52 protein-coding genes, 3 rRNA genes and 1 other RNA gene (2 of these 56 cut by a window edge) are annotated in these 57,671 nt (G+C 47.9%); 20 read left to right on the top strand and 36 right to left on the bottom strand.

The window, feature by feature from the left end:
* Both FJD32_RS01595 and FJD32_RS01590 read right to left on the bottom strand, forming a co-directional pair.
* A protein-coding gene (locus tag FJD32_RS01595; protein ID WP_140907479.1) for a cation diffusion facilitator family transporter crosses the window boundary here: on the bottom strand, positions 1-513 show its 5' portion. Its footprint begins 378 nt before the window's first position; 513 of the gene's 891 nt are visible here — the first part of the coding sequence; its start codon is at positions 511-513; its stop codon lies beyond the left edge, outside the window.
* Between the two features lie 50 nt (positions 514-563).
* Positions 564-956: a Spy/CpxP family protein refolding chaperone gene (locus FJD32_RS01590; RefSeq protein WP_176370344.1), complete on the bottom strand. Its 393-nt coding sequence runs from the start codon at positions 954-956 to the stop codon at positions 564-566.
* A gap of 305 nt (positions 957-1,261) precedes the next feature.
* Between FJD32_RS01590 and FJD32_RS01585 the strand changes: the two genes are divergently transcribed.
* Together FJD32_RS01585 and FJD32_RS01580 are read left to right on the top strand one after the other, a co-directional pair.
* Complete coding sequence (locus tag FJD32_RS01585) at positions 1,262-1,948, top strand: response regulator (RefSeq protein WP_086903926.1); 687 nt, start codon at positions 1,262-1,264, stop codon at positions 1,946-1,948.
* 14 nt (positions 1,949-1,962) lie between these two features.
* On the top strand, positions 1,963-3,312 hold the full coding sequence (locus tag FJD32_RS01580; RefSeq protein ID WP_140907478.1) for an ATP-binding protein: 1,350 nt from the start codon (positions 1,963-1,965) through the stop codon (positions 3,310-3,312).
* A 58-nt stretch (positions 3,313-3,370) separates the two neighbouring features.
* Here the strand turns inward: FJD32_RS01580 and FJD32_RS01575 are convergent, their stop codons facing one another.
* Positions 3,371-5,230 (bottom strand): sigma-54-dependent Fis family transcriptional regulator, encoded by a 1,860-nt coding sequence (locus FJD32_RS01575; RefSeq protein ID WP_099458485.1) that lies wholly within the window; start codon positions 5,228-5,230, stop codon positions 3,371-3,373.
* A gap of 367 nt (positions 5,231-5,597) precedes the next feature.
* Here FJD32_RS01575 and FJD32_RS01570 point away from each other — a divergent pair, with 367 nt between their 5' ends.
* The gene (locus tag FJD32_RS01570) at positions 5,598-7,118 is read left to right on the top strand and encodes an aldehyde dehydrogenase family protein (RefSeq protein ID WP_140907477.1); all 1,521 of its coding nucleotides are present in this window, start codon (positions 5,598-5,600) and stop codon (positions 7,116-7,118) included.
* A gap of 69 nt (positions 7,119-7,187) precedes the next feature.
* Here FJD32_RS01570 and FJD32_RS01565 read toward each other — a convergent pair whose 3' ends face one another.
* Positions 7,188-7,949 carry an SDR family oxidoreductase gene (locus FJD32_RS01565; protein WP_099457291.1) on the bottom strand — a complete coding sequence of 254 codons (762 nt, stop codon included), beginning with the start codon at positions 7,947-7,949 and terminating at the stop codon, positions 7,188-7,190.
* Between the two features lie 116 nt (positions 7,950-8,065).
* Between FJD32_RS01565 and FJD32_RS01560 the strand changes: the two genes are divergently transcribed.
* Positions 8,066-8,983, top strand: a complete 918-nt coding sequence (locus FJD32_RS01560; RefSeq protein ID WP_099457290.1) for a LysR family transcriptional regulator — start codon at positions 8,066-8,068, stop codon at positions 8,981-8,983.
* Here the strand turns inward: FJD32_RS01560 and FJD32_RS01555 are convergent.
* Complete coding sequence (locus tag FJD32_RS01555; protein ID WP_099457289.1) at positions 8,980-9,468, bottom strand: hypothetical protein; 489 nt, start codon at positions 9,466-9,468, stop codon at positions 8,980-8,982. The two genes, FJD32_RS01560 and FJD32_RS01555, sit on opposite strands and share 4 nt — an antisense overlap.
* 28 nt (positions 9,469-9,496) lie before the next feature.
* On the bottom strand, positions 9,497-9,919 hold the full coding sequence (locus tag FJD32_RS01550) for a DUF2809 domain-containing protein (RefSeq protein ID WP_140907476.1): 423 nt from the start codon (positions 9,917-9,919) through the stop codon (positions 9,497-9,499).
* A 207-nt stretch (positions 9,920-10,126) separates the two neighbouring features.
* Between FJD32_RS01550 and FJD32_RS01545 the strand changes: the two genes are divergently transcribed.
* Genes FJD32_RS01545 through FJD32_RS01520 form a run of 6 tightly spaced genes read left to right on the top strand, consistent with a single transcriptional unit; the run spans position 10,127 to position 14,042 of the window.
* Entirely contained in the window at positions 10,127-10,723 is a 597-nt protein-coding gene (locus FJD32_RS01545; RefSeq protein WP_109287077.1) for a cytochrome b/b6 domain-containing protein, read from the top strand.
* Positions 10,724-10,756: 33 nt separating this feature from the next.
* Positions 10,757-11,191 (top strand): DUF1924 domain-containing protein, encoded by a 435-nt coding sequence (locus FJD32_RS01540; RefSeq protein WP_140907475.1) that lies wholly within the window; start codon positions 10,757-10,759, stop codon positions 11,189-11,191.
* 47 nt (positions 11,192-11,238) lie between these two features.
* A complete protein-coding gene (locus tag FJD32_RS01535) occupies positions 11,239-11,802 on the top strand; it encodes a diacylglycerol kinase (protein ID WP_140907474.1) in 564 nt (187 codons plus the stop codon).
* Entirely contained in the window at positions 11,795-12,061 is a 267-nt protein-coding gene (locus FJD32_RS01530; RefSeq protein WP_011621049.1) for a PepSY domain-containing protein, read from the top strand. Before FJD32_RS01535 ends, FJD32_RS01530 begins: the two co-directional genes overlap by 8 nt.
* On the top strand, positions 12,061-12,723 hold the full coding sequence (locus tag FJD32_RS01525; protein ID WP_140907473.1) for a response regulator transcription factor: 663 nt from the start codon (positions 12,061-12,063) through the stop codon (positions 12,721-12,723). Before FJD32_RS01530 ends, FJD32_RS01525 begins: the two co-directional genes overlap by 1 nt.
* A gap of 2 nt (positions 12,724-12,725) precedes the next feature.
* Positions 12,726-14,042, top strand: a complete 1,317-nt coding sequence (locus tag FJD32_RS01520) for a sensor histidine kinase (protein WP_140907472.1) — start codon at positions 12,726-12,728, stop codon at positions 14,040-14,042.
* A gap of 37 nt (positions 14,043-14,079) precedes the next feature.
* Here FJD32_RS01520 and FJD32_RS01515 read toward each other — a convergent pair whose 3' ends face one another.
* From FJD32_RS01515 to rsmI, 3 genes are all read right to left on the bottom strand, one after another.
* Complete coding sequence (locus FJD32_RS01515) at positions 14,080-14,592, bottom strand: DUF1993 domain-containing protein (protein WP_037423051.1); 513 nt, start codon at positions 14,590-14,592, stop codon at positions 14,080-14,082.
* 339 nt (positions 14,593-14,931) lie between these two features.
* An RNA gene (rnpB, locus tag FJD32_RS01510) (RNase P RNA component class A) lies at positions 14,932-15,285 on the bottom strand.
* 75 nt (positions 15,286-15,360) lie between these two features.
* Positions 15,361-16,206, bottom strand: a complete 846-nt coding sequence (gene rsmI / locus FJD32_RS01505; protein WP_011070673.1) for a 16S rRNA (cytidine(1402)-2'-O)-methyltransferase — start codon at positions 16,204-16,206, stop codon at positions 15,361-15,363.
* Between the two features lie 88 nt (positions 16,207-16,294).
* On the opposite strand from rsmI, the gene FJD32_RS01500 reads away from it, so the two are divergent.
* The 4 genes from FJD32_RS01500 to dolP all read left to right on the top strand — a co-directional run bounded on the left by FJD32_RS01500 (position 16,295) and on the right by dolP (position 19,767).
* Positions 16,295-18,181, top strand: coding sequence for a penicillin-binding protein activator (locus FJD32_RS01500; protein WP_140907471.1), 1,887 nt, complete (start codon positions 16,295-16,297; stop codon positions 18,179-18,181).
* Positions 18,178-18,504 carry a YraN family protein gene (locus FJD32_RS01495; protein WP_140907470.1) on the top strand — a complete coding sequence of 109 codons (327 nt, stop codon included), beginning with the start codon at positions 18,178-18,180 and terminating at the stop codon, positions 18,502-18,504. The genes FJD32_RS01500 and FJD32_RS01495 overlap by 4 nt, the downstream gene beginning before the upstream one ends.
* Before the next feature lie 106 nt (positions 18,505-18,610).
* Positions 18,611-19,204: a phosphoheptose isomerase gene (locus FJD32_RS01490; protein WP_011070670.1), complete on the top strand. Its 594-nt coding sequence runs from the start codon at positions 18,611-18,613 to the stop codon at positions 19,202-19,204.
* The gene (dolP, locus tag FJD32_RS01485; RefSeq protein WP_037424203.1) at positions 19,201-19,767 is read left to right on the top strand and encodes a division/outer membrane stress-associated lipid-binding lipoprotein; all 567 of its coding nucleotides are present in this window, start codon (positions 19,201-19,203) and stop codon (positions 19,765-19,767) included. Before FJD32_RS01490 ends, dolP begins: the two co-directional genes overlap by 4 nt.
* An 18-nt stretch (positions 19,768-19,785) precedes the next feature.
* On the opposite strand, the gene FJD32_RS01480 is transcribed toward dolP, so the two are convergent.
* Positions 19,786-20,709, bottom strand: coding sequence for a DMT family transporter (locus FJD32_RS01480; RefSeq protein WP_099457285.1), 924 nt, complete (start codon positions 20,707-20,709; stop codon positions 19,786-19,788).
* A gap of 119 nt (positions 20,710-20,828) precedes the next feature.
* Here FJD32_RS01480 and FJD32_RS01475 point away from each other — a divergent pair, with 119 nt between their 5' ends.
* Positions 20,829-21,701: a LysR substrate-binding domain-containing protein gene (locus tag FJD32_RS01475; RefSeq protein ID WP_037424198.1), complete on the top strand. Its 873-nt coding sequence runs from the start codon at positions 20,829-20,831 to the stop codon at positions 21,699-21,701.
* Positions 21,702-21,799: 98 nt separating this feature from the next.
* Here the strand turns inward: FJD32_RS01475 and trpS are convergent, their stop codons facing one another.
* From trpS to rpe, 3 genes are read right to left on the bottom strand one after another with little or no spacing between them, the layout of a single operon-like run.
* A complete protein-coding gene (trpS, locus tag FJD32_RS01470; protein ID WP_069454027.1) occupies positions 21,800-22,798 on the bottom strand; it encodes a tryptophan--tRNA ligase in 999 nt (332 codons plus the stop codon).
* 36 nt (positions 22,799-22,834) lie between these two features.
* Positions 22,835-23,518: a phosphoglycolate phosphatase gene (locus FJD32_RS01465; RefSeq protein WP_099458484.1), complete on the bottom strand. Its 684-nt coding sequence runs from the start codon at positions 23,516-23,518 to the stop codon at positions 22,835-22,837.
* Complete coding sequence (gene rpe, locus FJD32_RS01460; RefSeq protein WP_037424193.1) at positions 23,518-24,195, bottom strand: ribulose-phosphate 3-epimerase; 678 nt, start codon at positions 24,193-24,195, stop codon at positions 23,518-23,520. Before rpe ends, FJD32_RS01465 begins: the two co-directional genes overlap by 1 nt.
* 262 nt (positions 24,196-24,457) lie before the next feature.
* Here rpe and FJD32_RS01455 point away from each other — a divergent pair, with 262 nt between their 5' ends.
* Both FJD32_RS01455 and FJD32_RS01450 read left to right on the top strand, forming a co-directional pair.
* Complete coding sequence (locus FJD32_RS01455; protein ID WP_055647091.1) at positions 24,458-24,823, top strand: hypothetical protein; 366 nt, start codon at positions 24,458-24,460, stop codon at positions 24,821-24,823.
* Positions 24,823-25,008 carry a DUF2970 domain-containing protein gene (locus tag FJD32_RS01450; protein ID WP_140907469.1) on the top strand — a complete coding sequence of 62 codons (186 nt, stop codon included), beginning with the start codon at positions 24,823-24,825 and terminating at the stop codon, positions 25,006-25,008. Before FJD32_RS01455 ends, FJD32_RS01450 begins: the two co-directional genes overlap by 1 nt.
* Positions 25,009-25,043: 35 nt before the next feature.
* On the opposite strand, the gene FJD32_RS01445 is transcribed toward FJD32_RS01450, so the two are convergent.
* From FJD32_RS01445 to FJD32_RS01400, 10 genes are all read right to left on the bottom strand, one after another.
* Positions 25,044-25,883 carry a Dam family site-specific DNA-(adenine-N6)-methyltransferase gene (locus tag FJD32_RS01445; RefSeq protein ID WP_037424184.1) on the bottom strand — a complete coding sequence of 280 codons (840 nt, stop codon included), beginning with the start codon at positions 25,881-25,883 and terminating at the stop codon, positions 25,044-25,046.
* Between the two features lie 48 nt (positions 25,884-25,931).
* Complete coding sequence (locus tag FJD32_RS01440) at positions 25,932-27,335, bottom strand: AAA family ATPase (RefSeq protein WP_099457284.1); 1,404 nt, start codon at positions 27,333-27,335, stop codon at positions 25,932-25,934.
* An 18-nt stretch (positions 27,336-27,353) separates the two neighbouring features.
* Entirely contained in the window at positions 27,354-28,433 is a 1,080-nt protein-coding gene (gene aroB / locus FJD32_RS01435; RefSeq protein WP_099457283.1) for a 3-dehydroquinate synthase, read from the bottom strand.
* Between the two features lie 5 nt (positions 28,434-28,438).
* Complete coding sequence (aroK, locus tag FJD32_RS01430; protein ID WP_037424170.1) at positions 28,439-28,954, bottom strand: shikimate kinase AroK; 516 nt, start codon at positions 28,952-28,954, stop codon at positions 28,439-28,441.
* A gap of 219 nt (positions 28,955-29,173) precedes the next feature.
* Positions 29,174-31,231 carry a type IV pilus secretin PilQ family protein gene (locus FJD32_RS01425; RefSeq protein WP_037425158.1) on the bottom strand — a complete coding sequence of 686 codons (2,058 nt, stop codon included), beginning with the start codon at positions 31,229-31,231 and terminating at the stop codon, positions 29,174-29,176.
* A 21-nt stretch (positions 31,232-31,252) separates the two neighbouring features.
* A complete protein-coding gene (locus FJD32_RS01420) occupies positions 31,253-31,768 on the bottom strand; it encodes a pilus assembly protein PilP (protein ID WP_037424163.1) in 516 nt (171 codons plus the stop codon).
* Positions 31,768-32,391, bottom strand: a complete 624-nt coding sequence (locus FJD32_RS01415) for a type 4a pilus biogenesis protein PilO (protein WP_037424160.1) — start codon at positions 32,389-32,391, stop codon at positions 31,768-31,770. Before FJD32_RS01415 ends, FJD32_RS01420 begins: the two co-directional genes overlap by 1 nt.
* 70 nt (positions 32,392-32,461) lie before the next feature.
* Positions 32,462-33,562: an ISAs1 family transposase gene (locus FJD32_RS01410; protein WP_172590376.1), complete on the bottom strand. Its 1,101-nt coding sequence runs from the start codon at positions 33,560-33,562 to the stop codon at positions 32,462-32,464.
* A 48-nt stretch (positions 33,563-33,610) separates the two neighbouring features.
* On the bottom strand, positions 33,611-34,201 hold the full coding sequence (locus FJD32_RS01405) for a PilN domain-containing protein (RefSeq protein WP_140906848.1): 591 nt from the start codon (positions 34,199-34,201) through the stop codon (positions 33,611-33,613).
* A complete protein-coding gene (locus FJD32_RS01400; RefSeq protein WP_037424154.1) occupies positions 34,189-35,268 on the bottom strand; it encodes a pilus assembly protein PilM in 1,080 nt (359 codons plus the stop codon). The genes FJD32_RS01405 and FJD32_RS01400 overlap by 13 nt, the downstream gene beginning before the upstream one ends.
* A gap of 189 nt (positions 35,269-35,457) precedes the next feature.
* Here FJD32_RS01400 and FJD32_RS01395 point away from each other — a divergent pair, with 189 nt between their 5' ends.
* Positions 35,458-37,977, top strand: a complete 2,520-nt coding sequence (locus tag FJD32_RS01395) for a PBP1A family penicillin-binding protein (protein WP_037424150.1) — start codon at positions 35,458-35,460, stop codon at positions 37,975-37,977.
* Positions 37,978-38,051: 74 nt separating this feature from the next.
* On the opposite strand, the gene argH is transcribed toward FJD32_RS01395, so the two are convergent.
* From argH to argC, 5 genes are all read right to left on the bottom strand, one after another.
* Positions 38,052-39,419, bottom strand: coding sequence for an argininosuccinate lyase (gene argH / locus FJD32_RS01390; protein WP_069454021.1), 1,368 nt, complete (start codon positions 39,417-39,419; stop codon positions 38,052-38,054).
* A gap of 92 nt (positions 39,420-39,511) precedes the next feature.
* On the bottom strand, positions 39,512-40,735 hold the full coding sequence (locus tag FJD32_RS01385; RefSeq protein ID WP_088586511.1) for an argininosuccinate synthase: 1,224 nt from the start codon (positions 40,733-40,735) through the stop codon (positions 39,512-39,514).
* A 60-nt stretch (positions 40,736-40,795) separates the two neighbouring features.
* On the bottom strand, positions 40,796-41,701 hold the full coding sequence (locus FJD32_RS01380; RefSeq protein WP_140906847.1) for an ornithine carbamoyltransferase: 906 nt from the start codon (positions 41,699-41,701) through the stop codon (positions 40,796-40,798).
* Between the two features lie 12 nt (positions 41,702-41,713).
* On the bottom strand, positions 41,714-42,496 hold the full coding sequence (gene argB / locus FJD32_RS01375) for an acetylglutamate kinase (protein ID WP_037424139.1): 783 nt from the start codon (positions 42,494-42,496) through the stop codon (positions 41,714-41,716).
* A gap of 31 nt (positions 42,497-42,527) precedes the next feature.
* Positions 42,528-43,508: an N-acetyl-gamma-glutamyl-phosphate reductase gene (gene argC / locus FJD32_RS01370; protein ID WP_099457280.1), complete on the bottom strand. Its 981-nt coding sequence runs from the start codon at positions 43,506-43,508 to the stop codon at positions 42,528-42,530.
* Positions 43,509-44,126: 618 nt separating this feature from the next.
* On the opposite strand from argC, the gene ppc reads away from it, so the two are divergent.
* Entirely contained in the window at positions 44,127-46,796 is a 2,670-nt protein-coding gene (gene ppc, locus FJD32_RS01365; protein WP_140906846.1) for a phosphoenolpyruvate carboxylase, read from the top strand.
* Complete coding sequence (locus FJD32_RS01360; RefSeq protein ID WP_037424130.1) at positions 46,796-47,341, top strand: DUF1439 domain-containing protein; 546 nt, start codon at positions 46,796-46,798, stop codon at positions 47,339-47,341. The genes ppc and FJD32_RS01360 overlap by 1 nt, the downstream gene beginning before the upstream one ends.
* Positions 47,342-47,440: 99 nt before the next feature.
* Here the strand turns inward: FJD32_RS01360 and FJD32_RS01355 are convergent, their stop codons facing one another.
* The 8 genes from FJD32_RS01355 to FJD32_RS01320 form a co-directional block, all read right to left on the bottom strand.
* On the bottom strand, positions 47,441-48,715 hold the full coding sequence (locus FJD32_RS01355) for a CinA family nicotinamide mononucleotide deamidase-related protein (RefSeq protein WP_047536205.1): 1,275 nt from the start codon (positions 48,713-48,715) through the stop codon (positions 47,441-47,443).
* Positions 48,716-48,976: 261 nt separating this feature from the next.
* Positions 48,977-49,092: ribosomal RNA gene (gene rrf / locus FJD32_RS01350) — 5S ribosomal RNA — on the bottom strand.
* A gap of 124 nt (positions 49,093-49,216) precedes the next feature.
* Positions 49,217-52,109 (bottom strand): 23S ribosomal RNA (locus FJD32_RS01345).
* 319 nt (positions 52,110-52,428) lie between these two features.
* Positions 52,429-53,971: ribosomal RNA gene (locus FJD32_RS01340) — 16S ribosomal RNA — on the bottom strand.
* Together the 16S, 23S and 5S rRNA genes form the textbook arrangement of a ribosomal RNA operon.
* A 516-nt stretch (positions 53,972-54,487) precedes the next feature.
* Positions 54,488-55,069, bottom strand: a complete 582-nt coding sequence (locus FJD32_RS01335) for a TlpA disulfide reductase family protein (RefSeq protein ID WP_037429821.1) — start codon at positions 55,067-55,069, stop codon at positions 54,488-54,490.
* Complete coding sequence (gene nrfF / locus FJD32_RS01330; RefSeq protein WP_037422794.1) at positions 55,066-55,545, bottom strand: heme lyase NrfEFG subunit NrfF; 480 nt, start codon at positions 55,543-55,545, stop codon at positions 55,066-55,068. Before nrfF ends, FJD32_RS01335 begins: the two co-directional genes overlap by 4 nt.
* Entirely contained in the window at positions 55,542-56,096 is a 555-nt protein-coding gene (locus tag FJD32_RS01325; protein ID WP_037422791.1) for a DsbE family thiol:disulfide interchange protein, read from the bottom strand. Before FJD32_RS01325 ends, nrfF begins: the two co-directional genes overlap by 4 nt.
* 11 nt (positions 56,097-56,107) lie before the next feature.
* Positions 56,108-57,671, bottom strand: the 3' portion of a protein-coding gene (locus tag FJD32_RS01320) for a heme lyase CcmF/NrfE family subunit (protein WP_037429822.1). The gene runs 416 nt beyond the window's last position; the window shows 1,564 of its 1,980 coding nt (coding positions 417-1,980); the start codon falls outside the window, past its right edge; its stop codon occupies positions 56,108-56,110.

Below are 57,671 nucleotides of genomic sequence, written 5' to 3'. Positions count from 1 at the left end.
AACGAGTGCGAGCAATACTGCGCCATTGAGGAATAAATCCGACTTATAGTGCAACGAATCGGCTTCGACTACCGTACTATTGGTCGCCGCCAGCGCCCGCTTTTGCAACATCACTAATGCTAATGTCAACACAATCGCGACAACTGAGACCACCACACCTAAAGTTGCGTGCTCAACCGGGGCGGGATTCAGTAACCGCTCTCCACCATAAAACAGCAGCAGGAATGCCGAGCCCATAATAAAGGCCGATTGCGCCAACGACGCTAATGGCTCCGCTTTACCGTGGCCGTATCTGTGGTCATGGTCGGCGGGGACGATGGCATAACGAATGGCGATAAAGTTGATGATTGAGGCGAGTGCGTCGGCGAAGGAGTCCGTTAAGGATGCCAGCATACTGGCCGAGCCAGAATATAACCAAGCTAACAGCTTGATAAGAATAAGGGTCAAAGCGGTAGCCACGGAAGCGCGACTAGCCAGTTTGACCCAAAAATCGTATTGGGAAGTCTGAGTCATAAGGGTCTATATCGGGAAGCTATGACCCTATTGTATATCAGCTTACAAGCTTAACCGCGAGGTTCTTTACCAGCTTGTGCTTCAAATCGCGCTTTAAACTTAGCTTGCTGTTCAGGTGTCAGCAGATTGTAGATTTGATTCTGCATCGCCTGCATTTCAGCACGATGCGCTGAACGCTCCTCCTTGCACGGCTTGTCGTCGCTACGTGCGGCGCGTTGCTCAGCAAACAGCTTTTTAATGTCTGCTTTTTGTGCATCAGTTAAGTCTAATCCTTCGAACATTCTATGCATGCCATCATGCTCCATGCGATCGCCACGTTTATGAAACTCGCCACGAGGATGGTCACAACCTTGGCCTGGCTCGGCATTAACTGTCGTCGCGAATACCGCGGAGCTTGCTAGGATGGCAAATAGGCCTGCTTTAAAAGGAGATAATGTTTTCATCATGTTAACCTCAATAGTTCAACGTTATGTTGTAAAGACAAGATACAGTGACGACCCTTTTAAAAGCCGAATCACTTTCGACGATTACAGTCTAAAGCGTCATATGTAAGTGAGGGCGTGACCTGAGTAAATCAGTGTAAAGTTGCGACAAGAACTAACAAATTCCCTATTCTTTACTTTGGCTTACATTGCTACACAGCAATTGACATCAAAAGAGGTATACTCAGGCAAAATACTCAAGCCGTCTGTGGTTTAGCACATCGCTTTGAGTCTTTCACACCAGTTCACCCAGATTAAGGAACACTATGAGTCGGATATTATTAATCGATGATGATCTTGGTTTATCAGAACTCCTCGGACAATTACTCGAGCTCGAAGGGTTTAAACTCACGCTGGCCTATGATGGCAAGCAAGGCCTAGAACTGGCCCTAGCGGGGGATTACGATCTGATCTTACTCGATGTGATGTTACCTAAATTAAACGGTTTTGAAGTGCTACGCGCCCTTCGCCAACACAAGCAAACACCGGTGCTGATGCTCACCGCCAGAGGTGATGAAATTGACCGTGTGGTAGGGCTTGAAATCGGTGCCGATGACTATTTACCTAAACCCTTTAATGACAGGGAGCTTATCGCTCGGATTCGCGCCATCATTCGCCGCTCACACTTAACCGCCCAAGAGATCCACGCCACCCCAGCGCAGGAATTTGGCGATTTGCGCTTAGATCCCTCACGCCAAGAAGCCTACTGCAATGAGCAACTGATTATCCTCACGGGAACCGAGTTTACCCTGCTACACACCTTAGCGCTCCATGCTGGCGAGTTGATGAATAAAGAAGAGCTTAACGAGATGGTGCTCGGCAAAAAACTCATGCCCTTCGACCGCAGCCTAGATATGCACCTCTCGAATCTACGCAAAAAACTCCCCGAGCGTAGCGATGGCAGACCTAGGGTGAAAACTATCCGTGGCAAAGGCTATATCTGGCTACCATAACGACGGGAACAACTGTGCCTAATCGCTTATTTATCAAGTTACTGCTCGGATTTTGGCTCTGTAGTTCGTTGATTATTGCCTTAGTCGGGCTGTTGCCTTTGTTGCAACAAAATCACGACCGCGCCCCAATTCCGCCGCATCTGCAAAAAGTGCTGGCAAGCATAGCGCAGCGTATTCAAGACAATCCCGAGCTAGTCACATCTGATTTTCTGCGCCGCTGGGAAAGACGTGGTGATATGGAGGGCAAACCCCCTAGGCTCTATCTGGCCAACAGCCAAGGCCAAGTGATTAACACCAATAGAATCAGCCGTGGCGTACGCAGTTTTATGCTAATGACCGACGAGGAAAAACAGCCGATTAGTCATCAGTTTAAAGATGAATTGGTCTTCGGCCCACACCAATTTACCCTTCAGGGTGAAACCTACTATCTCTATGGTCGCTTGCCGGATATTCACCCTCGTCCCTGGTTCTTCTTCTTTATTGAAAACAAGCTACTCACCCTAAGCCTAGCCATAGTGCTCTCGGGATTACTGTGCGCCATACTCGCTTGGCATTTAGGTAAACCATTAAACTCGCTCAAGAAAAGTGCCGATGCCCTCGCCGAAGGTGATCTCAGCAATCGCGTCGATAAGGCGACCACTCAACGTAACGATGAAATCGGCCAGCTCGCCACCGCCTTTAATAGCATGGCGGATTCGATCGAAGCCATGGTGAAGAATCAGCAACGTTTGATGGGGGATATTTCCCACGAACTGCGCACCCCACTGACCCGCCTACAATTATCACTGGCATTGGCCCGCAAGAAAGGCCAACAGACTACGGAAACCGACCGTATCGCCTACGAGGCCGAGCAACTAGAGAAATTGATCGCAGAGCTCTTGGAGTTGTCGCGGGTCAAACTCAGCACCAATGAGACCAAGGTGCGCCTTGGCTTAGCCGAGTCCCTCAGTCAAGTGTTGGATGACGCCGAGTTTGAAGCCGATCAACAGGGTAAGAAGATCACTATCGATATCGATGAAGCCATCGAACTCAGCCATTATCCGAAATCCCTGTCTCGCGCGATAGAAAACCTGCTGCGCAACGCGATTCGTTATGCCCAGAGCGATATCCACCTGCGCGCGAGCCAAGCCAGCGGCCAAGTACAGATCACCATTAAAGACGATGGCCCGGGGATAGATCCTGCTGAACTTGAAGCGATTTTTAAACCCTTCTATCGCCCCGATTCGGCAAGGCAGCGGGAAAGCGGTGGTTGGGGCCTAGGACTCGCCATTACCGAAGCAGCCATTAGCGCCCATAAAGGCAAAATCAGAGCCGAGAATCGTCAGCCCCACGGCCTTGAAGTCAATATCAGTTTACCGACCTAAAAACATAAGCCCCGCTAACACTGTTAGCGGGGCTTATATTATCAACAACCAACTGCCGTTAATTCTTAATCCCTAGCTGTTTTAATTTGCGATACAAGGCATTACGGCTAATCCCCAAACGCTTAGCACATTGGCTCACATTACCCTCGCAGGCGCGGTAAGCCTGCAACACGTTCAGATTTATGGTTCCATGGAGCGAGTCGATGGTGGCGGAGCTAGACTCGGCCAGTTCGTACGGATGCGCCGTGGTTTCCGCGTCGACAACCTCAGTTAAGGTGTGCGGCTCAAACGCCAGATCCATTAGCTTTTGAGCAAGGTAATCGGGGAGATGATTTATCTCGAGTACGGCCTCACCTTCGGCCATCAAACACGCCACCTGCATTAGGTTATCCAGCTCCCTTAGGTTGCCGGGCCAATCGTAACGCATTAGCTGCGCCAACAACTCAGTACACAAGGTTTGCGCGCTACTGCGGTGACGGCGGTGCAATTTATGGATAATGCGCTCAATATCCTGCCGCTCACGTAGCGCAGGCAGCCGCACCTGCAATCCATTTAGGCGATAAAACAAATCCTGACGGAACAGCCCCTGCGCCACCAGCGACTCTAAATCCATATGGGTCGCGGCGATGATCTGAATATCGACCTTAACACTTTGATTACTGCCGACAGGAACGACCTCACGCTCCTGCAGCACCCGGAGTAACCGGCTCTGCGCCGCCAGTGGCATCTCGCCAATTTCATCGAGGAACAAAAAACCACCGTGGGCTTGGCGGATCTTACCGATAAAACCAGTTCGATTAGCGCCAGTAAAAGCCCCTGCCTGATAGCCAAATAACTCAGACTCAACTAACTCAGCGGGCAAGGCGGCGCAATTCACCGCCACTAACGGCTGCGCGCGGCGGGCACTCTGGGCGTGGAGCTTTTTCACAAATTGCTCCTTGCCGACACCCGTTTCGCCAAGCACCAGCAAAGGGATTTGTTTAGTGATGACCTTATTCGCTTGCTGCCAAGCCCGCTCAAGCAAGGGATCGCGAAACCTTACCCCCAATTGACTCTGCGGCTTATCTTGAATCGTCTTCGCACTTTTGGTCTGCGTAACACCCAACGCCTGAGTCTGTAAGTGCAGGGCCAAATCCCGATTAAAGCCCCCCGTACGCGTCCAGCTATCCCCAAAATGCAGCTCGAGGCTATCGCCCAGCTTGGCTTGACTCAGCAATTGTTTTGCCATGGGATTACAACCCACAATTCGCCCATCACTGTCAGCGATCACTATGCCTTGCCAGCCAGAACTTAATAAACTCGGTTCAGCGGCTAAATCAATCCGATAGTGACTATCGGGCAGATGGCACAACAACGCAGTCTCAACCTGCTGCGCCAGACTCGACACTAACATTAAGGTCTGCTGTGAATGCCGCTGTTGCTCACTGGTGATATCGAGCACTCCGAGCATCTCGCCTTGGGGTGAAAAAATAGGGCAAGCAGTGCAACTCATAAAACGATTTTGGCGGATAAAATGCTGCTCACCGACCACTGACACCGCCTGTTTGGCCATGAGCGCCGTACCTATGGCATTGGTGCCTTTATACTGTTCAAGCCAGTTAACCCCAATATCAAGCGCTACATCCGCTAACTTACTGGAATAACGACTCACGCCCCAATGTTTCAGCACATAACCGTCAGCATCGGAGAGCAATAATCGACTATTAGAGTGCGCCATTAGTTGATTAAATAGCGGCAAGGCATGGGATTGTACTAATTCGATGAGTTGCTGATATTGTTCATGTTTGTGTTTGAGTTCAGCGCGCGTGAGCCTGAGATCCTCACCAGCACGAAACTCTGACAAGCCAGCACCTAAGCTGCGCTGCCATGAATCGGTTAACCATGCCTGTGTGGTTGGAAAATGCGGTTTTACTGTCATAGCCAAGCTCCCCGAGCGCTGTTCCATTTTGGCACACCCATGGTGTGTCGTTGGATGACAAAATGACCACAGGGCACCTTTCCTTCCGTGAGTGCCCCCATTGTTTGGGATCTGCAAAATTAGCTTTTCATCATACTGTTAGCTCAACAAGTGTACAACTCCTGCCAGTTTGGCACTGTCCTTGCGATGTCTGTTTGTACGCAGTACTCGAGTGTTGCGTAAGAGAACAATAACTTAATCAATAGCTTTGTCAGTTAACTCTTGGCAAAGGATAAAAATAACAACAGTGCTCAAACCCATTTCAACAAGACCCATGCTGAGACGCTACACATTTAGCGTTTTCGGCAGCCACAGAAGGAATAACACTATGATTTATGCTCAACCCGGAACTCCTGGTGCCATCGTTAACTTTAAAGAAAAATACGCCAACTTTATCGGTGGCAAATGGGTCGCCCCAGTTAACGGCGAATACTTCGATAATCGCTCCCCCGTCAATGGTCAAAACTTCTGTAAAATTCCCCGCTCCGACTATCGCGATATCGAACTGGCGCTCGATGCGGCCCATGCCGCTAAGGATGCATGGGGAAAAACCTCGGTCACCGAGCGTGCGAATTTACTGCTGCGTATCGCCGATCGCGTTGAGCAAAATCTCGAATACTTAGCCGTTGCCGAAACCTGGGAAAACGGCAAAGCGGTGCGTGAAACTCTCAACGCCGACTTGCCTCTGTTTGTAGACCATTTCCGTTACTTCGCTGGCTGCATTCGAGCACAGGAAGGCAGTGCTGCTGATATTGATGGCAACACCGTCAGCTATCACTTCCCTGAACCTTTAGGTGTCGTCGGGCAAATCATTCCGTGGAACTTCCCGCTGTTGATGGCGGCATGGAAAATCGCCCCTGCGCTCGCCGCAGGTAACTGTGTGGTGCTCAAACCCGCCGAGCAAACACCCGTCTCTATCCTTGTGCTACTCGAACTGATTGAAGATCTGCTGCCGCCCGGCATCCTCAACGTCGTCAACGGATTTGGCGCCGAAGCGGGCCAAGCCCTCGCCACCAGCAAACGCATCGCTAAACTGGCCTTTACTGGTTCCACCGAAGTCGGTTACCACATCTTAAAATGTGCAGCCGAATCACTGATCCCATCGACCGTAGAACTCGGCGGTAAATCGCCTAACCTCTATTTCGCCGATGTGATGGACCACGAAGACGAGTATTTAGATAAAGCCGTCGAAGGTATGTTGCTGGCCTTCTTCAACCAAGGTGAAGTCTGTACTTGCCCATCAAGAGTGTTAATCCAAGAGTCGATTTACGATCGCTTTATCGAAAAAGTGCTCGCCCGTGCGCAAACCATCAAGCAGGGCAACCCGCTGGATACCGCCACCCAAGTGGGCGCACAGGCCTCCCAAGAACAGTTCGATAAGATCTTAAGCTATCTCGCGATCGGTAAAGATGAAGGCGCGCAGGTGCTCTTAGGCGGCTCGCTCTGCCAACTCGAAGGCGAGCAAAGCAAAGGCTATTACATCAGCCCAACGATCATGAAAGGCCATAATAAGATGCGGATTTTCCAAGAGGAAATCTTCGGTCCGGTTATTTCGGTCACCACCTTTAAGGATGAAGCCGAAGCCTTGGCAATTGCCAACGATACCGAATACGGCCTTGGTGCGGGTGTATGGACGCGGGACATGAACCGCGCCCAGCGTCTAGGTCGAGGCATTCAGGCTGGCCGCGTATGGATTAACTGCTACCACGCCTATCCTGCCCACGCGGCCTTTGGCGGTTATAAGAAGTCAGGCATCGGCCGTGAAACCCACAAGATGATGCTCAATCACTATCAAAACACCAAAAACCTCTTGGTGAGTTACGATATCAATCCGCTCGGGTTCTTCTAACCGAGCAGAAACCTTGCCTTGATAACAAGAAAGGGCCATTGGCCCTTTCTTTATTTTTATCGGGTAGAACTATAAAAACATACCACCCGATGCCTCGATACGTTGTGCGTTTATCCACGCCGCGGCGGGTGACAACAAGACACTGATTGCACCGCCAATATCCTCGGGTAATCCCACACGCCCCAACGCCGTTTGCTGCGCTAAAAACTCATTCATCTGAGGGTTATCCCGCACCGCACCACCGCCAAAGTCCGTTTCGATTGCACCGGGAGCCAGCACATTAACGCGAATGCCCCGTGGACCAAGCTCCTTCGCCCAGTATTTGGTCATGGTTTCGACCGCGCCTTTCATGGTGGCGTAGGCGCCAAACCCTGGGATAGCAAAGCGCGTTAACCCTGTAGAGACATTGATAATACTGCCGTTATCAGCAAGCAGAGGCAGCAGTGCCTGAGTTAAAAAGAAAGGCCCTTTGACATGAATATTCATCAAAGTATCGAACTGCTCCACACTGGTTTCAGCCATGGGCACATGGATACCAATCCCAGCATTATTAACTAGATAGTTAAAACTATCCCGCTGCCAAGTCTGTTCGAGTGCGGTTTTAACGCGTTGAGAAAAATCACTAAAGGACTGGCTATTACCCACATCTAACGGTAACGCGACAGCCTTGCGTCCGTGCCATTCAATTTCCGCTACCACCTCGGCGGCCGCAGCGGCATTACTTTGGTAAGTTAGAATAATATCAACACCTTGTGCGGCTATGGTCAGGGCCGCATTTTTACCTAAGCCACGGCTTGCACCAGTGATCAGCGCGATGGGAGTTGTGTTCATTGTGTATCCTCTTCATTCATCTATGTTAATGCCGCCGCACACAGCTTATTACTTGCACAAAGAGGGATAAACACACTATAAATGGCAAGACTGTTAGCTATTAGAGAACAATTGCGATGCAAGATAGACTGCAAGCCATGCAAATTTTTATGCGGGTGGCTGAATTAGAGAGTTTTACTCAAGCCAGTATCAGCCTAGGTCTGTCGAAAACCCATGTGTCGAATGTGGTAGCTCAGTTCGAAACCGCGTTAGGTGCACGTTTACTACAACGTACCACTCGTACTGTGCGCCTCACTCAAGATGGCATAAGTTGTTATGAGCGCTGTAAAAACTTGCTCACCGACTATCAAGAACTAGAAAGCCTTTTCCAGTTGCAGGCGACGCAAGTTTCGGGTCGCTTAAGAGTCGATATGTCCACGGGGATTGCACGTAACTTAGTGCTTCCTCATCTTCCTGACTTTATTGAGCAATATCCCCAAATTGAGTTGGAGCTAAGCAGTACCGACCGCAAGGTCGATATCGTCGCCGAAGGTTTTGACTGCGTGATCCGCGTAGGCAGCGTGCAGCAAGAAGGTGTTATCGCTAAAAAGATTGGCCACTTTAAGATGTTGAACTGCGCAAGCCCAAGCTATATCGCAAAATACGGCAAACCATCGAATATAGAAGAGCTTAGCCAAGGGCATAAGCTCATCCATTACGTTGGCCAGTTAGGCGGTAGCGATTCAGGATTTGAGTATCTAAGCCCAGATAATCACGAACTATGCGCCCTAGCCTTACCCAAGCTAATCACAGTCAATAATGCCGATGCCTACAGCGCGGCCTGTCTGGCGGGTTTAGGGATTATTCAAGCGCCGAATATTGGGGTGGCAAAATATCTCCAAACTGGCGAACTGATAGAGATCTTGCCAGATTACCCTGCACCCTCAATGCCAGTGAGCTTGCTCTATCCCCATAGACGCCATCTTTCTAAACGCCTTCAGGTATTTATGGCTTGGTTAACCGAGTTGCTGACGCCTTTTTTAGTATCGCGTTAACGGTCAGTCTCGATATTCGCTAACCGCTGCGACAGTTCTGCCATCGAGCTTGCGGTGCGAGGATCGCACTCCGGGGTGGCTACTGGATTAAATTCGAGACGCGGACCGCCGAACCGACCTAAACTGCTCGGCAGAATATGCAAATCCCAAACTAACTGATCGTAGTAATGCAGCCGCAGGCCATTATCGGCAACTGGCCAATGGGCATAGAGTAAAAACGAATGATAGCTCTGCGAGAGGGAGCGACTCGCCACTAATTTAAAGGAAGCATTGAGCAGGCTGCACTCAGTCGATTCTTCAAAGGGGCAATCGTAGGAGGTCAGCAGTAGATAGCCTTGGGTGCCATTGGGTAAAGTGCAGCGGTACTGGGCCTCAAGCTGCCTTCCCGCAATATTGACCCCAGTAGCTTGCTGATTGAAATACAAAGGCTGAGTGAGCGCCTCGGTATCAGATGCTCGCAGTGTGAAGGCTGTTATCGGCTGCATGCTGTATCCTTTCTGTGCCTTGAAATAGCTAATTTCGCTTCCAATACAAGCCTATCAATATCAGGTATCCCACAAAATACGCCAGCAAATCAAGTGGATCGAAATGGCTACCAATCACAATTCGCGCTAAACGATTTCCGCCCAACCCCAGCTTGTCCACTAAGCCCCAATACTGACCAAATTCGATACCGAAGGCAAACAGCAGCACAGCCAGCGCCAACCATGGCGTGTGCCAAAACCGATTGATTGACTCCCCTTTTGCATTCACCACGGGCACTAGCGTGCGCGCCATGCAAAACAACAGGATAACCACTAACACGTCACCGACAAAACCGCGAATAAACCCCGAAGGCACAAAACGCGCGATCAACACTTCAATGATAAACAGCAGCACCGCATAAATTAAAAAAGATTTTCGATCGGGCTGACGGCTAAAAAGATGGACTGGCATAAACAGGTTGCTCCCTTACCTCTCGAAGATGAAGCGGCAAAATCTATCTTAAAACCAATACCTTAACAAGCTTAGTTCGATGGATTTATCTCTTATTTACCCATTTCGCTCACCAGAACAGCGGGCAAGTTCACTCCGCAAAATTTAAGCGCCGTTTAAGTTTGGCTTTAGTAGCCTGCAAGCACACCACCTTAGGAGCAACAGATCATGTCCTCAAATATGCAGCAAAACATCAAAGTCTGGGATCCCTTGATCCGTATCTTTCACTGGTCATTGGTGGGCTTTTTTACCTTAGCCTACCTCACCGAAGGTGAAGACGAATGGATGAACATCCACAGTTACGCTGGCTACAGCATCTTAACCCTGCTGGTATTTCGCCTGTTATGGGGCGTGATTGGCACTCACCATGCGCGTTTTATCAACTTTGTTACCCGTCCGAGCATAGCATGGACTTACCTGAAAGAACTCTTCACGGGCAAGGCTAAGGATTACATCGGCCACAATCCCGCAGGCGCGCTGATGATAGTCGCCCTGATCCTCAGCATAGGATTCACAGGCTTCTCCGGCATGGCGCTTTATGCCACCGATGGCCAAGGTCCACTGGCCACAAGCTTTTTCGCCACTTGGCCAGAGGGCGCACTGAAAGAAGTGCATGAGTTTTTCGCCAACTTCAGCCTGTTTCTTATCGTCACCCATGTCGGTGGCGTGATCGTCAGCAGCCTGCTGCATAAGGAAAACCTCGTCAAAGCCATGCTGACAGGTAAAAAGCAGCGCCCGCTGATCCAACAAGATGAACATCAATAACCGTCACAATCCGACCGTTCAAAGGAGTTAAAGATGAACAACAACCTGAATAAAAGCCTGATTGGACTGACGCTCACTGTGGTACTGCTCAGCAGTGTTAATGCCAATGCCGCCAATTCCAAGGTCGCCAGCTTGCCACTCAGCGCCGAGCGAATTGGCTTACAACTACAACAATATCAGGCACAAGGTGCAGGCCCCTTTAGCGCCGCCGCTGGACAAGCACTGTGGCTACAGCAGAGTGAAGATCGCAGCTGTGCCAGCTGCCACACCGCCAAAGTGACAGACCCAGGTATGCATCAAAACACCCGAAAGCCCATCGAGGCCATGGCGCCATCGCTCACCAGTCACCGTTTAACCGATGCGGCCAAGATTGAGAAATGGTTTACCCGCAACTGTAACTGGACCTTTAAACGCGAGTGCACGCCTCAAGAAAAAGGTGACGTACTGCTGTGGCTGAGTTTGCAATAACGGCGTTATTCACATCGATTTTAATCAGTAAAACTTAAGGAAATACCATGACTAAACAAGCCCATCCCCTAAGCTGGATTGCCGGAACCACACTCACCGTCCTCGCCCTTGCGATAGGCGCCGTAGGCCTCAGCTTAACCTTTACTGGCACAGGTTATGCCCACGATGGCTTCGAACATAATCAAGCCATCCCACAAAATGCAGAATATTCAGCAGAATGCGGTAGCTGCCATATGGCGTATCCCGCAAATCTACTGCCCGCCGAAAAGTGGCAGGCAATTACCAGCAACCTAAGCAACCACTTTGGTGATGATGCCAGTCTGTCGCCTGAAGCAACGGCTAGAATTGAGCAATATCTCGTTCAACATGCTGCGCAAAATGGTAAGGTGATGAAAAATAGCAAACCTTTGATTGACGGCATGGGGCCGCAGAAAATTACCGAGCAGGCATTTTTTATCCGTAAGCACGATGAGCTCCCAAGACGCATGGTGCAAGATAACCCCAAAGTCGGCTCATTCAGCCAATGCAGCAATTGCCATAACCTCGCAGAGAAGGGCATATTCGATGAAGATACCGTTAATATTCCTGGCTTTGGCCGCTGGGATGATTAACAGCCCAAGCTGTCTAGCCCATGATGAAGACCTCTCCAACAAAGTGGTCGAATGGGTGAAGGAGGGTAAAGTATTACCCTTCGACACCATCATGCAACGCTATGAGTCGCGCCTTAAGGGGCGCTTGCTCGACCTCGAGGTCGAGCAAAAACACGGGCGCATCATCTATGAACTCGAAATCCTGCGCGACGATGGCGTGGTCTATGAGATAAAGATCGATGCCAAAACGGGTGAATGGCTTAAGGAAAAGGTCGACTAATGCGCTTACTCTTGATTGAAGATGATGCCGACTTAGTAGCTCGGCTCATTCCCGCCCTTAACAAGGCCGGCTACACAGTTGAACATGCCAATAACGGCATCGATGGCGCTTTTCTTGGTGAGGAAGAAACCTTCGAAGCGGTGATCCTCGATTTAGGCTTGCCCGGAAAGCCGGGCTTAAGCGTACTGAGCCAATGGCGCCAAAAGGGTCTGTTGATGCCAGTGTTAATTCTTACGGCTCGCGATGCTTGGCACGAACGCGTCGATGGCCTAAAGGCCGGCGCCGATGATTATCTCGGTAAACCTTTCCATGTTGAGGAGCTGCTCGCCAGATTAGAAGCGCTGATCCGCCGCCACTTTGGCCGCGCCGATAATCTGCTGCAACATGCGGGCGTCTCCCTCGATGTGGATAAACAAGCGGTGACCAATGCCGAAGGAGAAGTAATCGAGCTGACTAAGATTGAGTATCGCCTGCTGCATTATTTAATGGCCAACCCGACTAAGATTGTCTCCAAATCTGAGTTGAGTGAGCGTATTTACGAAGAGGAACAAATCAAAGACAGCAATGTGATTGAAGTGTACGTCAACCGACTCCGCCAACGCCTAGGTAAAGACTATATCGAGACGCGGCGCGGCCAAGGTTATCGACTCAAGGATGCATAAGCGTGTATTCACTCAAAGCCTATCTCACTAGAAACCTGCTTATCACCCTCACCTGCGCCATGGTGCTATTGCTGTATTTGCTATTTCAAGGCATTCAAATCTTAACCCAAGACTTTGTTGCCTCGCGTCTGCAACACGATGCAGATAGCCTGATCTCCGCCCTCGAACCGCAAGCCGATGGCACTTGGTCGCTGAGTACAGACAGGCTCCCCAATGTGTATCACAGGGTCAATTCGGGCCACTACTTTGCGATTAACATCGGTGAACAGCTATTACGCTCGCGCTCGCTGTTTGACCATATAGTTTCACTCCCCAATCTTAACGTTGGGGAACAACAACAGGCCACTCAATACGTTGGCCAAGAACACTGGCTGATGTTCAGTCAGACAATCGTCAAAAATGGGCAAACCATTACCCTCTGGGTGACCGAAGACATCAGCTCACTCGAGCAAACTCAATTACGCTTTTTAGGCTTTGCCACGGTTGTGGTGCTGCTGACCATTATGATCCTGCTATTTGCCCAACATCTGTTGCTCAAACGGGGCTTTAAACCGCTAGAGCAAATGCCAGATGCCATCAGGCAACTGCGGCTCCAGGGACAAGAAATCGATACCCAGCACACACCAACAGAAATTAGCCCTTTGATTGAGGAAATCGAACGCCTCATGAATCAACTGGGGCAAAGGGTACAACGCTCACGCAATGCCTTGGGTAATCTTGCCCACGAAATGAAACGTCCTCTGCAAGGGCTACAATCCTACCTCGATAGCCTAGCGCCAGAGCAAAGACGCGAAGGCAGCAAGGTGCTCGCGGATCTGCACCATATTATTGAGCGAGAGCTTAAGCGCACTAAAATCGTCGGGCTCTCCACTCCGGGGCGTTTCACCGTGCTCAATGACGATCTGCCGCCACTCATCCAAGTGATGCAGCGCATTTATCCAGAGCGCAAAATTGATTATCGGTTTGATAAAGCACTGGTGATTCCCTTTGACCGGGACGACTTGCTCGAACTGCTAGGCAATCTGCTCGATAACGCCTGCAAGCATGCGCGTCGACAGATACAGCTTTGTATTGAACAGACAAATACCAGCAATCGAGCGTATCTGATTGAGGTCAGCGACGATGGCGAAGGTGTATCGGATAGCGATTTAACGGTGATTACTGAGCGAGGGATTCGGCTCGATGAGAGCGTTCAAGGCCACGGTTTAGGCCTGTCGATTTGCAAAGATATTGTCGAGAGTTATCAGGGAGAACTTAGCTTTACGCATTCAACACTTGGCGGGTTAAAAGTTAGCGTGATATTACCTCAGCCGCATTAAACGCACAGCAAAGCAAATGCTCGCTGTGCGATGGGAATTACGACTTATAAGGCATAGGGCCGAGATAATCTTTCTTACCTACATCCACACCGTTATGGCGCAGAATCGCATAGGCCGTCGTCACATGGAAATATAAGTTTGGGATAGCATGTTCAATCGCAAACTCATATCCTGTTAAATACTTACCTTCCCAACGCGGTTGAGAAACGTGAATTGTCGCCGCATCGGCAAAATCTGCCTCGGTAAATTGAGCTAAGTACTCGATAACAGAAGCAATACGCGCTTGCAACTCTGGCAGAGTCGTTTCAGTATCATCATGCTTAGGTACGGTATCTAAATTCCCCGTTAGACGCGCGACCCCAATCTTGGCGGTATCACAGGCAATCTGGATCTGACGGATCAGATTAAATTGATCGGGTGCTAAGCGGGAATTCAATAATACCGCCATATCCACCTTCTTCAAGTTGGCAAAAATCTCACCCTTTTCCAGAATAAGACTCAAGTTTTTCAGCATCTTGCTAAATTGAACAGCCGTTAAATCATAAAGCATGACATAAACTCCTGTGATAAACGCCACCAGATTGCAGCACTAGAGACTATATTGGGGCAAAAAGGATGATTTCAACAGAGTTAAAATTTCCGCCTTGCTAGGGCGTGTTGACGTTTCGAGACTAAATTTTGTTCGTTCTGGCAAGCTCGTGCTCGCGAAACGAGGAATGATGTGTAGTTTACTCAAATGACGAGCGGCTCTTATGACAGAAAGTAACATAAAAACAATTTCTTAGCATTTATCCAGAAGCTTAACTATCAATCTTCTTTATGCATCAATTAATCGTATTGCCTGAAAAATAAAAGGCCTCGCATCGCTGCGAGGCCTTTTATTATAAAGAGGTTGAGTTGGCCGATAAGCCGGGTCCTGTCGTGGACAGTCATTCATCTAGGCCTGCAATCGCTCACAGGCTCAAGCGACCTACCCGGTTCCAACGCGAGCCACGCCATACGGAACCCTATTTGGTCTTGCTTCGGGTGGAGTTTACCTTGCTACGGACTATTGCTAGCCGCACGGTGCGCTCTTACCGCACCCTTTCACCCTTACCACCTTAGCCGAGGCTATGATGGCGGTCTCCTCTCTGTTGCACTTGTCGTCGGTTCACACCGCCCAGGCGTTACCTGGCACCCCGCTCTTTGAAGCCCGGACTTTCCTCCCCGTTCTTGCGAACGCGGCGACTGTCTGGCCAACTCGGCGCGGATTATAGCCTAAGCCTTCTACCTGCACCACTGTTAATCCTACCAGTGTGTGTCTATCTGTTAGATCTGCTTATAAATCAGACTCTAAACCGAATTTATACAGGGCATTCTTTTTAAGACCGTGAATTTGCGCGGCAATGGCGGCGGCCTTTTTAAGCGGCAATTCTTCACAGAGTAATTTAAGTGTGTTGATAGCAACGGTTGGAATGGCTTCATCATCCTCGGCCGCGCGGTGACCGTGCACCATCAGCACAATCTCACCTTTTTGCTGGTTAAGATCGCTACTCACAGTGGCTAACACCTCGGCTACGGGGCCACTGAGGAAGGTCTCGAAGGTTTTAGTCACTTCACGCGCCATCACCACTTGGCGATCGTCCCCTAGCACTTGAGCCATAGTCGTTAGGCTATGTTCGATACGGTGGGGAGATTCATAAAAAATCAGCGTGCGCGGATCTTCTTTTAGTTCTAACAACTTGTCGGCGCGAGCTTTTTCTTTCGAGGGTAAAAAACCTTCAAAAGAAAAACGATCCGACGGCAAACCCGAGGCACTTAACGCCGTAATCGCCGCACAGGGGCCTGGCAGCGGGATCACCTTAAAGCCAGATTGGCGCACATGGGAGACCAAGTGATAGCCGGGGTCGGAAATCAGCGGCGTGCCCGCATCGGAAATTAGCGCAATCGACTGCCCTGCAGCTAGCTGATCCACAATCCACTGGGCGCGAGCACGCTCATTATGGTCGTGCAGTGCGATGGTTTTAGTTGAAATGCCAAAATGACTCAATAACTTGCCGCTATGGCGGGTGTCTTCACAGGCAATTAATGCAACCTGGCTGAGCACGTCAATAGCACGTGGGCTCATGTCCCCCAAATTACCAATAGGAGTGGGAACGATGTAGAGTGCGACGCTTTGGTCCATATATACCTCTGTAATGACAGTGCCAAGACTTTCGTCAAGCGCAAGAGAAGGTTAAACTAGAGGCAGCATCTTACCAGAGTGAAGCCCAGTGTTAAAAAGCCTGAATACAACTAAGTTCGTTTCCGTGGCCATTTTATCCGCAGTGTTGGCGGGTTGCGGCAGTCAAGCGCCCACCTCAACGAATACTGCGCCCACCGTGGCCACCTCTTTAGCCTCTGCTCCATTGGCGCCAAATGTGTATTTAGCACAGGCTGCTAATAGCAAAGATCCCCAGCAACGTGATACTTACCTGCTGCTGGCGGCGCATGCGCATATCAATGCGAACGACTATGCGGCGGCGCAAAAGCTGCTCAAGTCGATGCTGCCAAGCCTGACTCAGGTCCCGACGCTAGTGGCTGAACATAAATACCTGACTGCGCGGGTGCTAGAGCATACATCGACGCCGCTTGATGCTCTGAAAACGCTAACTTACCCAAGCACTTGGGTATTACCCGGCTGGCAAATGGCAGCGTATCATCAATTAAGAGCGCATTTATTCCAACAGAATAAACAGCCTATCGAACAGGTGCGCGAATTAAGTTTATTGACCACCTATTTACCTCCCGCCGAGGCGAATGAAGTCAATAATCAGATCTGGCAAGTGTTGCAACCGATGCACGAGCAAACCTTGCTCGCATTCACCAAAGATGCCAAAAGCCCTGTTTTTGCAGGTTGGTTACAACTGGCGTATATCGCTAAGCATTATGCGGTCGATCCCAACCAACTGGTCCGTTATTTAGGCGACTGGCAAAAACAAAACCCTTATCATCCTGCGGCGGCGAAGTTGCCCGCGGATTTAGATCAAGCGTTAAACGCCAAACCTTATACCCCAAAAAATATCGCTGTACTCTTGCCGCTAACAGGCCAGCGCGCCAGTGCCGCCAATGCGATTCGCCAAGGTATTTTGGCCAGTTATTTAGCTAAACCGAATGAGCAAGTCTCGGTGAATTTTTACGATACTGCTAACGATGCCGTTTCCGCTTATCAGCAAGCGGTAAATGCAGGCGCTGAGTTTATTATTGGCCCGCTACTGCCAAATGAAATCGATCAATTATTGGCGTTAAACACTGGTACCACTTCGTCGACCAACACCCCTACAACCGGCACGCCAGCAGCGCCTGTTGCGGCAAGCGCGCCGATCCCGCAACTGTTTTTAAATCAAACAGACAAGTTTGTCGCTGATGCTAATAAGTTTTACTTTGCATTATCGCCAGCACAAGAAGCAGCCGATGCTGCAATACGCATGTATCAAGATGGCGTAACTATGCCACTGCTACTCGCCAGCAACGATGCTATCGGCAAACGTATGGCCGAGAGCTTTATTCAAGCCTGGAAAAAGAAAAGCGATACGCCCATCGAAGTCTATTACTACGACAGTGGCGATAAGATGAAAACCACGGTGCAAGATGCGCTCGGCGTTCGCGATAGCCAAGCCCGTATTGCGCGCATCAAGGAACTACTGGGCAATTCAGTACAAGCCGATTTTCGCTCGCGCCAAGATATAGATGCGATTTATATGATCTCGACGCCGCAGGAGTTAACCCTGCTCAAGGCCTTTATCGATGTCACCTTTAGCGTCTTTACTCAGCCCGTGCCGTTGTACACCTCGAGCCGTAGCCGTATCGATAATGAATCGAGCCAAACTGCGCAGGATTTAAATAACCTCACTCTCAGTGACGCACCTTGGTTGATGCAAAATGGCGAAGAAAACCTGATGGTTAATACCTTATGGCCCGGCTGGAACAACGGCCAAAAACGCTTATTTGTGATGGGTTATGATGCGATGGATTTAATCAGCAAACTCGCACAAATGCGCTCATTTACTGGTTACCAGTTCAATGGTCGTAGCGGCGTGTTATCGGTCAATCCCGATGGCGTAATTAACCGCCAATTAAGCTGGGGACGCTATCAAAGAGGCAGTTTCCGCCAACTATGACACTCGGACAGCAGGCAGAGTCGCTCGCCCAAGGTTACCTTGAACAGCAAGGTTTAACCTTTGTTGAGCGCAATGTCCGCTATCCCTTTGGTGAAATAGACTTAATCATGCGCCACAAAAACCACTGGGTATTTGTAGAAGTAAAATACCGCTCTGCAAATCAATTTGGTGGCGCAATACAAGCACTTAGCAAAGCACAAATCGGCAGGATCCGCATGGCGGCCAGTCATTATTTACAGAGCCATAAATTGGATGTACCCTGCCGATTCGACGTTGTCGCCATCGAAGATACGCAGATCCAATGGCTGGTCGATGCCTTTTAAACGAGGCTCTCGACTCAGCTCATCGAATAATTTTTAACGCTTATGCCTCAACTCCACCGTGGAAATATGGCATCATAGCCACACTTTATCCTGAAAGGATGTATCCATGTTAGAACGCATTAAAGACAGCTTTACTGAATCTATCCAGACTAAAATCGATGCAGCCGAAGCACTGCCAGAATCCATCGCCAAAGCGGCGGAGATGATGGTGCAATGTCTTTTGGGTGGCAATAAAATTCTTGCCTGCGGTAACGGTGGTAGTGCTGGTGATGCTCAGCACTTCTCGGCCGAGCTATTAAACCGCTATGAGATTGAACGTCCACCACTACCAGCCATTGCTCTGTCGACGGACACATCGACTATCACGGCAATTGCTAACGATTACAGCTACGATGAGATTTTCTCAAAGCAAATCTTAGCCTTAGGCCAGCCTGGCGACATCCTGTTAGCCATTTCCACCAGCGGTAACTCTGGTAACGTGATTAAAGCGATGGAAGCGGCACTGAGTCGCGATATGACTATCGTAGCCTTAACCGGTAAAGACGGCGGCGCGATGGCTGGGCTGCTTAGCGTGGGTGACGTTGAAATTCGCGTTCCTTCGAACGTGACGGCACGTATTCAAGAAGTTCACTTACTGGTGATCCATTGCCTGTGTGACAATATCGACCGCACACTCTTCCCACAGGACGAACAGCAATGAGATATGCTGCCCCACTGTTAATGGTTTGCATGCTACTGCAAGGTTGCGCCGGTGCCGTTATGGTGGGCGCAGTCAGCGGCGCTATGATGGCCAACGATGAGCGTTCGGTAAAAACGCAGCTAGATGATACTAATACTGATTTTAAGATCACCAGTGCGCTACTAGAGCATGAAGATCTTAAGAAACAAACCAATATCACGGGTGTATCGGTAAACGGTAATGTGCTGATGATAGGCCAAGCCCCCAACTCGATGCTGCGAGATAAAGCGGTTAAGGTCGTACAAGACCTTAAGCTGGGCGGTAAAATCCACAACCAGATCCGCATCGGTAATCCAACGTCTTTCACGACTCGCAGTAACGACACTTGGGTAACAACCAAAGTGAAGGGACGTATGCTCAACGAGAAAGAATTGGATGTGACCCGAATTAAAGTGATCACTGAAAATGGTGAAGTCTTCCTGCTAGGGCTGATCCACCGCTCACAGGCAGAGCTTGCTGTTGACATTGCCCGTCATACTGCTGGTGTACGCAAAGTCGTTAAGGTTTTCGAATATATCGAATAACCGATTGAGCCTAAACACTTAAAGTTTAGGCTCGCCTTTTACCACGGTGTCAATTCCTAAAGACTTCACCTGTATGTTATCCATCATCTTGGGTGACTTCTCCACCAACGCTCCTATCCAAGGTAAAAACAGCGAAGGCAGCACAATCAAAGCGGCACCCAGCCAACTTAAGCTATCCAGCCATTCATCAAACAACAGCCAGCCTAAGAAAACGATAAATAACAAACCAGTATATTCGGCAATCGCAATATCACTCGCCTGTGCTTTACGGTAAGCCAGTACACAAAACCAATGATAAATCAGTAAAAAGGCATTACTAAGTAATGCAACCGCGAGCATTTCCCAGCTCAGTCCCTCCAATCCCTGAAAGGCTGCAATAACTAAAGTCGCAGGAATCCCCAGCAAGTTATAGAGCATTAAGGTTAATACCGGATGCTCAGTATTAGGCACTTTTTTAAGCATCAACTGATTGATAGCAAAAGTAAATGCTGAAAATAACACCGCTAATCCAAACCAGTTCATCTCGCTCGGCCTGAGGATAATTAAGATCCCCACAAAGCCTAACGCTGTGCATATAACCTGCCCAGTGGTAATCCGCTCCTTTAAAAACCAGTATCCCATCAAAATAATCATCAGGGGGGCAGAATAAAACAGGGAACTGACTGTAGCTAAAGGCAATGCCATCAAACCAATAATTAAAAAAAGCGCGCCAACCGAGCCTATGTTGGCACGCCAAAGGTGAACCGAAATATATTCCGTCTGCGGTCGCTGCGAGTACAACCAAATCGGGGTTAACATGAGTACTGAAGTGATTTGTCTCACGAGTAGAAAAGTGGCTGCATTAGCATCTTCTGGCAACCATTTGATCGATACATCGTAAAAAGCACTAAATAGATTACCCACTATCAATAAAATCAAACCGATAACAACAGGGCGCTGCATTTTAACTATCCGTAAATCTCAATGCTGGCATGATAATCCCCGCAAAACTTAAGCTGAAATGATGCTTTCTCATGCTAGATGAATTAAATTCATACTAAATCGTTTAGACGTTGAAAATCATGAGAAAGCTTCCACCCTTACGTGCGCTGCAAGTATTTGAAACCGCCGCGAGGCAACAGCATTTTTCCAAGGCTGCCGCCGAGCTTTGCATTACCCAAAGCGCGGTTTCACACCAAGTGCGTGTATTGGAGGAGTACTTTGGTGAACAACTTTTTGATCGTCAGGGACGTAAACTACAGCTCACGCCCAAAGGCCAGAGCTTATTTATTGAGTTAGAAAGAATTTTTAATGAGTTAAGCGATCTTAATCTCAAAATCCGCGACACCCCAAATCAACAACTCTGTTTGGCGGTATACAGCTCATTTGCGGTGAAATGGTTGATCCCAAGGTTAGCGGATTTTCGGCGCCAATATCCCAGCGTTAAAATTCGCCTCGAGATGATCACTCAAGACCCCGATCTCAGCACCAGCACGGCCGATATCTTTATCGCAGGCAAACTCAATCAACGGGGTTATTGGCAACAATTACTGCACAAGGAACGCCTGATCCCCGTATGTAGCCCTAGCCTTTATCCTAAATGGCGCGAGATTAACTTGGGCAATTTTCAGCAACAAGCATTACTGATTGTGGATGAAGGCCCACTTGGACTCGATTGGCATAAGTGGTCATCGGCCCATAAAATCCCCCTGAATAACGAACAACAGCATATTTTTAGCCACATAGTGATGGCAATTGAGGCGGCGATTGCCGGACAAGGTATCGCCCTCGCCCCTGATTTTATGGTGGCCGGTGATATCAGTACTGGACGACTGGTGGCGGTAAATCTACCCGATGTTCATACGGGTTTTGAATTTTGTTTTTTATGCAAACAGCGACGCCTAAATGAACCCGCCATTGCAGCCTTTGCATCTTGGTTAAAATCGCAGGCCTAAACGCTTAGCTACAGCCCAATAAATAACAGACATAAAAAAGCCGACTTAAGAATAGGTCGGCTTAATAACGAGTTGTGTAATGCGCTTTTTAGGTCAAATTACACTAACAAACCAATCTTCTCGTACACCTTTTTAAGCGTCACTTCAGCACGAGCTTGGGCATTTTCAGCGCCCGCTCTCATCACTTGATCAAGATAAGCACGGTCGGCACGCAGCGCACGGTAACGCTCTTGCAGCGGCTCTAACATGCCCACTACCGCTTCACCCGCAGCGCCTTTTAAATGACCATACATCTTGCCTTCAAACTCGGCTTCGAGGCTGGCAATGCTTTGACCCGTAATACCCGACATTAAACTCAGCAGGTTAGATACGCCTGGCTTGTTTTCCATATCGAAACGCACCACTGGCGGCTCATCACTGTCGGTCATGGCTTTTTTCAGCTTTTTCATAACCGCTTTAGGATCTTCAAGCAGACCAATTACGTTGTTACGGTTATCGTCTGACTTTGACATCTTCTTCAGAGGGTCCTGTAGCGACATCACCTTAGCGCCATGCTCAGGAATAAAAGGCTCAGGAATAGTAAACGTGTCGCCGTAAGCGTTGTTAAAGCGAGTGGCGATATCACGAGTTAACTCAAGATGTTGCTTTTGATCTTGACCAACTGGGATTTCATTCGCTTGATACAGCAGAATATCCGCCGCCATCAGTACAGGATAACCAAACAGACCGACGTTAATATTGTTGGCGTGCTTTTGTGACTTATCCTTAAACTGCGTCATACGGCTCAATTCACCCATTTGGGTGTAGCAATTTAACGCCCAACCCAGCTGAGTGTGCTGCGGCACTTGAGATTGGATAAATACCGTACTCTTCTTTGGATCGACGCCGCAGGCTAAATACAGTGCAAGCGTATCTAAGCAGGCTTCACGCAATGCTTGAGGGTCTTGGCGCACGGTAATGGCATGCAAGTCCACCACGCAATAAAGGCAGTCGTGGCTATCTTGCATGGCAACCCATTGACGCAATGCACCCATGTAGTTACCTATGGTTAATTCACCGGACGGCTGTGCACCGCTGAGTACTATGGGTTTGGTCATTACGTCATTGCTCCAAATAAAGATAAAAAGAATCGATTAAACTGCCTGGCCGACATTTAGCCAGCTAAGGATCTCGGCAAACTGCTCGCACACCGCGTCAGGGCCAGTTAGCCCAATATATTCACCGTAGTTGTAGCCATAGGTCAAGCCGATTGATGCAACACCTGCTGCTTTCGCCGCTAAAATGTCATTTTTAGAATCGCCTACCATCAACAACTCACTTTTATCGAGTTGCCATTGCGCTAATAAATGCTCTAGCGGTAATGGATCCGGCTTCATCTTCGCCAGCGAATCGCCGCCAAGCACTAAGCTAAAGAAATCATTAATCTTAAAGGCTTCAAGCAGCGGCAAAGTAAAGCGGTAGGGTTTGTTTGTCACCACTGCCAGCTTAAATCCAGCGTCAAACAGAGTTTGTAGCACTTGGTGCACATCGGCATAAAGTGCGCTGTGCTTCTCAAGATTTTCTTGATAGTGATGCATAAAAATCGGCATAGCCGCATCTAATGCCGTTTGCTCAACGTCTGCGCCTAAAGCGTGGCTCATGGCGCGGCGCATAAGCATTTCAGCGCCATTACCCACCCAAGTTCTCACTTGTGCCTCGGTACACGTTGCCAAACCTAATTCGGCGAGTGCCGCCTGTGTCGCGACCGCAAGATCGGGCACACTGTCAATCAGTGTGCCGTCGAGATCAAAGGCAATCGCTTTAATCTGTTCTCGCATCATTTGGCCTCAACTTTTGCTAACTCGGCACGCATTTCATCGACAACGGCTTTATAGTCTGGTTGACTAAAAATAGCCGACCCAGCGACAAACATATCGGCACCTGCGGCAGCAATTTCGGCAATGTTATCCACTTTTACGCCACCATCGACCTCTAAGCGAATATCAAAACCGCTCGCATCGATACGCTCACGCACTTGGCGTAATTTATCTAAGGTCGAAGGAATAAAGGATTGGCCACCAAAGCCTGGGTTGACCGACATCAGCAGGATCACATCTAACTTATCCATCACATGGTCAAGATAATGCAGCGGTGTTGCAGGGTTAAACACTAAACCTGCCTTACAACCGGACTCTTTAATCAGTTGCAAAGTACGATCGATATGCTCAGAGGCTTCGGGATGGAAAGTAATAATAGAAGCGCCAGCCTTAGCAAAATCAGGCACGATACGATCAACAGGCTTAACCATTAAATGCACGTCGATCTCGGCCGTAATGCCATAGTCGCGTAACGCTTTACACACCATAGGACCAATGGTTAAGTTCGGCACATAGTGGTTATCCATCACATCAAAATGCACTACGTCAGCCCCTGCATCTAACACGGCTTTAACGTCATCCCCTAAACGGGCGAAATCGGCGGATAAAATCGATGGAGCAATTAAAAATGGGCGCATAGGACACTCGCTGCTATTGAACAAAAAGTGCCTTATTTTACCCTTAGCTAGACCATGCCTCTATAGCAAATGCCACATTTATCGCGATTGAAACCAGATAGAAGCTCAATTGCAGTATTCACAACCTACGGTAAGTCCTAGGAGAAGCTGAAGCGTTAGAAAGATTTTAGTGAAGATTGATAAATTATTGTTCATAAACTAAGCGAGTTTGTTATACTCGGGCAGCTAGCGTGGATCATTTAATGATTTCAAGGGAAGTATCATGAAAGGGCGGTTAACACAGTTTTCACACATTTTAGGCTCGGTGACATTTAAGTCGTCGATGATGTTGGCATTTACCGCAGTGGTAGTCGCCTCCTTAGCCTTTGGTGTCGAAAAACTGACCGCAGGTAACGATACCCCAGCCTGCGCTTGCAGTAGTGATACTCGTTACAACAATAGCTTACCTAGCAGCCATCCGAATAACCGTTGTGCCGAACAGGCGCAAACTTTAAGTTGGAAGACCTGGCTAACAGGTAAAAATCGCTCTAGCCAGTTCCATTTTGTCGACTTGCTTGAACTGCTCCATGGTCATCAAGATAAACCTATCGATGACATGAAACCTGCCAATTCACAACAGTCCTATTGATGCTAAGCCGGATCTGGCAAGTCTTTCACAGTACGATAGCCGCCTTCTTTGGGGTGCAGTCAGATAAAAATCGCCAAAAAGACTTCCAGACCAATTCACCATTACCGTACATTTTGATGGGAATCGTGTTAGCGATAGCCTTAGTTGCCAGCCTTATTTTGCTGGTTAGGCAAGTCGTTAGCTAAATAAGCAAATAACTCAAACCTTCCGTCATCAGTAATTAGTCATCCTGCGGATCGTAAGTCTCATCGTATAAAGCAATCAACTCGTCAACTTTATTGCGGCCACTACCATTTTGGCTAATGTTGCGTTGCACTTGGATCTTAGCGAGATGCGCACCGCGATACAGTTCGCGCGTCAGCGGAATATCATGGTTGCTAATCACAACAGGAATGCGCTGTTCAAGAGCCATATGCCGCGAATAACGCGCGAGCAACGCCTGATCATCTAAGCTAAAGCCTGCACCGACATAGGTAGTAAAACTCGCCGTGGAGGATAATGGCGCATAGGGTGGATCACAATAAATCACATCACCAATTCGGATTTGTTCAAAGGCTTTTTCATAGCCAATGCACTTAAATTCGGCGCGTTGCGCTTTCTTTGAAAAGGCCAAAATTTCCTTTTCGGGGAAATAAGGCTTCTTGTAGGAGCCAAAGGGTACATTAAAGCCGCCTTTGCGGTTATAACGGCACAAGCCATTAAAACCATGACGATTGAGGTACAGGAAATAAACCGAACGCAGGAAAGGATCGCGAGATTTATTAAAGTCTGTACGCACGCGATAGTAGGCTTCCTTCTGATTCATCTCATCGACAAATAGCTTCTTAGCAGCCGCAATGTACTCCAAGGGCCTTTCTTTGACTATGTTGTAGAGATTTATCAGGTCTTGATTGATATCGCAGAGTAAATAGCTGGGATAGTCAGTATTTAAAAATACCGAACCTGCGCCAACAAAGGGCTCAACTAAACGCTCACCCGTGGGCAAATAGTTCGAGAGCTCATCCACCAATTTAAATTTTCCGCCAGCCCATTTCAGGAAGGCTCTATGTTTTTTGATCATTTAACTTGATGAATGCCGACAAAAATAAAGGCCATGATTGTACTCTGTTTATTCTGAAATTTCACCGCTTGGAAGCGCATCTTGTAATTGATAACCACCTAACTCAGCCCATTTTTTTATCATGGGTTGACTCAAACGATATTGTTTGACCAATTCTGCGGCAGCCTGTTGCGCCGATTGACTGTCGCTAAACTGCCCCACCAGCACCACCCAAAATTGTTTGTATTTAGCGACTCGAATATCCGGCACAGAATGCAGTTTTTTCAACAGCGACTCGACTGTGTCACGCTGGGAGACTGTAGCTATTTGGATGGTATAACCGGACATTGGCCGAGTTTTTACATTAGTTATTGATGCAGCCGTGATGTTCTTCGCTGGATGAACGTTATCGTTCTTAGCGATATCTTCATGTGATGTATTGTTACTAGCAGTCACAACATTGTTTTCGGCCTTACTTGTGGCTTCATCAATCGGTTGTGTTATGGCGGACTCATTCTCGGCTGGAGTCTCACCATGAAATCCCGCCAAAGGATCGGCTTGCAGCGCCGCTTGCGATAATAAAGACTGCGCTAACGACTCCTCACGTTGTTTAAAATAGGGCGTTAATATCCGTTGACCATGGGCTAAAAACTCGTCGGAATCCAATGCGGGATAAGTGACCACGTCGAGCACGGGCTCATCGGAAAAGGGTTGAGCTAATCCAAACCAAATCAAAAAGGTAATCAACAAGCTGCAAAGTCCAATCAACGCTAGCTTATATTGTACCCAGGCTGACTTCTTCTCACTCTGGCCATGTAGCGCCAGTTCCAGCAAGGTAACGACTTCCTGAGGAGTACCCGTTTGTTTTTCAAGTTGTGCGCGAACAATGTCTCTTGGAGTAAATGGATTTTGGTCACTGTATCGCAGCAAGGTTTGATACAGTGCTTCCCGCTCAGGCAAACTTAGCGGTTCAATACTAATAGGCAGGATCTGCCGCCGGAGAGAATCGGGTAATTGTGGCAATAAATCGGCTAAAAATGCTGGAGGGACCGTTAAGGTCACAGCTATCCGCTGTCCCGCACACTGAATTTGATTGAGTATAATGCATTCTGCCCATAGCTCTTTTGAGAGCAAATGAGCATCATCGATAATGATATGTAACGGTTTACTTTGATTTTGAGCTACACGCAGAATGGTTTCGGCGAGGGGGATCTCATCATCAAAAATGGGGGATGACATCAACTGCACTAAAATCTTGCGACGAATCTCAGCGTTATCGGCATGCATGGGACAGATAACCAGCGCCGCATTTGAATCATCAAAATCGGTAGCTAATGCAGTGAGCAGCGTAGTCTTGCCCGAACCTTGGCCGCCAACAAGCACCAGCAATTGGTCGCTATAACTGGCAACATGATGCAATCTTTGTATGAGGGCTTCCTGTGAGGGAAGCAAGACTTGCCCCTGAAATGTCACTCATCCACCACACAAGGTTTATGCGCAGCAGATAACCTGTTCTAGGGTAGATTCAGAGACTTGACTAAAGACTTCCGCTCGACCAATGGCCGTAGGAAGTACCAGCCGGATCTGACCGCCTAACACTTTCTTATCGCGACGCATATGTTGAATAAAACTGTCGAAATCCATTGATTCCGGCGCTTTTACAGGAAGATCGAAGGCTTGAAACAATTGCACAATACGACGGACAATTGACTCATCAACCAATCCTAAAGACTTAGCGGTTTGAGCAGCAAGGACTGTGCCAGCCGCAACGGCCTCACCGTGCAACCAGTTACCATAGCCCATCTCAGCCTCAATAGCATGACCAAAGGTATGCCCAAGATTCAAAAGCGCGCGCACGCCCTGCTCTGTTTCATCTTGGCTGACCACATCAGCTTTAATTTCGCAGCAGCGGGAAATCACATAGACTAAGGCTTGAGTGTCTAAGCTTTTTAGTGCTTGAACATTATCCTCAAGCCATTGAAAAAACTCAGCATCCCACATAATGCCATATTTAATAACTTCCGCCATCCCCGCAGCAAACTCACGCGCTGGCAAGGTCTTTAAACAGTCAGTATCAATAATGACAATTTGCGGCTGATAAAAAGCCCCTATCATATTTTTACCCAAAGGATGATTGACCGCCGTTTTGCCGCCAACCGAAGAATCCACTTGGGATAAAAGCGTTGTAGGGATTTGAATAAAATCGATACCACGTTGATAACATGCCGCGGCAAACCCCGTCATATCACCAATCACCCCTCCACCGAGGGCCACCAACACAGAATCTCGGCCATAATTACGTTGCAGTAAAGCCGAAAAAATAACATCTAAATGCGTTAAATCTTTAAATTGTTCGCCATCGGGAAGGATGACACTAGATACCTCACCAAACGAAGCCATCGTGTCTTGAACCTGGTTTAGATACAAGGGCGCGACGGTTTCATTGGTGACGATAAGGATACGTTTTTTCAGCAGATAGCGAGACAAAGTCTCGCTATCACTCATCAAACTCTGGCCAATGTAAATGGGGTAACTACGTTCACCTAAATTAACCTGAATTTGTTGTGTCATTCTGCCTAGAAACCTAATTTCTCAACGATTTGATTCGCAACAACCTTTGCACTTTGATCATCAGTTTTAACGATCACATCAGCAATTTCTTCGTACAGAGGGTTACGGATTTCTGCGAGGCTCTCTAATACTTCTCGCGGATCATCTACTTGCAGTAATGGGCGACGCTTGTCTCTTTGAGTTCGCGCAACCTGTTTGTCGATAGTGGTTTCGAGATAAACCACAATACCGCGAGCAGATAAATGATTACGGATATCTTTGCTCTGAACTGAACCACCACCAGTGGCAAGGACAATACCCTGTTTTTCAGACAGATCAGCAATAACCTGAGCCTCACGACGGCGGAAACCTTCTTCGCCTTCTACATCAAACACCCAAGCAATATCAGCGCCAGTGCGTTGCTCAATCTCTTGATCTGAATCGTGGAATTCTAAATGCAGCATTTGCGCCAGATGGCGACCAATTGTGCTTTTACCTGCGCCCATTGGGCCTACCAGAAAAATATTACGTTTTTCAGCCATTTCTTGTACGTCTGAATCTTAATGAAAAGTATGCCTATATCGACTCATGATCAAGCCGACCTACTGTATGTTACCTTGCTCTTATGAGACTTGACCGAGGATTATCTCAGTTTAATGTCTAGTCTGGCAAGTGATGCTCGCTATTTATGGTAAGAATTGTATTTTATAAATAATAAAGCCAGCAAGTGGTGCTGGCTTTATCCGAACGACTACATAGAGTTAGAGTTTCTCATTCACAATTTTAGGTGTTACAAAAATCAATAGCTCTTGGCGCTCATTCTTGTCGGTACTGTTACGGAATAAGAAACCGACCAAAGGAATGTCTCCCAAAATAGGTACCTTGCTAACCCGGCTAATCAAATTCTGCTGGTAGATACCACCTAATACAATGGTTTCGCCATTATCGACAAGTACTTGAGTACCAATACGCTGTGTATCAATCGCTACTGCTGGACCTGTCGGCGTATCCACCGTTTTGCCCTGTGAGTCTTGCGTAATCTCAAGATCCAGAATCACACGATTGTCCGGTGTAATTTGTGGTGTCACCCTTAGTGACAACACCGCCTTTTTAAAGGTCACCGAGGTCGCACCGCTTGACGTGGATTGTACGTAGGGAATTTCAACACCCTGCTCAATATACGCCGATTTTTGGTTAGAGGTCGTGATACGAGGGCTCGCGATAATCTCACCTTTGTTTTCTTGCTCTAGTGCACTGAGCTCTAGATCCAAGATAGTACCGTCAGCGAGCTTAGCCACATGGAAGGCGATGCTAGTTGGGTTAGTGACGGCCGCAGGCAAGTTCACATTCAAACGATTATCTAAACTCGGTATCGTACCATTGGCAATATCACCGGCCCCTTCTAGAGAGCCAGAGGTCCCTTTATCACCCTGCTGATCAGTCACTCCCCAGCGGATACCCAAATCTTCGGATACGTCATCCTTTACGGTAACCATACGTGATTCAATCAACACTTGGCGGATCGGAATATCAAGCACCTCAACCAAACGATGAATATTTTCGATGATTTCAGCGGTATCTTTGACGAGTACCGTATTGGTGCGCTCATCAACGGCCACAGAACCGCGAGGAGACAATAAACTTGAGTCAGTGCCTTTTAATAGCTCGGCAATGTCGGTCGCTTTGGCATAGTTAATCTGCAGATACTCAGAATAAAGCGGCGCAAGCTCTTTAACTTCCTGTTTACTTTTGAGATTTTGACTTTCGCGAATCGCAAGCTCTTCACTCGGCGCCACCATCAAAATATTACCTTCGATGCGTTTATCGAGTCCTTTGGTTTGCAAAATCAAATCCAGTGCTTGGTCCCAAGGTACATCGTCAAGCCTAAGGGTAATATCTCCCTCAACAGTATCACTGGTCACTAAGTTAAAGTTGTTATAGTCAGCAATAATCTGTAATACGGTACGAACAGAAATATTCTGGAAGTTTAATGAAAGGGTCTTACCGTTATATTTCTTAATATCTTTAGTCGCTACAGTACGTTCAACCTTATTAATCGACAACCTAAAGAGGTTATCTTCCTGCTTATAATTGAACTCATAATTACCCGATACATCGACTATGATGCGAGTCGTTAAGTCATCTTTAAAGGTTTCAAAGTTTTTAACTGGCGTAGAAAAATCCTGTACATCCATCACATACAACAAGTCATTGTTGATGTCAGTGTTGTAAAGCTGAACCTCAAGTTTGGCACCAATTTGCTCAACGTTGGCCGCAACAGAGCGGCTATTTAGGTAGACTAATAAATCGCCACCGCCATTTTCATTACGTCGAAAATCAATATTTTTAATACTATTTACAAATGGGCTATTTGCTGTTGTCTGAGAATTCACAACCTCATCATTAATGGTTAAGCGATAAGAATTACCAACTACGCTACCTTGATAAGGTTTGACTTTGGATAAACCTAAAGTCACCGTCAAACGCGCATCTTGCTGCGAGGTCACTAGATCTTTAACACCGACCTGATTAATCGGTAAGCGATCTTTAGAAAGACCAGAAATACTATCATCAAAGGTCAATACCAGCTCAGCAGGCGATGCATTTGAATCAATTTGTGGAGCCGAAATCGCATCCTCAAATATTAACTCGACCTCTAACTGATGATCGACTAAAGCATGGTATTTCACATCCATTAGCCGATTTGCCGCAAAGCTCGATGGCAAAAATCCAAATAGTAATGCGATCCCAATAACAGACTTAACTAAGCCTGAAGATAAAAACGATAACGGGATTTTTATCGCGGCAGAAGATTTCATTGTTCCCTCATCCTTCGCTTGTTATTTTCCAGAAAGTTCGATGTTGTTTGTACGCTCTGACCAACAACCCGTACCATCTGGAATTAATTCTACAACTTCCACATTCTGTGGAGTCACTTTCGCTATACGTCCGTTAAACAACCCTAGATACTCACCCACGCCCATCCGATATACACTGCCATCATTCGTTTCAATCAGCGCCCAAGTTACATTAGCTTCACTTAACGTACCGCGCATTTTTAGGTTGTCTAAAGCATAAGTTTCTAAACGGCCTTTACGACGTTTTAAATCCGGTTGTAAGCAGTTTTTACTGGTATCAACGACTTCTTCGGTTAATTCGCGAGAAGGCGGAACAAAGGGACTACGCATTAACTCAGCCTGGTAGGCAAAATGCTCAAACTTAGGCGGTTCTTTTAAGGGTGGAATATGCGCCACATGCTGTGCTTTAGTTGTAGTAACAAATAGCTCTAAATCACTACGATCGCCAACACACCCCATTAAAAAAAGACTCATCCCTAACAGAGGTAAGAGTTTCATTATTTCTTCCCCTTGTTAGCAGGCTTTTCGGGGGGTAACTCTGCCCCTTCTTTAAAGCGATAGGTTTTAGCAAGAATGTCCATGGTTAAAGTACCGCTATCATCACGTTTGATCGTAAAATCATGCAAACTAACAATACGAGGTAACTTAGCAACACCACTCACCATATTGCCAATCTGGTGATAATCACCAGTGACTGACATCTTAATTGGAAATTCGATATAAAAATCTCGCTGAATTTCAGCTTCCCAATTTAAACTTTTAATCCGTAAACCAGCATCCGTTGCTGCAAAGGTTAAGTCATCAAGCAAACCGGGCATCTCGTTTTCTGAAGGTAACATTTTCAGCAATTCGGCAAATTGCCCTTCCATTACGGCAAGTTGTTCACGATAGAGCTTTAAATTAGCGGCCAGTTGATATTTGTTTTGAAAATCTTCTCTTAGCTGTAACTCTTTGTTTTGTTCATTATTAATCACATCGATTGCATCAGACAACACCACAAAATATCCCGCTGCAAATACGCAAAGAGCCAGCAAAATAGCGAAAAATACTTTTACTTGTTTTGGCCAACTTCCGATATTTTCAAAATCGATATCATTAAACTGACTGAGATCGAGCTTCATTTACTCGCTCCTTTTGCCGCTTTTGCGGGCTCTTCAGCAATCAGGGCGGGATTAAGCTTTGTTAAATCTCTTAACCAAAGAAAATCTCGCTCCTAAAATCACCATTCCATGCTGCCTTTCTTATTTTGGTAGGTTTACTGGCTTTTAGCGGATGCTGCCCTAAAAGATTCAGCACGATACGCCGAAATAGCGCCATCTTCTTCGCGTTTTCACGGTCACCAATCCTTGAACAGTCTTCCCTAAAGGTGACGTCAAGCACCCAGTGTTGCTGGTTCTCGATGTGCCAATGCTGACGCACCGCTTTGGCTGCAAGTTCGATGTCCAGAGGTAAAGAACTTAAGTAATAATCCGTATTAATGGTTGTAACACCTTTATGTTTTCGTTGACGCTCAACGGCAATTAGCGACTTGGCTGACGGCCACTTTTTCGCGAGCGCCTGTGGCAGCGTTGCTGGGACTTGAAACGTCGTGCGACGCTCCTTACGGCCATGCCCCTTGTCATCCTCTTCGATACTTAACATGTCAACGCCGTTGTTATCCCAGTGGGGTTGAAACTGCACCTCTATGGCCTGCCTAAGTAGAGGTTGGTTACCTTTGACCTGAACAACATAGTCGCCTTTAGCTTTGATGATTTGTTGAAGCGTTTCCCGCTGGCAGTGAAGTGCATCAAAGGTTACAACAGCGTCTTTAATGTCTAACATGTGCAACAGCGCTTGAACCGTTGCTATTTCGTTACCTTTGGTCTGTGTATCTTGCTGATAGAGCACAATTCCTTGTTCGGTATCAAAGGCCGAAACGAGGTGTAGCGCATTTTTAGCGCCATTTTGATTAACAGCACCACGCAACGTTTTGCCGTCGATAGCGATCAATGGCTTGGATGATGTTTCTCTTAAGCTATTTGCCCAACGAAAGAGCGTCAAAACAAGGATTTCGGTATCGATGACTTTAATAATCCGGGCAATGGAATGCCGAGTCGGGATCCCTTTGTCAAAATCTCGATGTTTACGCAACCAAGATAGATTCTCTTTGCCGAATTCTTCGATAGCTTGCCAGCCATCACAACCTGAAGCGATTGCGGCTAAAACAAGAAAAATAATATCAACTAAATCATGGTCTAGGTTGATGTGAGAGCGAGGGTCTTCGATGAGTTTCAAGTGTTCAAACAGTGACATTGGGAATTGGCCGTTAGCATAACATGCAGGCTCTGATCCTGCTTAAGCCTAAAAGTTTCCGTCAGTTAACAAAGTATGATCCCGCCCTGCTTCAGCAATGGCTCCTTTGATGCTCACCCTTAAACTAAAGCTCTGCAATTGTCTTAACTCATCATCTTGGGTAACGATCGATTGCATATTGGGATCGGTTAACCACTCAGACGCTTTTACCTTACGCATCATATTTGCTACGTTATTATTCGACTCACTGCGACCTTCAATGAGCAACAAACTGCCTTTTTTCTCAAGACTCGATAGATAAATTCCTGGCGGAACAATACGCACTAGCTCGTCTAATACGTGTGTCGGCAAATTACGGGATTGCTGAAGATTTAAAATAATTTCTGTTCGACGCTCAATATCTTTTTTACGTTCAGTGATCTTTTTAATCTCGGCAATTTGAGCATCGAGCTGCTGAATTTCTGACTGTAAATAAGCATTTCTTGCTCGCTGCTCATCAGTCATCATTTCGAGTAAAGCCAGCGCAGCATAGACTAAGATTGCTGACCCCAAAAATACCGCAGCCAATATGCCGATATAATCGCGTTTCTGCTTTTCTCTCGCTTCTTCACGCCAAGGAAGCAGGTTTATGTTCGCCATTGACCGTAGCTCCTCAGGGCTAAGCCACAAGCAACCATATATTTGCTAATGCTAGGTTGCAGTATATTTTTAACGGATTCATCCGCGTGCAGGCATCCTTGGAAAGGGTCGGCAATTATGGTGTGAACACCTAACTCATTGGTCAATAAGTTAGCCATGCCTTCTAGTTTAGATGTGCCACCACATAAGACGAGATAGTCGACTTTATCTTTGCCGCTTGAAGTACAATAAATTTGCAGCGTTCGCTTAATTTGCTGCAGTAATTGCGTTTGGAAGGGAGATAACACTTCAAACATATAATTACGCGGTAAATCACCCTCGATTTTTGCTTTTTCTGCCTGCTCATAAGACATGCCATAAAAAGAGAGAATCGACTGAGTAAATAACTCACCACCAAAGGCTTGTTCACGGATAAATGTAGTTTCGCCAGACTCGACAACGCAGAAAGTAGTCATATTCGCGCCGATATCGACCATGGCAACCGCTTTCTGGCGAGCCCCTTCAGGTAATTGGCCTAGGACTAACTCAACCGCTCGACCTAAGGCATAGCCTTCAACGTCAACGACTTTAGTCTCTAGCTCGACTTCATCAAGCGCATCAACTCTGGCATCGATATTGTCAGTACGGCAAGCACTGAGTAATACATCGACCTTAGAAGGATCGGTACTGTTGACGTTTAAGGTTTCAAAATCAATGCTGACTTCATCAAGGGAATAGGGGATTAAGTTATCAGCCTCAATCTCAATTTGCGCTTCCATTTCCTCTTCGCTAAGCGAGGCATCCATGTAGATGACCTTAGTCATTACAGCAGAACCAGAAACCGCAACCGCAGCATATTTAACCGATTTAGGCAAAGCACGCTTTACCTGTTTGAGGCATTCAACAACGGCATCGGTATCACGAATATCATGATCGTTAATAGCACCCTTTTTTACGGGAACCGCTACGTGACTTAATATTTTGTATCCATCAGCAGTCTTACTCAGCAAAATGGCCTTTACTTCATGGGAACCAATATCAATTCCGACCATTTGCGGAGCCTGACGCTTCCATAAATTTGAAAGCATAATCCGTTGTCACTTTATTATTTATATTTCAGTATGAGAGATTAGCACAAAATCAACCCGTTATACGTATTTGTATAGAATGTTTCAAGATTTTACAAACGCTATTTTAGGGCCGTCACGTTTTTGCTTCACCCAAACGTTCGCGCCTTATATACTGTCGCACTTAACTGAACATTAGGATCAATTTAGGTGAAGTGGTTAAAACGTATTGTTATAGCTCTATTCAGTCTAGCCCTTTTGGGCGTAGGCGCCATTGTTGCAGCATACTTTTATGTTTTGCCGGATCTGCCGGATGTTTCGACACTAAAAAATGTGCAATTACAAACACCTTTGCGCATTTACAGTAGTGATGGCAAACTCATATCTCAGTTTGGTGAAAAACGACGTATTCCCTTAAAACTGGAAGAAGTCCCCAAACCGCTGTTACAAGCCTTCCTTGCCACCGAAGATGCGCGCTTTTATGAGCATGGTGGTATCGATCCTGTCGGGGTAATCCGCGCAGCAATCGTCATGTTAACAACCGGCGAAAAAAAGCAAGGAGCAAGTACTATCACCATGCAGGTGGCACGTAACTTCTTCCTAACCCGCGACAAAACCATTATTCGTAAGGTGAAGGAAATTTTTATTTCCTACCATATTGAGCAGTTGTTAACGAAAGATGAGATTTTAGAGCTGTACGTTAACCGTATCTATTTAGGCCAAAGAGCTTATGGCGTTGGCGCAGCCGCTCAAGTGTATTTTGGCAAAAACGTCCAAGATCTGACTCTGTCTGAAATGAGTATGATTGCTGGCTTGCCAAAGGCCCCCTCAACGCTTAACCCCATTACTTCACCTTCCCGTGCTCTCGCTCGTCGCAACGTGGTGTTGATGCGGATGAATGAAGTGGGGTATATCAGCAAAACGGAGTACCAAACCGCACTCCAGGAGCCACTCGTAGCCAAATATCATGGTGCCGAAATCGATCTCTATGCCCCTTATATTTCTGAAATGGCCCGGGATTACATGGTGCAAAAATATGGTGAAGAAGAAGCCTATACCAATGGCTATAACGTCTACACCACGATTTCATCCGATCTCCAGCTGTTAGCGCAGCAAGCATTACGCAATAATGTTTATGCCTATGATGAACGTCATGGCTACCGCGGTCCTGCTGCTGTTTTGTGGACAGGCGCTAAGCCTGATAATGCACAAATCAAAGCTGAACTGGCTAAAGTCACACCCGTCCAAGAGTTACAACCTGCCGCGGTATTAAGCATTGATGGACAGCAAGCCAGTGTATTAACCGCTAAAGGTGAAACCAAAGTCATCAAATGGGATGGCTTGAAATGGGCGCGTAAATTTATTAACGATAAACGCCAAGGTGCGGTACCTAAATCGGCTTCAGACATGCTGACAGTAGGCGAACGTATTTGGATCCGCGACAATGGCCAGTACTTACAATTATCGCAAGTCCCCGAAGTAGCGAGTGCCACAGTGTCACTCGATCCGGAAAATGGCGCTATCCGTACTTTAGTGGGTGGTTACAGCTTTAGCCAAAGCCAATACAACCGGGTGACTCAGGCTAAACGCCAATTAGGTTCGAATATTAAACCTTTCATCTATGCTGCGGCATTAGAAAAAGGCTTTACGCTCGCGACTCTGATTAACAACGCACCGATTAATAAACCCGATATTAGCCAAGGTACTGCGTGGCGGCCGAAAAACTCACCCGATATCTATGGTGGCCCAACGCGTTTACGTGTGGGCTTAGCGCAATCGATCAACGTCATGTCTGTTCGTGCCATGCGCCATATTGGTTTAGATGCAGCTATTGCCGAGTTAACTAAGTTCGGTTTTGACCCTAACGACTTACCACGCAACGAGTCCTTAGCACTGGGTTCACCTTCGGTAACGCCCTTACAAGTCGCAGCGGCTTTCAACGTGTTTGCAAATGGTGGCTTCTTGGTTGAACCTTTCTATATCGAACGAGTAGAAGACTCCTTCGGTAATGTAATTGAAAAAGCCAATCCAACCTTAGCTTGTAAGCCAAGTGGTAATCTAACCCAACCGAGTAGCGACCCAATGGGCTTTAGTGAGCCAACGGCGCAAACCGATGAGCCAGTTGCCCATTGCTTTGAACAAACTGGCCGTTACGCACCGCAAATTATCTCCGAGCAAACGGCATTCCTGATCACCGAAGCGCTGAAGAGCGTGATCTGGGGTGGCGGCGATTGGAGTAAAGGCACAGGTTGGCAAGGTACTGCTTGGCGTGCGGCGCAATTAATTAAACGCCATGATATTGCAGGTAAAACGGGGACAACCAACGAATCTCGTGATACGTGGTTCAGTGGTTTTGGCCCAACGCTGACGAGCACCTTCTGGGTGGGATTTGACGATCATGGTCGCCAGTTAGGTAGAACCGCTTGGAACGCTAATGGTGAAAAAGATCAGATCACCGGGACCGAAGCCGGTGCTAAGACCGCAGGACCTGGCTGGAACGAATTTATGAATAACGTGCTTAAAGGCGTTCCAGAAACCACGGCGATTCCACCAGAGGGAATCGTCTCGGTGCGGATCGACCTTGCAACAGGCAAGCTCACTCGTAAAACTGATTACACCAGTGATTTTGAATACTTTATCTCGGGCACTGAACCGAAGGAATATATCAGTGAAAGCCAAGATGAAAATAATCTCTTCATCGATGCGCCAGCGGATGACTTGTTCCAATAGCCGTAAATAGCAATAAAAAAACGCGACCTTGAGTCGCGTTTTTTATTGCTCACCTAAGATTAACCTACTTTGCATTAACCCGCTTTTTTAGCCGCAATCGCTTGCTTAACTTGAGTCAACGCTGTGCCGCCGAGGACATCACGTTTTGCCAAACAGGCTTCGATGGTAAGGTTGGGATACACATCATCTTCGATGATATCGGCAAAGGTTTTAAACTCGGCGAGCGTAAAACCTTCTAACGGGATCTTCTTAGCGATCGCCGCAACTACTGCCACACCGACTACATGGTGCGCTTCACGGAACGGCATGCCCTTAGACACCAGATAATCCGCCAATTCGGTCGCGTTGGCATAACCTTGCTGCGCGGCTAACAGCGCATTCGGGCGGTTAACGACTAAGCCAGATAAGACTAATGCCGCCATATCCAAGCAAATAGCCCAGCTGTCGACCACGTCGAACAGGCCTTCTTTGTCTTCCTGCATGTCTTTGTTGTAGGCCAGTGGCAATGCCTTCATCGTGGTGAGAATACCCACTAAACTGCCGTACACACGGCCCGTTTTACCGCGAATAAGCTCCAGCGCATCGGGGTTTTTCTTTTGTGGCATTAACGATGACCCCGAGGTCACTTCATCACTTAATGAGATAAAGCCCGCTTCACCCGAGTTAAAGAAAATCAAATCTTCGGCCATGCGGCTTAAGTGCATCATGCTGATAGAGGCGGCTCCGCACAGCTCAACCACATGGTCGCGATCCGACACGCTATCCAAACTGTTTAAGGTTGGCGAAGCAAAGTTCAGTGCTGCTGCAAGCGCATATCTATCCATTTGATAGGCTGTGCCCGCCAATGCACCCGAACCGAGCGGACAGGTATTGGCGCGCTTTAAGGCATCGGTTAAGCGGCTAAGATCACGCTCAATCATTTCCACATAGGCTAAACACCAATGGCCGAAGGTCACAGGTTGAGCGCGTTGCAAGTGAGTGTAACCTGGCATTACAGCGTCGAATTCACGCTCCGCGAGCGCGATAAGTTCGCTGCGTAAGGTTTGTAGGCGAGCCACTAATGCCGCACCTTCGGATTGGCACCAGAGTTTTAAGTCGGTAGCGACTTGGTCGTTACGGCTACGGCCCGTATGGAGTTTTTTTCCCAGATCGCCGACTTTGGCGATCAACGCAGATTCCACGAAACTGTGAATATCTTCCGCGCCCGAGGCGAGAATAATCGCAGGATCGCCCTTCACTTCCACCAGCAGCTCGTTCAACGCTTTCTTCAAGTCACTGCATTCAGTGGCAGTGATAATGCCAACGCTAGCAATTGCATCGGCCCAAGCGATAGAGCCAACTACATCCTGCTCAAACAAACGATAATCCACCGGCAGTGAATCGTTGAATAATTTAAATAGCGCGCTGGTTTCGCCCTGAAATCTTCCACCCCATAAAGCCATGCTCAATCCCCTCGGTCACTGCTTTGAATACGTTAAAGCCATTAAAACTTAAGATATAAAAAAGGGCGCTAGGCGCCCTTTGAGTCTGCCTATTACTTAGCGTTGAGCGCGCGGATACGGCTCGCTAACGAGTACAGACGGATAAAGCCTTCTGCGTGTTTTTGGTCGTACACTTGGTCTTCACCGAAGGTCGCAAACGCTTCAGAGTACAAGCTGTTTGGCGAACGTTTCTTAACGGCAATCGCGTGACCTTTGTAGAGTTTAACCACAACTTCACCGTTGACAGACTCGGCTAAGGACTCAGATGCCGCCAGCAGCGACTTACACAGAGGTGTAAACCAACGACCGTCGTACACTAAGTGTGCCATTTGGGCACCCACTTGCTCGCGCCAAGTACGGCTGGTTTTATCCAGCACTAACTCTTCAATCGCGCGCAGCGCGGCAAACATCACAGTGCCGCCTGGGGTTTCGTAGCAACCACGAGACTTCATGCCCACTAAACGGTTTTCGGTGATATCGATACGACCCACGCCATGTGGTGCAGCGATGGCGTTCAGCTTCATCAGTGCAGCGTAAGGCGTTAATGCTTCACCGTTTACTTTAGTCACACGGCCATGTTCGACTTCAAGTGACACATATTCTGCTTCGTTTGGCGCATCTTCCGGATCGGCAGTCAGCGTCCACACACCTTTGCTTGGCTCGTTCCATGGATCTTCCAATTCGCCACCTTCGTGGGAAATGTGGAATGCGTTAGCATCACGGCTGTAGATCTTAGTCGCAGAAGCTGACGTCTTGATATTACGCTCAGCTAAGTAAGCCAGCAGATCTTCACGGCTCTGCATGGTCCATTCACGCCACGGGGCAATCACTTTTAAATCAGGCGCTAATGCCGCAAAGCAACCTTCAAAACGCACTTGGTCGTTACCCTTACCGGTACAACCGTGGCACAGGGCATCGGCACCCACTTTACGCGCCACTTCAACCTGCGCCTTCGCGATGATTGGGCGCGCCATTGAAGTACCTAACAAGTAAGTCCCTTCGTAAATCGCCCCCGTTGCCATGGTTGGGTAGATGTAATCTTTAACGAATTCTTCTTTCAGATCGACGATATGGCATTCAGACGCGCCTGAGGCTAATGCCTTTTCAGTCAGACCCACTAACTCTTCTTCACCCTGACCAACGTCAGCGCAAAAGGCGATGATTTCACAGTTGTCGTAGGTTTCTTTTAACCAAGGAATAATGGCCGAAGTATCTAGACCACCCGAATAGGCTAAAACGACTTTTTTCACGCCAGTATTTTTGTTCTCGATAGACATCTTAAATTCCTATAACTCGTTTCTCACCTTGGAGAAAGTAGGCTGCTAAACAGGGTTAAATTAACTAAATAGGGTTACCAGTACTGCATTTTGGGCGTGCATCCGATTCTCAGCTTGTTGCAGGATCAAGGAGCCTTCGCCATCCATCACTTCATCGGTCACTTCAACACCGCGGTGAGCGGGTAAGCAGTGCATAAAGAAGTGAGCATCCGCTTTCGCCATCAAGGCCTTATTGACCTGATAAGGTGCAAACTTATCCTTAATTTCCGCTAACGGTGTTGGATCTCCCATGGAAATCCAAGTATCAGTATAGATAGCATCGTGACCTTCAATCGCATCAATATCTGAAGTCAGTACAACCTTGCCGCCATATCGGCTCGCGAGCTCTTGCACTTCGGCCACAACGTAGCCATCAGGAAAGTGACCCGCAGGGCAGATCACTGTCATGGTGGCACCGAGAATGGCCGCGCAATACATCAATGAGTTAGTAACGTTATTACCATCACCCACATACGCTAACTTAGCATCACTGATATTTTCAAAATGCTCGGCCAAGGTTAAAAAATCGGCTAAAGCTTGGCAAGGATGGTATAAATCCGAAAGTGCATTAATCACGGGCACACTACCAAACTCAGCTAATTGTTCGATAGTCGTGTGGGAGAACGTTCTAGCCACAATGGCATCGGCCCAACAGGACAGGTTAGAAGCAAAGTCAGCGACCGATTCCCGCTTACCTAAGGCACCATTTTGCTGGTCTAGGTATAAACAGTGGCCACCGAGCTTGTTAATACCGATATCGAAGCTAACACGAGTACGCAGAGATGGCTTTTCAAATAACATCACCACACTCTTACCGTCCAGTGCATGACGATACTCAGCGGGATTCGCTTTAATCGTCTTTGCCAAGGTAATCAGATCCAGCAACTGCTGCTGGGTTAACTCTTTTATCGATAGTAAATGCTTCATAACCTACTCCGCTTATGGTTGGATTTGTGTGCCCACGGCCTCACCTTTTGCTAATGCGACTAATTGGCTTGCATCACGCCATGAGGCCACTTGAACCGCCTGCCCCATCCACTGCGCCACTTCGAGCGCAGCTTCAACTTTTACTTTCATTCCCTTTTCGATCACGCCTTGCTTAACCAACTCGGCAATCTGCTTACCATTCAGTGAAGGGATTAATTGACCTTTACCATCGAGTACGCCAGACACATCCGATAGCAGCACCAACTTGCCACCGACCAACTTAGCTAATACCGTCGCCGCTTGATCGGCGTTCACGTTTAGCATTTGGCCATCGTCCATCATGGCAATTGAGCTACAAATCGGCATCCAACCTTGGGACAGAATAAACTTGAGGTAAGTGGCGTCCTTAGGAGAAACCTCGCCCACTAACCCTAAACGCTCATCTTTGATCTTGGCCGATACTGTGTTGCCATCGGCTAAGCTCATGCCCACACTCACAATCCCAGCCTTTGTCGCTGCGCCTTGGAGGATCTTGTTTGATGTTCCGGCCAGTGCACCGGCAATGATCGGCATTTGCTCAGGCGGGGTCACCCGCAGGCCTTCTAACTTGACGGTTTCCATGCCGTTTGCGGCTAATTGCTCATCGACCAAACAGCCACCGCCATGCACCATCAGCACCTGCTGACCATTTGCGATCATTGCTGCGGCGGTATCCATTAAACGCGCCATCCCCATTTCACACTGCAGCAGGGCGCCGCCGACTTTAAGAACTAATACTGAGTTGTTGGTAGACATCTTGACGACTCTCTTAAATAAGGATGAACGGTTAAAGGTTAAAGTGAATCTTTATGCATTGCAGGGCTTGGCTCGCCGCGCCTTTCATCAAATTGTCGATGGCACTGGCAACCACTAAGTAGCCACTGTTCTCATCAAACTTCCAACCTAAGTGGCAATTCGGAGTCAGCACTACATCATCTACTTTCGGGAACTGGTTCTGTTTCACCGTCACCAGCGGGGCTTGGTCATACACACTGTATGCCGCAGCCACATCGGCGGTGGTGGTGCCCGGTTTTAGCTGTACCGTGATGGTTGCTAAAATGCCGCGCTTGAAGTTGCCAAGGTGCGGCGTGAAGATCACCTCTTGCCCCAGTTGAGTGGCAATTTCGGGTTGATGTCTGTGGCCTAATACGCCGTAGGGTGTGAGGCTCACTTCGCAAAAACTGGTATGCAGCTGTGCCTTACGGCCCGCGCCCGTCACACCGCTGACCGCATTGATCACCGGATAGGCGGAGGTCAGTAAATTCTTTAATGGTTTCAAAGCGGTTAATGATGCTGTTGGGTAACAACCTGGCACAGCAATCATCTTAGTTGCGGCGACTTCTTTGGCATTCCACTCGGCAAGACCATAAACAGCCTTGGCTAGCACCTCGGGATATTCGTGCTCAAAACCGTACCACTTAGGGTACTGCGCCACATCACTGAAACGATAGGCACCGCTTAAATCAAATACCGCTAAACCTTGGTGATAAAACCATGCAGCTAGATGCAAACTCACCGAGTGCTCGGTCGCCAACACCACTGCATCCGCCTCAGCGACAATCTTAGCCTTCGCTTCTTCAGTCAATGGTGACAGAACTAAGTCAATGTGGCTGTAGACAGGGTACAAATCTGCTAAAGCTCTACCTTTATCTAAACTATTTTCAGAGACATACAGGCCTTGAATTGATAATTCAGACTCCGCATGGACTAAAGCAGTGAGTTGTGCACCTGTGTAACCACTGGCGCCGATAATGGCGATATTTTTCATATGTATTTTTATAAACCAAATCAAAGAGACTTAAAGAATAGATGAATAGCGTATACGCAACAGCGCATATCTATGATGACAGGACTATCGTCGTGGGAAATCGTAATGGCTCGTTATTTTATTCACTGACGGCTTAACGCTATACATCATGATATTTACTCTACAGGTCACAAGGGGTGACTCATCTCAACTGCAGGCTAGACTACCACAAAGATCTATTTATGCAATATATGTGAATATATATTTTTATTAAATTTTATCTTTAATCTGCGTTCAAGCACGCTTAGCAAATGACACAATACCTCACTAACTTCTTTATAACTCAGTTATCTATGGATGAAAGACTGAAAAATCAGTCCTTTTTATTAACACCTGATATACATGTACGCAAAGCCAAAATAATGCAGTTCATATTCACTTTGGCTAAACATAATAAAATATTGCGTTAGCTCGCATTTATATTGAATATTCCTCAACAATTATCGTGATTAGTTGCATATAAGATAAGCCAGTCGTATAAGTTATAAGTTCTGCTGTTGACCATTGCCCTCAGTGGTAGGTATTGTGCTAGCGGGCTAATACAAAGCGGATTTTGATGTTTTTCTATTCGGAGTAACTATGGCAGGTAATGTGGCAGACAATGTGACCGACATGTATGCGTCGTTAAGATCAAACGTGAGTATGTTAGGGCAGATCCTTGGCGATACAATGCGCACCCACCTCGGTGATTCTTTCCTCGAGAAGGTTGAGCAAATTCGTAAACTTGCAAAAGATTCCCGCCGTGGCGATGAGGCGGCACGGGAGCAAATGCTAGAACTGCTGACCGCACTCCCCGATGAAGAGTTAGTGCCTTTTGCCAAAGCCTTCAACCAATTCCTCAACCTAGCAAACTTATCCGAACAATTTCATACTATTAGCCGTAACTGTGATGAACTGGTTTGTGTACCGGATCCGGTCGAACAGTTGCTTGGCCGTATGCTGAATGGCCGTATCGATCAAACCAAGATGTTGGATTGCTTAAAGACGCTTGATATCGACTTAGTCCTCACCGCACATCCAACGGAAATCTCTCGCCGCACACTGATCCAAAAATATGCGGCGATTGTGGATTGCCTCGCCGAGCAAGAAAACGATCAATTATCCGATAGAGAACGTCGCCAAATTAATCTGCGTCTGCGCCAGTTAATCGCCCAAATCTGGCACACCAATGAAATTCGCCGTGAGCGCCCAACGCCAGTGGATGAAGCCCGCTGGGGATTATCGACGATTGAAGAATCTCTCTGGCACGCCGTCCCCGACTTTTTAAGGCAGCTCAACGATCAAGTACAAGAGCGCACTGGCCAGCAATTGCCTATCGATATTGCACCGGTGCGCTTCTCAAGCTGGATGGGTGGTGATCGCGACGGTAACCCCTTTGTGACCGCCAAAGTCACCCAAGAAGTGTTAGACCGTAATCGCCATGCTGCGGCACGTTTATTCCTCAAGGATATAGTGTTACTAGTGGGTGAACTCTCAATGGAAGAAGCCAATGATGAATTAAAGGCTTATACCAACAATAGCTGCGAACCCTATCGTTTTGTGCTGCGCTCATTAAGACAAAAACTGCGTGACACCATAGATTACTTAAATGCCCGTATTGAGGGCCACAATCCTGAAGTGGATAAGTCGACGCTGATTTGGCAAGAAAGCGATCTTAAAGCGCCGCTAGAGATGCTGTATAAGAGTTTATGTGACTGCGGCATGCGTTTGATTGCTAACGGTTTACTGCTCGACATTTTGCGCCGTCTCGCTTGTTTTGGCATTCATATGCTTAGGCTCGACATTCGCCAAGACGCCGGCCGTCACTGCGATGTACTTGCAGAGTTAACCCGCTATCTAGGTATGGGTGACTTTAATCATTGGGATGAAACCGAAAAACAAGCCTTCTTGCTGCGTGAACTCAGTAACCGTCGTCCGCTGATCCCGAGCAACTGGCAACCTTCCGCCGATGTAGCCGAAGTGCTTAACACTTGCCGCTTAATTGCTAAGCATCCGGCGAAGGCGTTGGGCTCCTATGTGATCTCGATCGCGAGCAAGCCTTCAGATGTGTTAACCGTATTATTGCTGCTCAAAGAAACTGGCTGTACTCACCCAATGCGTGTTGTGCCGCTGTTTGAAACCTTAAGTGACTTAAACAACGCCGCCGAATGTATTACCGCATTGCTCGATATCGACTGGTATCGTGGTTATACCAAAGGCATGCAAGAGGTGATGATCGGCTACTCCGACTCAGCCAAAGATGCGGGTGTAATGGCAGCCGCTTGGGCGCAATATCGCGCACAGGAGCAGTTAGTCGCCGTCTGTAAACAGGCTGGCGTTAAGCTGACGCTGTTCCATGGTCGTGGAGGCAGTATTGGTCGTGGCGGCGGCCCTGCTCACAAAGCGATTCTGTCGCAACCGCCCGGATCTGTTGATGGCCGTATTCGTGTCACCGAACAAGGTGAGATGATCCGCTTTAAGTTCGGCCTGCCTAAATTGGCGGTGCAAAGCTTAGCCCTGTACACCTCGGCGGTGTTAGAAGCGACTCTGCTTCCGCCGCCCGAGCCTAAGCAGGAATGGCGCAATTGTATGGAGCGCATTGCAGAGGAGTCAGTGAGTGCTTACCGCGGTATCGTCCGTGAAGAGCCTGATTTTGTGCCTTATTTCCGTGCAGCCACTCCAGAGGTTGAACTGGGCAAACTACCATTAGGCAGTCGCCCGGCAAAACGCCGTGTCGATGGCGGTATCGAGAGCTTACGTGCCATTCCTTGGATTTTCGCTTGGTCTCAAAACCGCTTAATGTTGCCAGCATGGCTCGGCGCCGGTGAAGCATTACAGGCTGCCTGCGAACGTGGCGAAATGGGTTTGCTACAAGATATGGATCGCGAATGGCCCTTCTTTAGCACGCGGATTTCCATGCTGGAGATGGTGTACGCCAAGGCGGAACCTAACTTAGCGCGTTACTATGAAACCTGCTTAGTACCACCCAATCTCCACCACTTAGGCGAAACTTTACGCCAGCGTTTAGATCTCGGCATTAAAGTGGTGCTGGAGCTGACTAAATCGGATACCTTAATGGCGCATACACCGTGGAATCGCGAATCAGTCAAACTGCGCAATCCCTATATCGATCCATTAAACTTCCTGCAGACCGAGTTATTAGCTCGTACCCGCAAGGAAACAACCGAAGCTCCCGCTTCCGAACACGTGCAACTCGCCTTAATGCTGACGATTGCCGGTGTCGCGGCGGGCATGAGAAACACAGGTTAATGAAAAAACTCACGCTTAGCCTTTGCTTGGGATTATCTGTACTGCTTGGCGGCTGCGTCACGCAGTACAGTATCAGCGAGCATGAAATGGAGCAGTATCTCAGCAAAGAGATCCATTTTGAGGTGAAACAAGGTAATCAACTCGTGGGCGCGCAAGTGCGCATTAACGACATCAGTGTCAGACTCGGTGACAAGCCTGACACTATGAGCGTAAGTGCGACCACTCAGGTGTCCATCACTAACCCTATTTATCCGTTGAAGGCGCAACTTTCAACAACCTTTGAGGCCAAGCCTTGGTATGACAGTGCCACCCACAGCGTCTACCTACGCCAGCTTGAATTGGTGAAAGTCGAGTCAACACCCAAGGATATCGAGAAAGCCATCAGTAGCGCGACACCACAAGTGATGGGCTACTTAAGGCATTTCCTCGAGAATCAGCCCGTTTATGTGCTCGATACGAAGGATAGTAACCAAGCGCTGATGGCCAAGATGACCGAGAGCATTCAAGTCGTCCCTGGCAAATTAGTCCTTAAGTTCACTAAATAACGGCTTGCGTTGCAAACCATTCGCCATAAAAAAATGCTCCCTCGGGAGCATTTTTGTTAGTCAAGCTAGACTGACTAAAACCCGTAAGTATCCAAAGAGTTACTTGCTGAAACGCCCTATCGATTGATAATCCACAATCACAGCTTCGGTGAGTAATTCACGTCTTAACATATCGTAGGCTACCGCCGCACTTAAGCTACGCACTAAATCCCGCGAACGTCGCGGCAGTTTTATCATTTGGCTGTAGACGCCACTGCGGGTTGCCAAGGCAATTGCCACCGTACCAACGGGCTTTTCTTCGGTTCCGCCATCAGGTCCCGCTATCCCACTGGTCGCTAAGGCAAAATCACTGTCTAAAATAGCACGCGCGCCCTTGGCCATTTCTTCAACCGTTGGAATAGAGACTGCGCCGTGATCGTCCAACGTAGCCGGATTAACACCTAATACTCGCACCTTAGACTCATTACTGTAAGTCACTAGACCGTGTTGTAGATAGGAAGAACTGCCCGGGAAGTCGACTAATTGGCTGGTAATCATCCCACCCGTACAAGACTCAGCAACACTCAAGGTCAATCCAGAATTCAGCAACTTAGCATGGATCTCTTCGGCAAGCGTCGCTTTATCTTCGGCGACGACCGCAGTCCCCAGCACCATTTTGATGTGCCCAGTCACCCGTGGCAGCAAAGCAATCGCCTTCTCGCCGCGGGCAAAGATCTTAATCTCAATATGTGGCATTGAGGAGCGATAGCCAATGGTAATTCCCTCAGGCAACTCCAATGGCTCAATTTTGTCGGCAAGGGAAGACTCGCCATGGCCTATGGTCAGCAACTTCTTCAGCGCCACCTTAGCGTCGAGGTCAAACTCTTCACGGATAAAAGGAATAAACTGTTCCTTCACCATATGCTTGAGTTCAAATGGCACGCCAGGGGTGAAGAACAACCAAGCTCGATTCAACTTCACTCTAAATCCACAGGCCGTGCCGACGGGGTTATCCACCATCACCGCAGACTCAGGCAGCATTGCCTGCTTTAAATTACTCACTGGCATCTCGCGATTATTGCGCGTAAACCAATCTTCTAAACGTTGACGCCACTCCCGATTCTCAACCAGAGGCTCGCCTTTAGCCTTAGCCATTGCCTCGGCAGACATATCATCACTGGTCGGCCCCAAGCCGCCATTCACTAAAATCACATCGGCATGCAAACTACGCTCTTGGAAAACCGCAATTAAGTCCTCGAGACGATCCCCGACTGTAACGCGCCTTTGGATCTCAATGCCATGCTCCATCATAGTGCTGGCAAACCAAGCAGCGTTAGTATCAACAATCTGACCCGACAGCACCTCTTCCCCAGTACAAATCATCTCTAACTTCATCATAGATCCTTAGCTACCCCAATAAGTTACTGCATAAGGTAAGTAACCTCTGAAGTAATAGCAAGAGTTGACCTTTGGGAGATATGGTTCAGTAGTGTGAAGAAAATAAGGTAGTCAGTCGCGATTTAGCGCACATCAGGGGTGTGTGAGCGAAAGAGGCTGAAAATTGGAATGAGTGATTTCAAAATCACAATCTAAAGATGGCAAACGCGAAAAACAAAAAAGCCAGCTTATTCAGCTGGCTTCATTGTTTATTTAGGCGCTTGGCGATGACCTACTCTCACATGGGGAGACCCCACACTACCATCGGCGCGATTGCGTTTCACTTCTGAGTTCGGGATGGGATCAGGTGGGACCACAATGCTATTGTCACCAAGCAAATTCGGTATCTACTCCCTATCTTATCTAGGCAGTAAATGAATTCGGAAAGCTGGATTGAGTACCACTTCTTAAGTGTTTCTATTCGTCTAAGTGCTACTTAGCAAAACCCATCTGGGTTGTATGGTTAAGCCTCTCGAGTCATTAGTATCAGTTAGCTCAACGCCTCACAACGCTTACACACCTGACCTATCAACGTCCTAGTCTCGAACGGCTCTTTAGTGGACTTATAGTCCAAGGGATGACTCATCTTGGGGCTCGCTTCCCGCTTAGATGCTTTCAGCGGTTATCGATTCCGAACATAGCTACCGGGCAATGCCATTGGCATGACAACCCGAACACCAGCGGTTCGTTCACTCCGGTCCTCTCGTACTAGGAGCAACTCCCCTCAATCATCCAACGCCCACGGCAGATAGGGACCGAACTGTCTCACGACGTTCTGAACCCAGCTCGCGTACCACTTTAAATGGCGAACAGCCATACCCTTGGGACCGACTTCAGCCCCAGGATGTGATGAGCCGACATCGAGGTGCCAAACACCGCCGTCGATATGAACTCTTGGGCGGTATCAGCCTGTTATCCCCGGAGTACCTTTTATCCGTTGAGCGATGGCCCTTCCATTCAGAACCACCGGATCACTATGACCTACTTTCGTACCTGCTCGACGTGTCTGTCTCGCAGTTAAGCTGGCTTATGCCATTGCACTAACCGTACGATGTCCGACCGTACTTAGCCAACCTTCGTGCTCCTCCGTTACTCTTTGGGAGGAGACCGCCCCAGTCAAACTACCCACCAGGCACTGTCCTTACCCCAGATAATGGGGCCAAGTTAGAACATCAACACTACAAGGGTGGTATTTCAAGGACGACTCCATCAGAACTAGCGTTCCAACTTCATAGTCTCCCACCTATCCTACACATGTAGGGTCAATGTTCAGTGCCAAGCTATAGTAAAGGTTCACGGGGTCTTTCCGTCTAGCCGCGGGTATACGGCATCTTCACCGCAATTTCAACTTCACTGAGTCTCGGCTGGAGACAGCGTGGCCATCATTACGCCATTCGTGCAGGTCGGAACTTACCCGACAAGGAATTTCGCTACCTTAGGACCGTTATAGTTACGGCCGCCGTTTACCGGGGCTTCGATCATGAGCTTCTCTTGCGATAACCCAATCAATTAACCTTCCGGCACCGGGCAGGCGTCACACCGTATACTTCCTCTTGCGAGTTTGCACAGTGCTGTGTTTTTGATAAACAGTTGCAGCCACCTGGTATCTGCGACTCCCGTCAGCTTAGAGAGCAAGTCTCATCACCAACAGGAGCGTACCTTCTCCCGAAGTTACGGTACCATTTTGCCTAGTTCCTTCAGCCGAGTTCTCTCAAGCGCCTTGGTATTCTCTACCCGACCACCTGTGTCGGTTTGGGGTACGATTCCCGCTAACCTGAAGCTTAGAAGATTTTCCTGGAAGCATGGCATCAACTACTTCATCCCCTTGGGGACTCGTCATCAGCTCTCAGTGTATAGTGACCCGGATTTGCCTAAGTCACCCACCTACCACCTTAAACGCGGACTACCAACGCCGCGCTAGCCTAGCCTTCTCCGTCTCTCCATCGCAGTTAGCGGAAGTACAGAAATATTAATCTGTTTCCCATCGATTACGCCTTTCGGCCTCACCTTAGGGGTCGACTCACCCTGCCCCGATTAACGTTGGACAGGAACCCTTGGTCTTTCGGCGAGGGGGTTTTTCACCCCCTTTATCGTTACTCATGTCAGCATTCGCACTTCTGATACCTCCAGTGTGGGTTACCCCTTCACCTTCAACGGCTTACAGAACGCTCCTCTACCGCGCAACTCTAATGAATTGCACCCGTAGCTTCGGTGGTATGTTTAGCCCCGTTACATCTTCCGCGCAGGCCGACTCGACTAGTGAGCTATTACGCTTTCTTTAAATGATGGCTGCTTCTAAGCCAACATCCTAGCTGTCTAAGCCTTCCCACATCGTTTCCCACTTAACATACACTTTGGGACCTTAGCTGACGGTCTGGGTTGTTTCCCTTTTGACGACGGACGTTAGCACCCGCCGTCTGTCTCCCGAGTAGTACTCATTGGTATTCGGAGTTTGCAAAGGGTTGGTAAGTCGGGATGACCCCCTAGCCTTAACAGTGCTCTACCCCCAATGGTATTCGCTCGAGGCGCTACCTAAATAGCTTTCGAGGAGAACCAGATATCTCCCGGTTTGATTGGCCTTTCACCCCCAGCCACAAGTCATCCGCTAATTTTTCAACATTAGTCGGTTCGGTCCTCCAGTTGATGTTACTCAACCTTCAACCTGCCCATGGCTAGATCACCGGGTTTCGGGTCTACGCCTTGCAACTAAACGCGCAGTTAACACTCGGTTTCCCTACGGCTCCGCTATTCGCTTAACCTCGCTACAAAACGTAAGTCGCTGACCCATTATACAAAAGGTACGCAGTCACGGTCTCAAGTACCGCTCCCACTGCTTGTACGTATACGGTTTCAGGTTCTATTTCACTCCCCTCACAGGGGTTCTTTTCGCCTTTCCCTCACGGTACTGGTTCACTATCGGTCAGTCAGGAGTATTTAGCCTTGGAGGATGGTCCCCCCATATTCAAACAGGATATCACGTGTCCCGCCTTACTCGTTTTCATCAAAGGTTAGTTTTCGTGTACGGGGCTATCACCCTGTGCCGCTGGACTTTCCAGACCATTCCACTAACACCCCTCTGACTTAAGGGCTAATCCCCGTTCGCTCGCCGCTACTAGGGGAATCTCGGTTGATTTCTTTTCCTAAGGGTACTTAGATGTTTCAGTTCCCCTCGTTTGCCTCATTAAGCTATGTATTCACTTAATGATGACCGCTTATGCGGCCGGGTTCCCCCATTCGGACATCGTTAGCTCAAATGCTTGTTACTAGCTCGCCAACGCTTTTCGCAAGTTACTACGTCCTTCATCGCCTCTGACTGCCAAGGCATCCACCGTATACGCTTAGTCGCTTAACCATACAACCCAAATAGGTTTCACTTACGTGAGCCACTTGCGCTGTTGCGACCAGCTGGTTTTACTTGTCTCATCTTCGACCAAGAAGATGGACTCGCCTTAGACTTGAATATTCAAGACACTTAACAAGTGTTTTAAGAACTCAATTTTTTTCGTATTAACACAACGACAGACATCATTGTATTAATTACTATCAGCTTTCCAAATTGTTAAAGAACAATGCATACCGGCTCGCGGTGCATGTCGCTCTCCCTTCCCTTACAGGAAGTTCAACAAGCCATCTGTGTGAACACTCAGCAAACATCGAGTTAGTCGTATAGGTAAGGAGGTGATCCAGCCCCAGGTTCCCCTAGGGCTACCTTGTTACGACTTCACCCCAGTCATGAACCACAAAGTGGTGAGCGCCCCCCCGAAGGTTAAGCTACCCACTTCTTTTGCAGCCCACTCCCATGGTGTGACGGGCGGTGTGTACAAGGCCCGGGAACGTATTCACCGTGGCATTCTGATCCACGATTACTAGCGATTCCGACTTCATGGAGTCGAGTTGCAGACTCCAATCCGGACTACGACGAGCTTTGTGAGATTAGCTCCACCTCGCGGCTTTGCAACCCTCTGTACTCGCCATTGTAGCACGTGTGTAGCCCTACTCGTAAGGGCCATGATGACTTGACGTCGTCCCCACCTTCCTCCGGTTTATCACCGGCAGTCTCCCTAGAGTTCCCACCATTACGTGCTGGCAAATAAGGATAGGGGTTGCGCTCGTTGCGGGACTTAACCCAACATTTCACAACACGAGCTGACGACAGCCATGCAGCACCTGTCTCACAGTTCCCGAAGGCACAAGTCCATCTCTGGTCTCTTCTGTGGATGTCAAGAGTAGGTAAGGTTCTTCGCGTTGCATCGAATTAAACCACATGCTCCACCGCTTGTGCGGGCCCCCGTCAATTCATTTGAGTTTTAACCTTGCGGCCGTACTCCCCAGGCGGTCTACTTAATGCGTTAGCTTGAGAGCCCAGTGTTCAAAACACCAAACTCCGAGTAGACATCGTTTACGGCGTGGACTACCAGGGTATCTAATCCTGTTTGCTCCCCACGCTTTCGTGCATGAGCGTCAGTCTTTGTCCAGGGGGCCGCCTTCGCCACCGGTATTCCTCCAGATCTCTACGCATTTCACCGCTACACCTGGAATTCTACCCCCCTCTACAAGACTCTAGTTCGCCAGTTCGAAATGCTATTCCTAGGTTGAGCCCAGGGCTTTCACATCTCGCTTAACAAACCGCCTGCGCACGCTTTACGCCCAGTAATTCCGATTAACGCTCGGACCCTCCGTATTACCGCGGCTGCTGGCACGGAGTTAGCCGGTCCTTCTTCTGTAGGTAACGTCACAGATGAGCCGTATTAAGACTCACCCTTTCCTCCCTACTGAAAGTGCTTTACAACCCGAAGGCCTTCTTCACACACGCGGCATGGCTGCATCAGGGTTTCCCCCATTGTGCAATATTCCCCACTGCTGCCTCCCGTAGGAGTCTGGGCCGTGTCTCAGTCCCAGTGTGGCTGATCATCCTCTCAGAACAGCTAGGGATCGTCGCCTTGGTGAGCCATTACCTCACCAACTAGCTAATCCCACCTAGGTTCATCCAATCGCGAGAGGCCCGAAGGTCCCCCTCTTTCCCCCGTAGGGCGTATGCGGTATTAGCAGTCGTTTCCAACTGTTATCCCCCTCGACTGGGCAGATCCCTAGGCATTACTCACCCGTCCGCCGCTCGCCACCTCATAAGTAAACTTACTTGCGCTGCCGCTCGACTTGCATGTGTTAGGCCTGCCGCCAGCGTTCAATCTGAGCCATGATCAAACTCTTCAATTAAAGTTTTTTGTTTAACTCGCGTTAAACGACTCAATGAATTCTACTGTTTTTATTCGCGTTGCTCACTAAGAAGCATCGCGTTTCAATTCATACATTACTGTATGTACATATTGCTATGAACACTCATTCATTGATTTAATTCTTTGATTACTCGCCAAACGGCAGAGTAATTTCGATTAACTCAACACCTGTGAGTGTCCACACAGATTTCTTGTTTAGATTGTTAAAGAGCATTTGACCATTTACTTCGCGTTACCGCTCAGCGGGCCAGGGCTGCGTATTCTACGCATTTCCCTTGTCGCGTCAAGGCGTTTTTGCAAACTTCTTGAGGCTTTCGAATCAACTGCACATTTTGCATTCGATTCGCACTGTCACCGCGCTCGCTTTCGCTGTCTGCCGTGTCAGTGGATGCGCATTATAGGCAGCGAAACTTTTTGTGCAAGCGCTTTTTAAAAGAAAAAAGATCGCATGGCGATCTTTTCTACAACGGTGCTCTATTTACGCTCTATATGCTGTTTAATTCAGCTTTTTAGCGCCTTTATCGATAAAACTTTGGATTAGCGATACGGCTTTTGCATCATCCCAGTCGACAAAGGAGCGCACAAACGCGATCAATTGGCCATTTTGATCGAGAATAAAGGTTGCAGGAATGGTATCCAGTGGGAACACCTGTCCTAAGTTTTGCGTAGGATCGTAATAGGAATTAAAGTTTGCCATTCCTAATGAAGTGAGAAAAGGCTGCACTTGTTGCTTACCACCTGCATCAATAGAGATAGGCAATAACGCAAACTGATCCGCTTTAAACTTTGTCGCCAAACGCTCAATTGCGGGCAACTCCCTTACGCAGGGAGGGCACCAAGTCGCCCACATGTTGACCATCACAACTTTGCCTTTGTATTGGCTAAAGTCGATAGGCTTTCCATTCGCATCACTAAAAGCAACAACTTCGATAGGATAAGTCTGTGGAAGAACGTTAATCAGATCGACTGTCGACTCAATCGGTTTATTTGCCTGCTGCATGCCGGGGTACGCATGGGCACCACCAGCAAAGGCAACAGACAGACTCGCTAGGATTGCAGCTAAAGCAAATGACTTCATTTATTATCACGCTTTAATAAAGCATCAAGCGCTTTTTGATCTTCGGCACTGATCTCAGGCTCGGTCGTGCCACCGATACGTTGCTTGCGGATAAAGATGAAACCAATGATAAGACCGAGCAATAACAAACCCACTGGACCTAACCAAAGAATATAGGTTTTAGTTTCCATTTTCGGTTTGTAGAGTACAAACTCACCATAACGGCTGGTCATAAACTCGATGATTTCATCGTCACCTTTGCCTTCATCGACCATTTTATACACTTCAAGGCGCAGATCTCGTGCAACTGGCGAGTTGGAATCGATCAAGTTTTGGTTCTGACATTGCGGGCAACGCAACTCATGCGCTAATGACAAACCTCGTTTTTGGTTTTCGGGTGATTTAAATTCGTAAGTATCAACCGGTGTGGCCATTACGGTTGTCACCATACTCAGCATTAACACCAGGCCACCAATGATTTTTGTCAAAATTCTCACGCTGCACCATCCTTCGCCGCTTCAGCTTGGAGTTGTTGAATCATAGGATAGAGAGTTTCACTCCATACACGCTGGTCAATAGGCCCTGCGTAGCGATAACGAATAATGCCATTATGATCAACAATAAAGCTTTCCGGTGCACCGTAAACGCCAAGATCTAAGCCTAAGCGTCCATCCTTATCAAAAATATTGATATTGTAAGGATCACCCTGGCGTTTTAATTCTTCCAGCGCGGGGATACGTTCGTCACGATAGTTAATCCCATAGATAGGCAGAATATTCTGACGTTTCAGCATGACTAAGAAAGGGTGTTCATACTTACAAGAGGGGCACCAAGTAGCCCAAACGTTAAGTAATGACACTTTTCCTTTCAGTTGCTCATTGGTAATCATCTCGTTTGGTGTTTCGAGACGTTCCAGTTGGAAAGCCGGAATAGGCTTTCCTTCCAGAGCTGAATCCAGTTTCTGCGGATTTAAAAACAATCCTTTGTATAAAAATACCCCCATGCCAAGAAAAATGACTAATGGGATAAACAGAACCAACTTCTTCATACATTCCCCAATTATTGAGCGGTAGCTAATTTCGCTTTTTCAGTTTGCGGCTTAACGATAGCAGCCACTTTTGAGCGATAGCGTTTATCCGATGCGGCAAAGAAACCACCGACCATCATGAATATTGCTCCAAACCATAACCAACGAACAAAAGGCTTGTAGTTCAAACGCACAGCAAATTCAGTGCTGCTGATTGGATCGCCCATGGTGACATATAAGTCACGGAACAGACCCCAATCGATACCGGCTTCGGTCATGTCCATAGTACGCACATTGTATTGGCGACGATCAGGCTTGAGTAACGTCAGCAGCTTATCGCCTTTGTAGATCTCAATTTGACCTTGTTGTGCGGTGTAGTTAGGACCAACGACGTTCTTAGTCTCAAGATATTTAAAGGTATAACCCGCAAGCTCTTGGCTTATGCCAGGCCCCATACGCACACTTTTCTCAACCGAGTAGTTAGATACCATAGTGGCACCGATAACCGACACAGCAATACCTAAGTGAGCTAAGATCATACCCAGCTCACTACGGCCCATACGTGCCACGCTTAATTCACCATCTTTAGGCTTCACGATATTGTAAGCGGCTCTAGCGGTTGCCAACACAATCCAAGCAGCGGCGGCGATACCCAAAGCAACCCACACGTTAAAAGCACCATCGACAATAAATGGCGTCACGATACCAATCGCGGCTGATACTAATGCAGGCACCAGCAATTGGCGTTTTAACTCACCCGCTTTTGATTTCTTCCAACGGATGATCGGACCCACGCCCATAAACGCAAACAGCACGAGCACGATCGGTACAAACACAGCATTAAAATATGGAGGTCCAACAGAGATCTTGCCCATACCTAAAGCATCGATCAGCAGTGGATATAACGTCCCTAACAGGACTGTACCAGCAGCGACAGTCAGCAATACGTTACAGACTAACAGCATGGTTTCTTTTGATTTCAATTCGAAGCGTGCTGGGCTGCTCATTTCACTTGCGCGGAAGGCAAACAACGTGAGCGAACCACCGATAGCTAAGCCAAGTAATAACAGAATAAACATACCGCGGCTTGGATCGGCTGCGAATGAGTGAACCGATGTCAGTACGCCGGAACGCACGATAAAGGTACCCAGTAAACTTAACGAAAATGCAAAGATTGACAGCAATACTGTCCAGTTACGGAACGCACCACGTTTTTCGGTCACAATCAGCGAATGCACTAAAGCAGTACCCACTAGCCAAGGCATAAAGGAGGCATTTTCTACTGGATCCCAGAACCACCAGCCACCCCAGCCTAATTCGTAGTATGCCCACCAAGAACCTAATGCAATACCGCCAGTGAGGAAAATCCAAGCAGCCAAGGTCCAAGGACGAGACCAACGAGCCCAAGCCGAGTCAAGATGGCCACTCATCAATGCAGCAATTGCAAACGCAAAGCTTACAGAGAAACCCACATAACCTAAATACAACATTGGCGGATGGAAGATTAAGCCTACATCCTGCAACATTGGGTTCAAGTCGCGACCTTCGGCTGGCATTGGAAATAAACGTTCAAATGGGCTAGAAGTGAGCAGCATA

Origin of the sequence: Shewanella sp. LC6 (assembly GCF_006385735.2) — a bacterium.
In the GTDB taxonomy this organism is placed as follows: Bacteria; Pseudomonadota; Gammaproteobacteria; order Enterobacterales; family Shewanellaceae; genus Shewanella; species Shewanella xiamenensis.
This window is presented reverse-complemented; position numbering and strand designations above follow the sequence as displayed.

Bases quoted from the DNA above. Each gene is read 5' to 3' on its own strand.
- FJD32_RS01590 (WP_176370344.1), bottom strand. From the start codon at position 956: ATGAAAACATTATCTCCTTTTAAAGCAGGCCTATTTGCCATCCTAGCA.
- FJD32_RS01585 (WP_086903926.1), top strand. From the start codon at position 1,262: ATGAGTCGGATATTATTAATCGATGATGATCTTGGTTTATCAGAACTC.
- FJD32_RS01575 (WP_099458485.1), bottom strand. From the start codon at position 5,230: ATGACAGTAAAACCGCATTTTCCAACCACACAGGCATGGTTAACCGAT.
- FJD32_RS01570 (WP_140907477.1), top strand. From the start codon at position 5,598: ATGATTTATGCTCAACCCGGAACTCCTGGTGCCATCGTTAACTTTAAA.
- FJD32_RS01565 (WP_099457291.1), bottom strand. From the start codon at position 7,949: ATGAACACAACTCCCATCGCGCTGATCACTGGTGCAAGCCGTGGCTTA.
- FJD32_RS01560 (WP_099457290.1), top strand. From the start codon at position 8,066: ATGCAAGATAGACTGCAAGCCATGCAAATTTTTATGCGGGTGGCTGAA.
- FJD32_RS01555 (WP_099457289.1), bottom strand. From the start codon at position 9,468: ATGCAGCCGATAACAGCCTTCACACTGCGAGCATCTGATACCGAGGCG.
- FJD32_RS01550 (WP_140907476.1), bottom strand. From the start codon at position 9,919: ATGCCAGTCCATCTTTTTAGCCGTCAGCCCGATCGAAAATCTTTTTTA.
- FJD32_RS01545 (WP_109287077.1), top strand. From the start codon at position 10,127: ATGTCCTCAAATATGCAGCAAAACATCAAAGTCTGGGATCCCTTGATC.
- FJD32_RS01540 (WP_140907475.1), top strand. From the start codon at position 10,757: ATGAACAACAACCTGAATAAAAGCCTGATTGGACTGACGCTCACTGTG.
- FJD32_RS01535 (WP_140907474.1), top strand. From the start codon at position 11,239: ATGACTAAACAAGCCCATCCCCTAAGCTGGATTGCCGGAACCACACTC.
- FJD32_RS01530 (WP_011621049.1), top strand. From the start codon at position 11,795: ATGATTAACAGCCCAAGCTGTCTAGCCCATGATGAAGACCTCTCCAAC.
- FJD32_RS01525 (WP_140907473.1), top strand. From the start codon at position 12,061: ATGCGCTTACTCTTGATTGAAGATGATGCCGACTTAGTAGCTCGGCTC.
- FJD32_RS01515 (WP_037423051.1), bottom strand. From the start codon at position 14,592: ATGCTTTATGATTTAACGGCTGTTCAATTTAGCAAGATGCTGAAAAAC.
- rsmI (WP_011070673.1), bottom strand. From the start codon at position 16,206: ATGGACCAAAGCGTCGCACTCTACATCGTTCCCACTCCTATTGGTAAT.
- FJD32_RS01495 (WP_140907470.1), top strand. From the start codon at position 18,178: ATGACACTCGGACAGCAGGCAGAGTCGCTCGCCCAAGGTTACCTTGAA.
- FJD32_RS01490 (WP_011070670.1), top strand. From the start codon at position 18,611: ATGTTAGAACGCATTAAAGACAGCTTTACTGAATCTATCCAGACTAAA.
- dolP (WP_037424203.1), top strand. From the start codon at position 19,201: ATGAGATATGCTGCCCCACTGTTAATGGTTTGCATGCTACTGCAAGGT.
- FJD32_RS01480 (WP_099457285.1), bottom strand. From the start codon at position 20,709: ATGCAGCGCCCTGTTGTTATCGGTTTGATTTTATTGATAGTGGGTAAT.
- FJD32_RS01475 (WP_037424198.1), top strand. From the start codon at position 20,829: ATGAGAAAGCTTCCACCCTTACGTGCGCTGCAAGTATTTGAAACCGCC.
- trpS (WP_069454027.1), bottom strand. From the start codon at position 22,798: ATGACCAAACCCATAGTACTCAGCGGTGCACAGCCGTCCGGTGAATTA.
- FJD32_RS01465 (WP_099458484.1), bottom strand. From the start codon at position 23,518: ATGCGAGAACAGATTAAAGCGATTGCCTTTGATCTCGACGGCACACTG.
- rpe (WP_037424193.1), bottom strand. From the start codon at position 24,195: ATGCGCCCATTTTTAATTGCTCCATCGATTTTATCCGCCGATTTCGCC.
- FJD32_RS01455 (WP_055647091.1), top strand. From the start codon at position 24,458: ATGAAAGGGCGGTTAACACAGTTTTCACACATTTTAGGCTCGGTGACA.
- FJD32_RS01450 (WP_140907469.1), top strand. From the start codon at position 24,823: ATGCTAAGCCGGATCTGGCAAGTCTTTCACAGTACGATAGCCGCCTTC.
- FJD32_RS01445 (WP_037424184.1), bottom strand. From the start codon at position 25,883: ATGATCAAAAAACATAGAGCCTTCCTGAAATGGGCTGGCGGAAAATTT.
- aroB (WP_099457283.1), bottom strand. From the start codon at position 28,433: ATGACACAACAAATTCAGGTTAATTTAGGTGAACGTAGTTACCCCATT.
- aroK (WP_037424170.1), bottom strand. From the start codon at position 28,954: ATGGCTGAAAAACGTAATATTTTTCTGGTAGGCCCAATGGGCGCAGGT.
- FJD32_RS01425 (WP_037425158.1), bottom strand. From the start codon at position 31,231: ATGAAATCTTCTGCCGCGATAAAAATCCCGTTATCGTTTTTATCTTCA.
- FJD32_RS01420 (WP_037424163.1), bottom strand. From the start codon at position 31,768: ATGAAACTCTTACCTCTGTTAGGGATGAGTCTTTTTTTAATGGGGTGT.
- FJD32_RS01415 (WP_037424160.1), bottom strand. From the start codon at position 32,391: ATGAAGCTCGATCTCAGTCAGTTTAATGATATCGATTTTGAAAATATC.
- FJD32_RS01410 (WP_172590376.1), bottom strand. From the start codon at position 33,562: ATGTCACTGTTTGAACACTTGAAACTCATCGAAGACCCTCGCTCTCAC.
- FJD32_RS01405 (WP_140906848.1), bottom strand. From the start codon at position 34,201: ATGGCGAACATAAACCTGCTTCCTTGGCGTGAAGAAGCGAGAGAAAAG.
- FJD32_RS01400 (WP_037424154.1), bottom strand. From the start codon at position 35,268: ATGCTTTCAAATTTATGGAAGCGTCAGGCTCCGCAAATGGTCGGAATT.
- argH (WP_069454021.1), bottom strand. From the start codon at position 39,419: ATGGCTTTATGGGGTGGAAGATTTCAGGGCGAAACCAGCGCGCTATTT.
- FJD32_RS01385 (WP_088586511.1), bottom strand. From the start codon at position 40,735: ATGTCTATCGAGAACAAAAATACTGGCGTGAAAAAAGTCGTTTTAGCC.
- FJD32_RS01380 (WP_140906847.1), bottom strand. From the start codon at position 41,701: ATGAAGCATTTACTATCGATAAAAGAGTTAACCCAGCAGCAGTTGCTG.
- argB (WP_037424139.1), bottom strand. From the start codon at position 42,496: ATGTCTACCAACAACTCAGTATTAGTTCTTAAAGTCGGCGGCGCCCTG.
- argC (WP_099457280.1), bottom strand. From the start codon at position 43,508: ATGAAAAATATCGCCATTATCGGCGCCAGTGGTTACACAGGTGCACAA.
- ppc (WP_140906846.1), top strand. From the start codon at position 44,127: ATGGCAGGTAATGTGGCAGACAATGTGACCGACATGTATGCGTCGTTA.
- FJD32_RS01360 (WP_037424130.1), top strand. From the start codon at position 46,796: ATGAAAAAACTCACGCTTAGCCTTTGCTTGGGATTATCTGTACTGCTT.
- FJD32_RS01355 (WP_047536205.1), bottom strand. From the start codon at position 48,715: ATGAAGTTAGAGATGATTTGTACTGGGGAAGAGGTGCTGTCGGGTCAG.
- FJD32_RS01335 (WP_037429821.1), bottom strand. From the start codon at position 55,069: ATGAAGTCATTTGCTTTAGCTGCAATCCTAGCGAGTCTGTCTGTTGCC.
- FJD32_RS01325 (WP_037422791.1), bottom strand. From the start codon at position 56,096: ATGAAGAAGTTGGTTCTGTTTATCCCATTAGTCATTTTTCTTGGCATG.